Annotated in this window: 48 protein-coding genes (2 of these 48 cut by a window edge); 17 read left to right on the plus strand and 31 right to left on the minus strand. The window is 64.2% G+C overall.

What is annotated here, in order from left to right:
• On the minus strand, positions 1-19 hold the 5' end (the start) of the coding sequence (locus WBB14_RS05990; RefSeq protein ID WP_424239011.1) for a nucleoside deaminase. The gene continues 467 nt to the left of window position 1, outside the view; the window shows 19 of its 486 coding nt (coding positions 1-19); it begins with the start codon at positions 17-19; the stop codon falls past the left edge of the window.
• 236 nt (positions 20-255) lie between these two features.
• On the opposite strand from WBB14_RS05990, the gene WBB14_RS05995 reads away from it, so the two are divergent.
• A complete protein-coding gene (locus tag WBB14_RS05995; RefSeq protein ID WP_424239012.1) occupies positions 256-642 on the plus strand; it encodes a hypothetical protein in 387 nt (128 codons plus the stop codon).
• 29 nt (positions 643-671) lie between these two features.
• Here WBB14_RS05995 and WBB14_RS06000 read toward each other — a convergent pair whose 3' ends face one another.
• The 5 genes from WBB14_RS06000 to WBB14_RS06020 form a co-directional block, all read right to left on the minus strand.
• The gene (locus tag WBB14_RS06000) at positions 672-1238 is read right to left on the minus strand and encodes a hypothetical protein (RefSeq protein WP_424239013.1); all 567 of its coding nucleotides are present in this window, start codon (positions 1236-1238) and stop codon (positions 672-674) included.
• Positions 1239-1461: 223 nt separating this feature from the next.
• On the minus strand, positions 1462-2238 hold the full coding sequence (locus tag WBB14_RS06005) for a DUF899 domain-containing protein (RefSeq protein WP_424239014.1): 777 nt from the start codon (positions 2236-2238) through the stop codon (positions 1462-1464).
• Between the two features lie 147 nt (positions 2239-2385).
• A complete protein-coding gene (locus WBB14_RS06010) occupies positions 2386-3357 on the minus strand; it encodes a hypothetical protein (RefSeq protein WP_424239015.1) in 972 nt (323 codons plus the stop codon).
• Between the two features lie 58 nt (positions 3358-3415).
• Positions 3416-4198: a hypothetical protein gene (locus WBB14_RS06015; protein WP_424239016.1), complete on the minus strand. Its 783-nt coding sequence runs from the start codon at positions 4196-4198 to the stop codon at positions 3416-3418.
• Positions 4199-4295: 97 nt separating this feature from the next.
• Positions 4296-5888 carry a diguanylate cyclase gene (locus tag WBB14_RS06020; RefSeq protein ID WP_424239017.1) on the minus strand — a complete coding sequence of 531 codons (1593 nt, stop codon included), beginning with the start codon at positions 5886-5888 and terminating at the stop codon, positions 4296-4298.
• Between the two features lie 342 nt (positions 5889-6230).
• Between WBB14_RS06020 and WBB14_RS06025 the strand changes: the two genes are divergently transcribed.
• From WBB14_RS06025 to WBB14_RS06040, 4 genes are all read left to right on the plus strand, one after another.
• Positions 6231-8255, plus strand: coding sequence for an alkyl/aryl-sulfatase (locus WBB14_RS06025; protein WP_424239087.1), 2025 nt, complete (start codon positions 6231-6233; stop codon positions 8253-8255).
• A 95-nt stretch (positions 8256-8350) separates the two neighbouring features.
• Positions 8351-8830 carry a VOC family protein gene (locus WBB14_RS06030; protein ID WP_424239018.1) on the plus strand — a complete coding sequence of 160 codons (480 nt, stop codon included), beginning with the start codon at positions 8351-8353 and terminating at the stop codon, positions 8828-8830.
• 140 nt (positions 8831-8970) lie between these two features.
• Positions 8971-9645: a hypothetical protein gene (locus tag WBB14_RS06035; RefSeq protein WP_424239019.1), complete on the plus strand. Its 675-nt coding sequence runs from the start codon at positions 8971-8973 to the stop codon at positions 9643-9645.
• A gap of 1 nt (position 9646) precedes the next feature.
• Positions 9647-10453: a hypothetical protein gene (locus WBB14_RS06040; RefSeq protein ID WP_424239020.1), complete on the plus strand. Its 807-nt coding sequence runs from the start codon at positions 9647-9649 to the stop codon at positions 10451-10453.
• A gap of 21 nt (positions 10454-10474) precedes the next feature.
• On the opposite strand, the gene WBB14_RS06045 is transcribed toward WBB14_RS06040, so the two are convergent.
• Positions 10475-11410 (minus strand): DNA/RNA non-specific endonuclease, encoded by a 936-nt coding sequence (locus WBB14_RS06045; RefSeq protein WP_424239021.1) that lies wholly within the window; start codon positions 11408-11410, stop codon positions 10475-10477.
• Positions 11411-11651: 241 nt separating this feature from the next.
• Between WBB14_RS06045 and WBB14_RS06050 the strand changes: the two genes are divergently transcribed.
• Entirely contained in the window at positions 11652-12827 is a 1176-nt protein-coding gene (locus tag WBB14_RS06050; RefSeq protein WP_424239022.1) for a diguanylate cyclase, read from the plus strand.
• Positions 12828-12849: 22 nt separating this feature from the next.
• Here WBB14_RS06050 and WBB14_RS06055 read toward each other — a convergent pair whose 3' ends face one another.
• On the minus strand, positions 12850-13254 hold the full coding sequence (locus WBB14_RS06055; protein ID WP_424239023.1) for a hypothetical protein: 405 nt from the start codon (positions 13252-13254) through the stop codon (positions 12850-12852).
• Between the two features lie 239 nt (positions 13255-13493).
• Here WBB14_RS06055 and WBB14_RS06060 point away from each other — a divergent pair, with 239 nt between their 5' ends.
• Positions 13494-15407: a B12-binding domain-containing radical SAM protein gene (locus WBB14_RS06060; RefSeq protein ID WP_424239024.1), complete on the plus strand. Its 1914-nt coding sequence runs from the start codon at positions 13494-13496 to the stop codon at positions 15405-15407.
• Between the two features lie 51 nt (positions 15408-15458).
• On the opposite strand, the gene WBB14_RS06065 is transcribed toward WBB14_RS06060, so the two are convergent.
• A complete protein-coding gene (locus WBB14_RS06065; protein ID WP_424239025.1) occupies positions 15459-17189 on the minus strand; it encodes a M24 family metallopeptidase in 1731 nt (576 codons plus the stop codon).
• Between the two features lie 90 nt (positions 17190-17279).
• Here WBB14_RS06065 and WBB14_RS06070 point away from each other — a divergent pair, with 90 nt between their 5' ends.
• Complete coding sequence (locus WBB14_RS06070) at positions 17280-19304, plus strand: aminotransferase class I/II-fold pyridoxal phosphate-dependent enzyme (protein WP_424239026.1); 2025 nt, start codon at positions 17280-17282, stop codon at positions 19302-19304.
• Positions 19301-19717: a VOC family protein gene (locus tag WBB14_RS06075; RefSeq protein ID WP_424239027.1), complete on the plus strand. Its 417-nt coding sequence runs from the start codon at positions 19301-19303 to the stop codon at positions 19715-19717. The genes WBB14_RS06070 and WBB14_RS06075 overlap by 4 nt, the downstream gene beginning before the upstream one ends.
• A gap of 29 nt (positions 19718-19746) precedes the next feature.
• On the opposite strand, the gene WBB14_RS06080 is transcribed toward WBB14_RS06075, so the two are convergent.
• Together WBB14_RS06080 and WBB14_RS06085 are read right to left on the minus strand one after the other, a co-directional pair.
• Positions 19747-20178, minus strand: coding sequence for a VOC family protein (locus WBB14_RS06080; protein ID WP_424239028.1), 432 nt, complete (start codon positions 20176-20178; stop codon positions 19747-19749).
• 132 nt (positions 20179-20310) lie between these two features.
• On the minus strand, positions 20311-20649 hold the full coding sequence (locus tag WBB14_RS06085; protein ID WP_424239029.1) for a hypothetical protein: 339 nt from the start codon (positions 20647-20649) through the stop codon (positions 20311-20313).
• Positions 20650-20811: 162 nt separating this feature from the next.
• Here WBB14_RS06085 and WBB14_RS06090 point away from each other — a divergent pair, with 162 nt between their 5' ends.
• Positions 20812-21957 (plus strand): alpha-hydroxy acid oxidase, encoded by a 1146-nt coding sequence (locus tag WBB14_RS06090; protein WP_424239030.1) that lies wholly within the window; start codon positions 20812-20814, stop codon positions 21955-21957.
• Between the two features lie 52 nt (positions 21958-22009).
• Here WBB14_RS06090 and WBB14_RS06095 read toward each other — a convergent pair whose 3' ends face one another.
• From WBB14_RS06095 to WBB14_RS06105, 3 genes are all read right to left on the minus strand, one after another.
• Positions 22010-26533: an autotransporter-associated beta strand repeat-containing protein gene (locus WBB14_RS06095; protein WP_424239031.1), complete on the minus strand. Its 4524-nt coding sequence runs from the start codon at positions 26531-26533 to the stop codon at positions 22010-22012.
• Positions 26534-27056: 523 nt separating this feature from the next.
• A complete protein-coding gene (locus tag WBB14_RS06100; RefSeq protein WP_424239032.1) occupies positions 27057-27335 on the minus strand; it encodes a hypothetical protein in 279 nt (92 codons plus the stop codon).
• Positions 27336-27425: 90 nt separating this feature from the next.
• Entirely contained in the window at positions 27426-28526 is a 1101-nt protein-coding gene (locus tag WBB14_RS06105; protein ID WP_424239033.1) for an NAD(P)-dependent alcohol dehydrogenase, read from the minus strand.
• A 231-nt stretch (positions 28527-28757) separates the two neighbouring features.
• Between WBB14_RS06105 and WBB14_RS06110 the strand changes: the two genes are divergently transcribed.
• A complete protein-coding gene (locus WBB14_RS06110) occupies positions 28758-29141 on the plus strand; it encodes a hypothetical protein (protein ID WP_424239034.1) in 384 nt (127 codons plus the stop codon).
• A 41-nt stretch (positions 29142-29182) separates the two neighbouring features.
• On the opposite strand, the gene WBB14_RS06115 is transcribed toward WBB14_RS06110, so the two are convergent.
• Entirely contained in the window at positions 29183-29377 is a 195-nt protein-coding gene (locus WBB14_RS06115; protein ID WP_424239035.1) for a hypothetical protein, read from the minus strand.
• Positions 29378-29406: 29 nt separating this feature from the next.
• Here WBB14_RS06115 and WBB14_RS06120 point away from each other — a divergent pair, with 29 nt between their 5' ends.
• Entirely contained in the window at positions 29407-30051 is a 645-nt protein-coding gene (locus tag WBB14_RS06120; RefSeq protein ID WP_424239036.1) for a hypothetical protein, read from the plus strand.
• A gap of 69 nt (positions 30052-30120) precedes the next feature.
• The gene (locus WBB14_RS06125; RefSeq protein ID WP_424239037.1) at positions 30121-30501 is read left to right on the plus strand and encodes a hypothetical protein; all 381 of its coding nucleotides are present in this window, start codon (positions 30121-30123) and stop codon (positions 30499-30501) included.
• A 74-nt stretch (positions 30502-30575) separates the two neighbouring features.
• On the opposite strand, the gene WBB14_RS06130 is transcribed toward WBB14_RS06125, so the two are convergent.
• The 8 genes from WBB14_RS06130 to WBB14_RS06165 all read right to left on the minus strand — a co-directional run bounded on the left by WBB14_RS06130 (position 30576) and on the right by WBB14_RS06165 (position 38474).
• Positions 30576-31472: a DMT family transporter gene (locus WBB14_RS06130; RefSeq protein ID WP_424239038.1), complete on the minus strand. Its 897-nt coding sequence runs from the start codon at positions 31470-31472 to the stop codon at positions 30576-30578.
• A gap of 60 nt (positions 31473-31532) precedes the next feature.
• Positions 31533-32456 carry a bifunctional helix-turn-helix transcriptional regulator/GNAT family N-acetyltransferase gene (locus WBB14_RS06135; RefSeq protein WP_424239039.1) on the minus strand — a complete coding sequence of 308 codons (924 nt, stop codon included), beginning with the start codon at positions 32454-32456 and terminating at the stop codon, positions 31533-31535.
• Positions 32457-32650: 194 nt separating this feature from the next.
• The gene (locus tag WBB14_RS06140) at positions 32651-33874 is read right to left on the minus strand and encodes an LLM class flavin-dependent oxidoreductase (protein ID WP_424239040.1); all 1224 of its coding nucleotides are present in this window, start codon (positions 33872-33874) and stop codon (positions 32651-32653) included.
• The gene (locus WBB14_RS06145; protein WP_424239041.1) at positions 33871-34629 is read right to left on the minus strand and encodes an LLM class flavin-dependent oxidoreductase; all 759 of its coding nucleotides are present in this window, start codon (positions 34627-34629) and stop codon (positions 33871-33873) included. Before WBB14_RS06145 ends, WBB14_RS06140 begins: the two co-directional genes overlap by 4 nt.
• Positions 34622-35752, minus strand: coding sequence for an aliphatic sulfonate ABC transporter substrate-binding protein (locus WBB14_RS06150; protein WP_424239042.1), 1131 nt, complete (start codon positions 35750-35752; stop codon positions 34622-34624). Before WBB14_RS06150 ends, WBB14_RS06145 begins: the two co-directional genes overlap by 8 nt.
• Positions 35742-36524 (minus strand): ABC transporter ATP-binding protein, encoded by a 783-nt coding sequence (locus WBB14_RS06155; RefSeq protein WP_424239043.1) that lies wholly within the window; start codon positions 36522-36524, stop codon positions 35742-35744. The genes WBB14_RS06150 and WBB14_RS06155 overlap by 11 nt, the downstream gene beginning before the upstream one ends.
• Positions 36521-37360 carry an ABC transporter permease gene (locus tag WBB14_RS06160; RefSeq protein ID WP_424239044.1) on the minus strand — a complete coding sequence of 280 codons (840 nt, stop codon included), beginning with the start codon at positions 37358-37360 and terminating at the stop codon, positions 36521-36523. The genes WBB14_RS06155 and WBB14_RS06160 overlap by 4 nt, the downstream gene beginning before the upstream one ends.
• 163 nt (positions 37361-37523) lie before the next feature.
• Positions 37524-38474: a GlxA family transcriptional regulator gene (locus WBB14_RS06165; RefSeq protein WP_424239045.1), complete on the minus strand. Its 951-nt coding sequence runs from the start codon at positions 38472-38474 to the stop codon at positions 37524-37526.
• A 151-nt stretch (positions 38475-38625) separates the two neighbouring features.
• Here WBB14_RS06165 and WBB14_RS06170 point away from each other — a divergent pair, with 151 nt between their 5' ends.
• The gene (locus WBB14_RS06170) at positions 38626-39243 is read left to right on the plus strand and encodes a cysteine hydrolase family protein (RefSeq protein ID WP_424239046.1); all 618 of its coding nucleotides are present in this window, start codon (positions 38626-38628) and stop codon (positions 39241-39243) included.
• A gap of 41 nt (positions 39244-39284) precedes the next feature.
• Here the strand turns inward: WBB14_RS06170 and WBB14_RS06175 are convergent, their stop codons facing one another.
• Genes WBB14_RS06175 through WBB14_RS06190 form a run of 4 tightly spaced genes read right to left on the minus strand, consistent with a single transcriptional unit; the run spans position 39285 to position 44051 of the window.
• Positions 39285-40178: an NAD(P)-dependent oxidoreductase gene (locus tag WBB14_RS06175; RefSeq protein WP_424239047.1), complete on the minus strand. Its 894-nt coding sequence runs from the start codon at positions 40176-40178 to the stop codon at positions 39285-39287.
• Entirely contained in the window at positions 40175-41917 is a 1743-nt protein-coding gene (gene ilvD / locus WBB14_RS06180) for a dihydroxy-acid dehydratase (RefSeq protein ID WP_424239048.1), read from the minus strand. The genes WBB14_RS06175 and ilvD overlap by 4 nt, the downstream gene beginning before the upstream one ends.
• Positions 41918-41946: 29 nt before the next feature.
• Positions 41947-42726 carry an SDR family NAD(P)-dependent oxidoreductase gene (locus WBB14_RS06185; RefSeq protein WP_424239049.1) on the minus strand — a complete coding sequence of 260 codons (780 nt, stop codon included), beginning with the start codon at positions 42724-42726 and terminating at the stop codon, positions 41947-41949.
• Positions 42723-44051, minus strand: coding sequence for an MFS transporter (locus WBB14_RS06190; protein ID WP_424239050.1), 1329 nt, complete (start codon positions 44049-44051; stop codon positions 42723-42725). Before WBB14_RS06190 ends, WBB14_RS06185 begins: the two co-directional genes overlap by 4 nt.
• A 286-nt stretch (positions 44052-44337) precedes the next feature.
• On the opposite strand from WBB14_RS06190, the gene WBB14_RS06195 reads away from it, so the two are divergent.
• Positions 44338-45309: a LysR family transcriptional regulator gene (locus WBB14_RS06195; protein WP_424239051.1), complete on the plus strand. Its 972-nt coding sequence runs from the start codon at positions 44338-44340 to the stop codon at positions 45307-45309.
• Positions 45310-45321: 12 nt separating this feature from the next.
• Here the strand turns inward: WBB14_RS06195 and WBB14_RS06200 are convergent, their stop codons facing one another.
• Positions 45322-47589, minus strand: coding sequence for a DUF3604 domain-containing protein (locus WBB14_RS06200; protein WP_424239052.1), 2268 nt, complete (start codon positions 47587-47589; stop codon positions 45322-45324).
• A 92-nt stretch (positions 47590-47681) separates the two neighbouring features.
• On the opposite strand from WBB14_RS06200, the gene WBB14_RS06205 reads away from it, so the two are divergent.
• Together WBB14_RS06205 and WBB14_RS06210 are read left to right on the plus strand one after the other, a co-directional pair.
• Complete coding sequence (locus WBB14_RS06205) at positions 47682-48608, plus strand: LysR family transcriptional regulator (protein ID WP_424239053.1); 927 nt, start codon at positions 47682-47684, stop codon at positions 48606-48608.
• A gap of 113 nt (positions 48609-48721) precedes the next feature.
• The gene (locus WBB14_RS06210) at positions 48722-49702 is read left to right on the plus strand and encodes a Bug family tripartite tricarboxylate transporter substrate binding protein (protein ID WP_424239054.1); all 981 of its coding nucleotides are present in this window, start codon (positions 48722-48724) and stop codon (positions 49700-49702) included.
• A gap of 19 nt (positions 49703-49721) precedes the next feature.
• Here WBB14_RS06210 and WBB14_RS06215 read toward each other — a convergent pair whose 3' ends face one another.
• The 3 genes from WBB14_RS06215 to WBB14_RS06225 all read right to left on the minus strand — a co-directional run.
• Positions 49722-50045, minus strand: a complete 324-nt coding sequence (locus WBB14_RS06215) for a YciI family protein (RefSeq protein ID WP_424239055.1) — start codon at positions 50043-50045, stop codon at positions 49722-49724.
• Positions 50046-50356: 311 nt separating this feature from the next.
• Positions 50357-53194 (minus strand): RHS repeat-associated core domain-containing protein, encoded by a 2838-nt coding sequence (locus WBB14_RS06220; protein ID WP_424239056.1) that lies wholly within the window; start codon positions 53192-53194, stop codon positions 50357-50359.
• Between the two features lie 47 nt (positions 53195-53241).
• Positions 53242-57671 carry the 3' portion of a SpvB/TcaC N-terminal domain-containing protein gene (locus tag WBB14_RS06225; protein ID WP_424239057.1) on the minus strand. It continues 4 nt past the right edge of the window, so the window shows 4430 of its 4434 coding nt (coding positions 5-4434); its start codon lies off the right edge, out of view — the gene reads right to left on this strand; it ends in the stop codon at positions 53242-53244.

Here is a 57671-nt window from a genome sequence, read left to right on the forward strand (position 1 = left end):
TGTCCAGTTCGCTGATCATGGGGATTCTCCTTTTGGTGCAAGCGCTGCCGGGCCGTGGGCCGAGGCAGCGGGAACGTCCGGTCGACAGGCGGTAGTCCTGAAATGCTGGTCCGATTCTATCAATAGCGCGGATGGCCAACAGTCGGTGGCAACGGCTTTCACGGCGCCGGAGCGGCCGGCGAATTCGTCTTGCCGAATTCACGCTGGGGCGCCATAGTCGTCAGTTCCGAAGAACTCGCGAGGATCATCCGGATCATGGAAATAAAAAAACAGGCGGGAACCATCCTGCTGCGCAATACGATGGCTTTCGACCGCGCGCACGCGGACGAATTCAGGCAAGCCATCGAGGACGCCGTTCGCTTCGCCCAGGAAAACGCGCCGCAATTGATGGTCCAGGTCTTCTGGGACCTAGACCGCGGTCTCTGCTACAGCTTCCAGCTATACGCGGATTCCGAGGCGATTCTGCGCCACTGGGAGGTGTCGGATCCGCATATAGCCGCGGTCATGCAGCACTGCGTGGTCAAGCAGATGGAGGTGTACGGCAGCCCGAACGACGCCGTGCGCAGCGGTATTCTTGCCGCCGTCGGCAGCGACAAGGTCACGTTCACCCCGGAACTGGTCGGCTACTACCGCCTCGGCTGAACGGGGTGGGGGCTGCCTGACCGGACGGGTCAGTAATACACGTCCACGTAGTCGGTCAGCCCGCCGCAGGCTTCCATCTGCTGCAAGCGCCAGTACTTGCGCTTGCCGGTCGCCCGGAACTCGAATTCGCCGTTGCGCTCGCAGCGCCGGCCCTTGTCCGGCGCGTCCAGGATCAGGATGGTGCCGCGGAAGATGAAGCGGTCGCTGGCGATGGAGACGATATCGCCTTTGATCTTCAACGTGCCCTCGTGGTTGGCCTGTGTGCCTTCGATGCGGACCAGATCGTTCTCGTCCGTCGCGGTCAACTGGCCGCGCTGAGCCGACCAGAGCCACTGCAGCGTGATGCCGCTGTTGTTCATCAGGCGTTCGTACGCGGCCTGGTTCTGGATGTCGGTCTTCTGCACCGAGCCCGACGAGGCGGCCGTGGCAGGGGCCGCCGCAGGCGCGGAGGCCGGAGCGCCTTGATGCGCCTTTATCGGCGGCACCGCCATGGCCGGCGTGGCCGCGGCCAAGGCCAGGCCCGCCGCCAACAGCAGGCTGGACATCCGTTTCTTTCCCTTGGCGATGGTCGTGTCGCGTTCGAGGTTCTTGTGCATGGTTCTCGTCGAGTAGGGGTGGGTGGGCGCGGCCGCCCGGCATGGGCATCCTGACGGGGACACCGCCACGGATGCGCCTGGGCCGAGGGTCGGCGGCGCCTAAATTAGCACGGTCATCGGACCCCGATAATTGCTGTTGTTTGAGCTTGTGTATCCATTGGTTATTTGATTTACCAATAAATACGGCGAATGGCCGTGGCGGTCCGTGCCCCGCCACGCCCGCTCACTGCTTGTCGTTTGCGCTCTGCGCCCGGAATGCCGCTTCCCCCGCATCGGATATCTCGACCCATTTCTTGTCAGGCGGCGCGTCCGCGACATAGCTGTCGTGCCAGTTCCACCACTTGTAGGTTGGCGTCTGCGGATAGCCTTCGGGCGAATCCTCCCAGACCTCCTGGCGGCCCAGTGGGGTGATGTCCAGGTAGTTCCAGGTGCCGCCCATCTGCTCGTCGCCGCGGTTGTTGAGGAAGTAGGTGCGGAAAATGCGGTCCCCGTCGCGGTAGAACACGTTGGTGCCATGCCATTCATCCACGCCGAAATCGGCGTCGAAGCCGTCGGTCAGCGTGTACCAGGGCATTGTCCAGTCCATCTGGGCTTTCAGCCGCGCAATGTCCGCCTGCGGCGCCCGGGACACGAAGACCAGGGTGGTGTCGCGGGCGTTCAGGTGGGCCAGGTGGGCGACCTGGTCGGCCACCATCGAGCAACCCCGGCAGGCATGTTCCGGCCAGCCGTACACGCCGGGCTCGAAGAACGCGCGGTAGACGATCAATTGGCGGCGGCCGTCGAACAGGTCGGGTAGGGCGAGCGTGCCCTTGGGGCCGTCGAAGGCATAGGTCTTGGCCACCGCCGTCCACGGCATGCGCCGGCGTTCGGCGGCCAGGCCGTCGCGGGCGCGGGTATGGGCCTTTTCCTTCAGCAGCAGTTGTTGGCGGGCTGTCTCCCATTCTTCGGGCGACACGACCGGGGGCGTGTGCATGCGGGTGCTATGGCTGGGTGCGGTCATGGTGTCGGTACCTCCTTATCGCGGGCCGCTGCCCTGGCGCAAGGGTCTGCGCGCAGCGAGGCTGCAGGGCGGCCTGGAAACAGTCTGGCATCGCCGGACCCGGAGGGGGGAGTAACAAATGCGGCGCCATTCGGGCGGCGGCCGGGTTCAGAAGCTCACCGCCAGGCCCACCGAGAAGCCCGACACATTGGTGCCGAAGACATAACGGCCCACCAGCCGGGTGCGGGTGATGAACACGTTGTAGGCGCTGGAGTCCAGTTCCAGGCCCGCGCCCACCGACGTCAGCCGGTCAAATCCAAGGATGCCGCGCTGGTCGCCCAGGAACTCCGAGTGCGTCAGTTCCAGCACATAGCGCAGCGGCCGCTGCAGCATCACGAATCCCGTGGGCGCACGGTACCGTGCCCACAGATTGGCCGATTGCGCCGTGGCATGGCCCTGGACGGCCGCCGAGCTATTGAAGCTCTGCAAGCGCATGTCGGAATAGCGCAGTTCCACGTCGACTTCATAGCCGGGCCGGTAATGCTCGTAGTCCAGCATCAGCGAACCGCCCAGGCCGTAGGCGTTGAGGGAACCTCGGTCCAGGAAGCTGATGTCCTTGCCGGTCTGGCGCCCCACGTACCAACTGGCGGCGCGCAGATCGCTGGTGACGTTGCCCAGCGCGAAGTTGAAGATGGGGCGCAGCTTCAGCTCGTCGGTCAGCTTGAAATCCCAGCCTATGCCGCCGGTGGCCGAAATGCTGTTCCACTTGGTGGGGATGCTGCGCGACTCCGCGCCCTGCGTGGCGATAAAGGTCGGGTCGTAGCGGCTTGCGGCCAGCACGCCTTCCAGATAGATGGGAAAGGACTTGGAGATGGTGTCGCCGCCTCCGAGCTGGGTCATGGCGAACTCGCTGGACCCTGAGACCGATCCGCTGCCGCTGCCTATGTTCAGGGAACTGGTCGTGATGTCGGGCACGATGGAGAACGACATGATGGCCAGTACGCCGTTGGCGCGTTTTTGCAGGTCGTCCTTGCTGAGGCGCAATCCCTGCTGCGCCATGGCGGGGGCCGTCGTCCCGCAGGCCAGCAGGGCGAGCAGCCAGCCCGAACGCCGTATCGCCATTCTCACGGGCATGGGCATGTCATCTCCGGAATGAATGCGTGTCCAAATAGCAGCCGAGCTCGCGGCGCAAGCGAATCTACTGGGCTGCGACTGGCGGGTCAACCATGGACTGACGCTGAGCGGCCAGGAGCACGTCGCTCTGGTCGATCCGGATGACCCCTATTCGCGGAAACTCGAAATCCACGATGATGTACATCGCCGCCGTCATGACCACCGCATAGACGAGCTGGTGCAGCCAGCTGTCGCGCTGGGAGGTCGCCAGCTTCGATCCGATGAGGCAGGCGCACACCAGGGCCAGAAAGACCAGGAAGGCGTAGGTCGCGACCGGCGGGTGGATTTTTTGCGCGACCGTCTGCGCGGTGGATACGTCGAACATGTCATTGACGGCGCCTATGTACGAAGTGGCAAAGGGCGGCACGGTATTGCGAGCCGCGCTCATCGATGTGGTCCAGATTTCCTTCTGCAGCGCGCTCACCCTGGCCGCGATCGCGTCGCGCTGGTCCAGTTCGGCGACGTGGCTGTAGTATTCGATGCGCCCGTCCACATAGCGCCGGAACTGCTCGCGCAGCTTAGGCTGATCCTGGGCATTGAGCATGTCGATGCGCAGCCAGGCCGTGCCGATGGAATTGACCTCCAGGACCAGGAGGTTGCGGCGCTCTGCCATGCGCTGAGCCGCGCCCGAAAACGTGAAGGCCACCAGCAAGCCCAGCAGCGCGAACACGGACGCCTCGATGGCGGCGGTCCCGGCGCCGCTCTTATCGTCGGCGCCATCGCCCAGACGTTTGCCGATTCTCATCGCAACCAGCAGCAGCAGAAAGAACAGGACAGCCAGGCCGGCCAACAGAAGTGAATAGCTCATTTTTCACCATGCGTTCAATCAGGGTTAATCGGATACGCCAGTGTTGCTGAACCGATCCCGCCCAGACTCGCCCCGGAACCCGGCGGGCATGCTTGAGTCAGCTCAGCCTTTCTTTCCTGTCTTGCGCGATGCCGCGCCATAGCGTGACGCGGTTGCGCCCGGTTTGCTTGGATTCGTATAAGGCTTCGTCCGCGCGCCGAATCACTTCAGTGGAGGACTCGCCGTCCTGCGGCCACAATGCGATGCCGATGGATACCGTGACGCTGCCCACGCCATCCGGCATGGCGCGTGCCGCCACGGCGGCCCGCAGCCGCTCAGCGACCTCGTGGGCCTGCGATGCGGAATGCGTGGGCAGCAAGGCAATGAACTCTTCTCCGCCCACCCGGAAGGGGCTGTCCTGGCCGCGCAGGCCATTGCGGATCACCTCGGCCAGCGCCATCAGCACTTTGTCGCCCGTCAGGTGGCCGAAGGTATCGTTGATCCGCTTGAAGTGGTCCAGGTCCATGGCGATCACGGCAACGGGCGTCCGGTTGGCTGCGAGTCCAGCCAGGACCTCGTTCATGGCCCTGCGGTTCAGCAGCCCGGTCATGGGATCCGTCTGGGCCTGGACATTCAGTCGCCCCACCTCATGCCGATGTTGATCCAACTTGAGTTGCACGGCCTCGCGCAAGGTGTCGGCCTCTGCGTACCAGGCGTTGAGCTGTCCGAGGTCCTGGCCGGTGGAGTGGCCAGCGGTCATCGCGCGCGTCAGCCGTGACAGCGGCCGCGCGATGGCATACGCCAGGCCGCAGACCAGCGCCAGCGTCAGCACCACCGCGGGCGCCGCGGAGCGCAGCGACTCCATGAGCAGGAGGCGCAAGGGCGACAGCACCTGGTCCAGGGAGCGCTGGGCCACGACCGCCCAATTGTTCTTGGCCAAGGGCGCATAGCCGATCAGGACCGCGCCGCCCGCCGCATCGGGCAACAGCGCGGCACCGTCGCGGCGGGCCGGATCGATGCTTGCCAGATCGAGCGCCGCGCCATCCGCATGTTCTCGATAAAGCACCTCGCCCGCCTTGCTGACCAGGAACACCGACATGCCGGCGGCGTCGTCCCGGCCGCTGATCACCCGGTCCATGCCGCTGCCTTCGTCCAGTTTGACGGCAATGGCCAGATAACCCGATGGCGCGCCAGCGGCGTCTTCTATCGGCTCGACCAGGGTGAGGGTGGTTGCTTCCTGGTCGGATCGAGCCGCAACCCATTCGCCCTCGCGCAGCGCCTTGACGCCTTGATCGGCCAGGAATTGGACATTGGCCTGCGCATGCCCGGCGTCCGCCGCGCGCGCGATGATTTTGCCGGAGCTATCCGCGAGCATCGCTGCGGCCGCTGAGTCGACCTGGCTGGTCAGCCGCTGCAATTCACCCTGGACCGCCGCCGGGTCGTCCAGGCGCGAAGCGAGCTGGCGGGCGCTGGCGCGGACCTGCCGATGCACGGCATCGATGTAGACGCTGATGACTTCAGCCAGCTTTTCGGCATGCGCGAGGTTGGCGGCCAGCGAGTTCTTGATGATCTGCGCCTTTTGCACCTGATAGCTGGAATACAGCGCATTGGAAAAGCCGACCGCCACGCTCAGCACCGCCAAGGCGACGAGCACCGCGTGCAGCCCGATCTTGCGCTTGCGCGTAACCGCGCGACGTGACGGTGAGATCATCGAGACTCCAGGCAATATGCCATGCGAGCTGGTGTTCGGCCGACTGTACTTGGACAAAGATAAATGGGTGGCCCGCTGCTTGCAACGCCAGGCCCATTTAATCGCAATTCATGATTGATTTGCTGAAAAATCTGTGTAGGATTTATCCGTTGTTGTCGATCTAGCGCCGTGTGATGCCCCAGTCACGCCAGTAATTTCTTCTTACTTTCGCCGCGTCGGTCATCACGCCTTGCCGTCCTCTTCACGCGTGACCCCGTTCTTCGCATTCGCCTGACTCAGTTGCCCGTCAGAACAGCCACTTGGCGCTGTTCTGCTTATACCGCCGTCTGGAGAAAAGAGATGATGAAGCTGATTAGCCGCGCGATTGTCTTCCGCTCGCAACAGGACGCTGCGCTGTGGCGCCGCAGTCCGGCCCCCGCGGCCTTGACCGCGCTGGCCATCGCGCTCGCGAGTCCTGCATGGTCGGCCGAAGGGCCCAAACCCGCCGAAGCTTCCACCAAGGCCGCCAACGCGGCTTTGCTGAAAGAGTTGCCGTTCTCGGACAAGACGGCCTTCGAACTTGCGCACAAGGGCTTCATCGCGCCGCTGCCCGCCGGCATGATCAAAGGCGCCGAGGGCAACCTGGTATGGGATTCGGATAAGTACGGCTTCATCAAGGAAGGCTCGGATGCGCCGGATACCGTCAATCCCAGCCTGTGGCGGCAAGCCCAGCTGATCAATATCTCGGGCCTGTTCCAGGTCATGGACGGAATCTACCAGGTCCGCAACCTGGACCTGTCGAACATGACCATCGTCGAAGGCAAGGAGGGCCTGACGATCATGGATCCGCTGATCTCCACCGAAACGGCCAAGGCCGCGCTGGACCTCTACTATCAGCATCGTCCCAAGAAGCCGGTCGTGGCGGTGATCTATACCCACAGCCATGTGGACCACTACGGCGGCGTGCGAGGCGTGGTGGACGAGGCCGACGTGAAAGCGGGCAAGGTGAAGATCTACGCCCCGCTCGGCTTTCTTGAACATGCCGTGGCCGAAAACGTGATGGCCGGCACCGCCATGAGCCGGCGCGCCAGCTACATGTACGGCAATCTGCTGCCGCCCAGCGCGACGGGGCAGGTGGGGGCGGGCCTGGGCACCACGACGTCGGCAGGCACGGTCACGCTGATCCCGCCCACCGACATCATCGAAAAGACGGGCGAAAAGCGCACCATCGACGGCCTCACCTACGAATTCCTCTACGCGCCCGGCAGCGAGGCGCCCGCCGAGATGCTGTACTTCATCAGGGAAAAGAAGGCGCTCAACACGGCCGAGGACTCGACCCACACGCTGCACAACACCTACTCCCTGCGCGGCGCCAAGATCCGCGATCCGCTGGCATGGTCCAAGTATCTGAACGAGGCCCTGAACCTGTGGGGCGACGACGTCGAAGTGATGTACGCCATGCACCACTGGCCGGTCTGGAACAACAAGGACGTGCGCGAACAGCTGAGTCTGCAGCGCGACATGTACCGCTACATCAACGATGAAACCTTGCGCCTGGCCAACATGGGCCTCAACAAGGAAGAGATCGCCGAACAGGTCAAACTGCCGAAATCGATTGCCACCAAGTTCTCGAACCGGGGCTATTACGGGTCGGTCAACCACAACGTCCGCGCGACCTACGTGCTCTACCTGGGCTGGTTCAACGGCAATCCCGCCACCTTGCACACTCTGCCCATCGAGGAGGGCGCCAAGCGCTACGTCGACATGATGGGCGGCACCGACGCGCTGGTGAAGAAAGCGCGCGAGTACTACGCCAAGGGGGATTACCGCTGGGTCGCCGAAGTCGTCAATTATGCGGTGTTCGCGGATCCGAAGAACCAGGAGGCGCGCAATCTGCAGGCCGATGCGCTGGAGCAACTGGGCTATCAGGCGGAAAGCGGCCCGTGGCGCAACTTCTACCTGACTGGCGCCAAGGAACTGCGCGAAGGCGTGCAGAAGCTGCCGGTGCCGGACACCGCCAGCCCGGACACCGTGCGCGCCATGACGCTCGACATGCTGTTCGACTATTTCGCCGTGCGCCTGGACCGCGAAAAGACCGAGGGCAAGCACGTGGTGCTGAACGTGGACTTCACCGACACCAAGCAGCAGTACATGCTTGAAATGGCAAACAGCGTGCTCAACCATTCCGAAGGCAAGCAGGCCAAGGAACCCAGCGCCAGCGTGTCGTTGACCCGCGATACGCTCAACAACATCATGCTGAAGCAGACCACGCTGAAGGACGCGATGGCCAAGGGGGATGTCAAGGTCACGGGCGATCAGACCAAGCTCGCCGAAGTCTTCGGGGCGCTGGATGACTTCCCGTTCTGGTTCAACATCGTGACGCCGTAAGGCGGAATGCGAGAGGCCGATCCTGGCCTCTCGCCGCATGCGTCGAAGTCCCGCGCACCCGTTGCGCGCGCACGACTATCGGCAGGAGGATGAACATGGCTAGCAAAAACACCATTTGCCTGTGGTACGACCGGGACGCGCTGGAAGCCGCGCAGTTCTATGCCCGCACTTTTCCCGACAGCGCCGTGGGCAAGGTGCTGCGCGCGCCTGGAGACTATCCCTCCGGCAAGCAAGGCGACGTATTGACGGTGGAGTTCACCGTGGCGGGCATTCCCTGCGTGGGACTGAATGGTGGTCCCGCCTTCAAGCACAGCGAGGCCTTTTCCTTCCAGATTGCCACCGAGGACCAGGCCGAGACCGACCGCTTGTGGGACGCCATCATCGGCAATGGCGGTCAGGCCAGCGATTGCGGCTGGTGCCGGGACAAGTGGGGCCTGTCCTGGCAGATCACGCCGCGCATGCTGATAGAAGCGATCTCGGACCCCGATGCCGCCGTCGCCAAGCGCGCCTTCGACGCCATGATGACGATGAGCAAGATCGATATCGCGACCATCGAAGCGGCGCGGCGGGGCTAGGAAGGCGGACTCCTCCTTTTGGTTGATTCCGGCGGGAACGGCGCGATCTATCATGGAGGCGCCGCGCGCGGACCGGTCATCAGCAAGACCCGTTCCCAGGTTTGGCGGCGTTTGCCGTATCTTCCTCGGGGAGCTTTCCTATGGCCACGCTCGCGGTTCGCCTCATGGCGGCCATCGTGCTTGTTGTGGGCATCGGCGCCGCGGCGCAGGCAGGGCCCGGGCAGGCCATTGAGGCTACCGGCACGTCCCGCTCCTCGTCTTCCTCTTCCTCGCGCAGCAACACCGGTGCAGCCATCGACGCGGCGCAGCGGGCGTTGAGCGATTATCTGCGCGATTCCAGCCAGCAGGACGATGCACTGCTCGACCAGGGCGCGCAGGACCGTCTGCGGCAGCAGTACGAGGACGCGCAGCGCGCGGCCGCCCAGGCCCGGGCGAAGCAGCAGGAGGCCGACTACCTGCGCAACCGCGACCGGATCAAGGAGCGCTACAGCGCCGATCCCGCCCTGAATCCCTGGGGCAACAACCCCGCCAGCCGCGACAAGCCGCGCAATGCGCCCGCCGACGCGCCAGATCCATCGGTGTCAGCCAAGGCCGCGGCCAAGGACCCCGGGCTCGATTACGCCGGCCAGGCCTGCGAGTATTTCACCCGACCCTCGGACGCCGCGCATCTGAACTATTACAGTGAAGGTTCGACCGTCGTCTACGGCGGGCGGGTCTATCAATGCCGGGACGGGCGCTGGGCGTACCGCTATCCCGACACGGTGCTGAACGCTCGCGACCGCACCCGGCTGTCGGCCACGCAACAGGAGAAGTGACATGCCATTGTTCGCGTCGGTCATGACGGCCGTGCTGGCGTCTTCGACCCTGGGGGCGCCGCTGGGTTTGGGAACGGCAAGCAGCGAAGCCTTGTACAAAGCCTATTCCAGTGCCCTGGATGAGGGCTTTCAGGCCATGGGGCCCAGCATGAAGCGCGCGCTGGCGACGTATTGCCAAGATGGGCAGTCTGTCGATGGCTACTGTATTTGGGTGGTGCAAGGGGCCATCATAGGCAGCCATCTCAGCGGCAATTACGAGGATGTGCTGCGCTACAGCGATCGTTACGCCGTCGCGAGGTTGGCCGACCTGCGGTCCAGGCGCGAGCCTGCCGGCGCCTGCCTGCCTACCTACGTGAGCACGGTGAAACCGGGCACGACGAGCACCTTGATCTCGTGGAGTTCCCCTGTGCCGTCGCTGGTCTACCTTGCGCAAGCCCGCCTCAAGCGGCCCGCAACGGGCTCGTATTATCAGGCGTTCTATTGCGCGCGCCGGGCGAAGAATGAGCTGCTGGACGCCTATGACCCCGAGCATTCCAGCGTGCCGGCGAGCGAAGCGGAAGCGCGCGTGGCGCGTAAGTTCGAGGCGGAAATCCTGCGGCCCATGCGCGCGGAGAGCGAGCGGCTGCAAGCTGAACTCGCCCGCACGATCCAGTCCGACAGCACGGCGCTCAGCCGCAATTTTCTACAGAATGCAGTGCTGTACGGAAACGCCTATGCCGCGTGCAGCCGGGCCCGCTTCCCGGCCAATCTCTGCGGCTACCTGAGCGCGGACCGAATCGAGGTGGAGTTTTACGAATCCAAGATTTGAGCTTGCGGGTCGGCCCGGCCCTCAGCCCCCGGCCGGCAGCACCCGGAGCCCCGTGCGCTTGACGAACTCCTCGTAACTGATGGGCGGTCCTGCCTTGGTGCTGGCGGCGTTCGCCTGCCAATGCACCCACGAGCGTCCCGTCGTGGCGTCGTACACGACCTTGTAGATATAGGTGGGCACGGCGACGCCGGATCCGATGGTCTTGGGCTTGTCGGCATAGACCGGCCCCGTGAAGACGTACACGTCGCCCGCGGCGCGCATCACGTACTTGCGGGTGTCCTGCTCGATGCTGCTCCAGGCGCCGCCGTTATGCGTCTGGTCCTGCGGCACCATATTGGCCAGCGAGAAACTCTGCGCCATGGCCTCGGGGCTGGACATGTCGCCGGCCGGCGCCATGTGGCCGCGGGAATAGCCAGAGCCGCGGTAGTCGTCCAGTTCGGCCCGTTCGGCGCGCGGCAAGCGCGCCTCGGCGTAGAACTTGTCGGTCCGGCGCTGCCCCTGGGCCTGGGTCAGCATCTGCCGGTTCAGGCGTTCGGCCACGAACACCGGCGTCCTGGTCTGTCCGTCGTGCAGGATGGCGAAGGCGGAAAAACACACCTCCCGCAGCTTCTGGCCGCCGGGCACTTCGGGCGGGCGGGAATGCGGAAAGAACTGCCGGCATTCCGCAAACATTGTTTGAACCGGCGCCCCTGTCCGCGCTGCGGTCGGTACCGCCGCGGGTGCCGCGTGCTCGCGTTGCTGCGGCCAGCCCAGGCGCGTGATGACTTCCTGCACGGGCGCGGGAATCCGCCACTGCGGATTCAGCATGTAAGTGGCGGCGCCGAAACTCGCCAGCGACGAGAACAGCAGGGCCTTCAGGAATCGGGGGAAACGGCCGCTGGATCGGGAACCGGCGCGGGCCTTGGATCTGCTGGGGGGACTTCTCTTTTTGGAAGCGGGTGTCTTCGCGCGCGTCATTACTACCTGTGAGCTACTGCCCGATTGCGGTTGGCAACCGGCACCGTCCCGGATTGTAGATGAGTGGCGAATTTGCCACTGATGACGATTGTTTCTTGATGCGAGACAGTGGCGTCGCCCTTATGCCACATGCGAAGAAACCGCCGCGCGCAAGGGGTTACGCTATGTTTCAACGACATATTTCCCACGTAGAATTCCTGCTGGCCCCGCGATGCGGCGGCGCGCTACCCAAGCATTCAAGATGTACGTCGATCTCCTCACTCTTTACTTCATCATCATCGGAACGCTGCTCGCCAGTGCAGGCCTGACGTTCTGGGAGCATCGGACCCATCCCAGCCGCAGCGGATCATTGCGCATCCTGGCGGCGGGCTTCGCCACGCTTGCGCTGGGCTGTACCGTCGTGCTGTTTCGCGCTCGATTGCCCAGCCCGCTCGGCTCGGCGGTCGCCAACCTCATTGTCCTCAGCGGCTATCTGCTGATCATGAACGGCGCGGCTTCGCTGAGCGGCAGGCGCTACCGCGGCGCTTCCATCGGGCTGTTGATCGTCATGGCGCTTATCTGGCTGGCGGCCGGCGAGCAGCGAGAGGACATGGTCTGGAAGTACGTCAGCGCATTTCCCATCGCGCTGGTCAGCGCCATGACGGCCTGGGAGCTGTTTCGCTGCCATGCGCTCAGGCCGCTGATACCGCTGCGCATCGCGGCCGCGGTGGCCAGCATCCACGCGCTGGTCTACACCGCCCGCGCCTTCATCCTGCCGTGGTGGGTGGCCGAGCATGGGCCGGCGATACACCTGACCGCCAGCACCCTCACCATGTACGAAGGCGTGCTGTATTCGATCGTGCTGCCGATGACACTGCTCAAGCTGATCCGCGAAGAGACGCACGGCCAGCTGCTGCGGGAATCGCAGACCGACTACCTGACCCGCCTGGGCAACCGCCGGTGGTTCTTCGAGCAGGGCGCGCGCATCATCGAGGCCGGGGCGGGGCGCGGGCCGATTGCGGTCCTGGCGTTCGACCTGGACCAATTCAAGGCGATCAACGACCGGCACGGACACCAGGCAGGCGACCAGGTGCTGAAGTTCTTTGCGGAGTCCGCCCGCTGCGTGCTGGGCGCCGATGTGCTGCTTGCCCGCATCGGCGGTGAAGAATTCGCCGCGCTGCTGTCCGGCCAGGACGCGCGCCGCGCCACCGTGCTGGGCGCGGCCGTGGCGCAGCACTTTGCCGGTACGGTGTCGAGGCGGGACGACTGCCCCGGCATCCCGGCCACGGTCAGCGTGGGGCTGGCGCAGTTCGAGGACAAGGTTCCGTCCCTCGCCGATGCGCTGGCCGCGGCCGACCGGGCCTTGTATCAGGCCAAGGCGCTGGGCGGGAACCGGGTGGAGTTGGCCTTGGCAACCGCGGGTCCGGTGAGCTGCTGACGGCGTCCGGCCCCGGCGCGCGTCAGGCTTTGCGCCGCGAACGCGGCCTGGGCGCCACGCCCATGCGCGGATCCCGCGCCAGCGCCAGCCGCACCATCCGCGCCGCAATCGTCTCGAAGTCCTCGTCGGTCTGCGGCAGGTACAGCCATTTCCCCAACACCGGGTGCGGCCGCAGGGCCGGGAACTCCGTCAACAGCGCCTCCTGGCGTTCCTGCGAGGTGCACACCAGCAGGCCGCTCCATGGATCGTCGCGGTCGGCCGCCACCAGGTACAGCAGGCCGTCCAGGTAGGCCGCATCGCAGCCGAACATCTTGCGGCGCATATAGTCGGCATCGCGCTCCAGCGGCTCGAGGATCCAGAGCAGGGAATTGAGGCGGACGGTCCGTTGCTTCGGAGGCGGGGCGAATGGGTCTGATCGGTTGCGCATGGAATGACGCCAGGCGGGATGCGGTTGCGGCGGGAGCCTAAGAATAATGGTAATAATGGCGCCAGATCAAAGCTTCGTGATCCTGGACATCGCTGGAAATTCGATCCGGGAGTGCCGGGCGATCTATGATCCTGCGCCGCCGGCGCAAGCGGCGGTCATTGCCCGGTCGGCGGGCTCAGCCCGCCGCGCTGCCTATAATGGCTCCGATCCCCGCTTCGACGGCAGTTGTGCCGTGCTTCATGTCCTCCTTGCCTTTACGCGTGCTGTCGGTCATCCCGCCGATGACGCAGCTCAATACCCCTTATCCGTCCACCGCCTACCTGACCGGCTTTCTGCGGTCGCGCGGCGTGACCTCGTTCCAGGAAGACCTGGCGCTCGCCCTGGTGCTGCGCCTGCTGTCGGCCGACGGCCTGCGCGCCGTGGCGGAACGCATCGCCCAACTGCCCGCCCAGAAGCACACGCCCGCGGTTCAGGCCTTCGTGGCGCAGCAGGCGCGCTACCTGGCGACCATAGAACCCACGATTGCCTTCCTGCAGGGCCGCGATCCCACGCTGGCGCACCGCATCGTCGGTCGCAATTTCCTGCCCGAAGGGCCGCGTTTCAGTTCGCTGGAGGTGTACCTGGATGAAGATGGCGGCGATCCGCTGGGCTGGGCGTTCGGCGCGCTGGGCCTGCACGACCGGGCCAAGCACCTGGCCACCCTGTACCTGAACGACTTGGCGGATGTGTTGCGGGACGGCATCGACTCGCGCTTCGAATTCGTGCGCTACGCCGAATCGCTGGCGGGCAGCCAACCCACGTTCGACCCCTTGGCCCAGGCGCTGGCGGCCCCGCCGACGCTGGTGGACGACATGCTGCGCAGCCTGACTGCGGAGGCGCTGGCCCGCCACACGCCCACCATGGTGCTGCTGTCCGTGCCGTTCCCGGGCGCCGTTTACGCCGCCTTCCGCATCGCTCAAACCATCAAGGCGCACGATCCCTCCATCGTTACCGTGCTGGGCGGCGGCTTCGTTAACACCGAACTGCGCGAACTGAAGGATCCTCGGGTCTTCGACTACTTCGACTACGTCACGCTGGACGCGGGCGAACGGCCCTTGCTGTCGCTGCTGGAGCACGTGCAGGGCAAGCGTTCGCGCCAGCGCCTGGTGCGGACCTTCCTGCGCGACGCTGACACCGGCGCGGTGCGCTACGTGAACATGGTCGAGCCCGACATCGCCTTCGCCGAAGTGGGCACGCCCACCTGGGACGGCCTGCCGCTGGATCGCTACCTGTCGCTGCTGGACATGCTGAATCCCATGAACCGGCTATGGAGCGACGGGCGCTGGAACAAGCTGACCGTGGCGCATGGCTGCTATTGGAAGAAATGCAGCTTCTGCGACGTCAGCCTGGACTACATCGGCCGCTACGAAGGCGCGTCCGCCGAGGTGCTGGCGGACCGCATCGAGGCCATCGTGCGCGAAACCGGGCAGACCGGCTTCCATTTTGTGGATGAAGCCGCGCCGCCCAAGTCGCTCAAGGCGCTGGCGACCGAACTGATCGCCCGCAACACCGGTATTTCCTGGTGGGGCAATATCCGCTTCGAAAAGACTTTCAGCCCCGAACTCTGCGAACTGCTGGCCGACAGCGGCTGCATCGCCGTCTCGGGCGGCCTGGAGGTCGCGTCGGACCGCCTGCTGAATCTGATGAAGAAAGGCGTGTCGGTGGAACAGGTGGCGCGGGTCACGCGCGCCTTCACGGACGCCGGCATCCTGGTGCACGCCTACCTGATGTACGGCTTTCCCACGCAGACCGTGCAAGACACCGTGGACGCATTGGAGTACGTGCGGCAGCTGTTCGACAACGGCTGCATCCAGAGCGGCTTTTTCCACCGCTTCGCCTGTACGGTGCATTCGCCGGTGGGCAAGAACCCCGAGGAATATGGGGTGACGCTGCGGCCCTTGCCGCCGGTCACTTTCGCCAAGAACGACATTGGATTCCATGACCCCACGGGCGTGGACCACGACGCGCTCGGTAAGGCATTGAAAAAGGCCATCTACAACTACATGCACGGCATCGGGCTGGATGAGGACGTGCGCAGCTGGTTCCCGTTCCATGTGCCGAAGACTACGGTGGCTAAGCATCGGATCAGCCGGGCGTTGAGCCAGCGGGGGTAGGGCCAGCGCGGCGGGCGACCAGCCGCACCGGCGCGCGGGACCGCCGCCGCGCTAGCGCAGCAGCACATCCTCGTAGAACGCTCCGATCGGCCGCTGCGCATCGCGCACCTGGATTTCGAGCACCCAGATTCCATCGGCAGGCACGAAATCCGCCTGCGCCAGCAGATGCTTGCCATACAGCGCGTGCGGGAAGTCCGAGACCCGGTGTCCGGGAATCTCCCGCACCAGTTCGCAGCCATGCTCGCGCGCATATTCGGCCGCGCGGTCATACAGGGCGGCGCCCGTCAGACCTTCCAGCCACGCCAGGCGGGCGCGTCGGAAGACCTCGCGCGCGGCTTCGGCGCAGCGCTGGCGGTCCGCGTCCGCGCCCAGCACGAAGGTGTCGCCGTAGTCGCCCTCGTGGCCGTCCCATACGGGGCCGATGTCCAGCACGAAGATGTCGTGCTCCTGCAGCTTGCGGTCGTAGTCGGTGCGCTGGACGGGCGGCGATTGCGTGTCCGGGCCGAAGCGCACATAGGTCGGATGCCAGTTATTGGACGCGCCCATCCGGCGCAGGTGGTCGTCCGCCACGGCGATGGCCTCGCGCGTGGTCATGCCGGGCCGCATCAGCGCGGCGATCTCTGCCACCGCCTGCATCGAACGCCGGCGCGCGTCGAGGATGCCTGCCAGCGTATAGCGCGGGCTGATGCGCTCCCAGGGATGCGCTTCACGCTGCGGCGGGACGCCAGCCGTGCCGTTGGCCGCCGGGTGGAAGGCTTCGGCCCGATATCGGGCCGCCGGCAGGCCGGCCGCCAGCAGCCGTTCACGGGCCGCGCTCACCATTGCCGGGTTGCCGCAGGCGTAGACCAGGCTGCGGGACCAGTCATGGCCCGCCGCCACGGCTGCGTCCTGCACGTGCCGGCCCGCATGGCGATGCTGCGCGCCATCTGCTGCAGCATCCTCGAAGCCCTCGGCCGTGGACAGCACGGAATGCCACTGGAACCCGTCGCCTTTGCCCTGCAAGGCGTTCAGCATCTGGGCGGCGTAGCAATCGTCCGGCGTCCGGCCGCCCCAGTAGAGCGTCACCGTCTTCAACGCTCGGCTTTGCAGCGCGGCCATGAGGATGGGCGCTACGCCGGCATAGCCCGTGCCGGTGGCCAGCAACACCAGGTGATCCATGCCTTCCGGCTCATCTGCGGGCCAGGTGCAGTCGCCTTGGGCTGGGTCCAGGATCAGCGTGTCACCAGGCTGAAGCCCGGGCAGGACGCCGTCGGTGAAGGCCCCGCCAGGCATGCGGCGGATGTGGAACTCCAGCCGGGCCGGCCCCGCCGCGCCGGGCGCGTTCGCGATCGAGAAGTTGCGGCGGGCGCCGCCTTCCAGGACCATCCGGGCATGCTGGCCGGGCAGGTAACCGTAGTCCTCCCCGTCCTGCAGTTCGACGATCAGTTGGGTTACGCCCGGGGCCAGCGGCAGGCGCGACACCACGCTGGCGCGGCGCGGCGGCAGGGGCTGCTCGGGGGCGCTCCAGTGCGGAAAGCGCAGCGTCAGGTCGCTGGCCGCGCGGCACTGGCACATCAGCAGTTCGTCGCTGGCGGTCTGGTAGCTGCCGTCCGCGGGCGGTGCGATGCGTTCGTAGTTGCCGTCCACGACCACGGCGCGGCACGAGCCGCAGGCTCCGCGCTGACAGGAGAAGGGCACGGGGATGCCCTGGGCCAACGCCGCTTCCAGGATCGAGGTCATGCCGTCCGTGATGAAGGGGCCGGTTTCCAGGCTGATGGTGTGGCAGGGCGCAGGGGTGGTCATGGCTGGTTCCAGGAAAATTGCCCCATACGAGGCTCAGGCCGCCAATCTACCGATAGAATGGCTACATGATATAGAGCCATTTCTGTCAATATGAACAAGCCACTTTCCACCGGACCAGGCGCGAAGCGCCAGGAAGCCAGCCTGGACCTGCCGATGGATGCCGCGCGCCCCGGGGAATCCAAGCAGGCCTGGGTGTACCGCGAGATTCGCGAACGCATATTGAAGGGCGCGTTGCCCTCCGGCGCGCGCCTGCCGTCCACGCGCAGCCTGGCCGGACGCTGGCATATTGCGCGCTCCACGGTCGAGGCCGCCTACGATCAATTGCGCAGCGAAGGCTATACCGCGGGCGCGGTCGGCTCGGGCACTTATGTCGCAGCGGTGATTCCGGACAACTTCTTCCGGGCAGGGTTGCCAGGCGAGCGCGCCGCAATGCCCAAGACGCGAGGGCCGATCTCCGCCTCGCAAGCGGACGCTGCGCCGCCGGCGCCAACCGCCAGCGCGCCGCCGGGCGCGCCGCACATGGCCGCGCTCTTCGCGCCGCTTCAGCCCAATTCCCAGTTCTTCTCGCGCAGCGCCGACGCCGCGCTCTTTCCCATGGAACGCTGGCGCAAGGGCTTGATGGCCAGCGCCCGGCGCGTGACGCCAGCCCAGCTGGCCAATGACGAGCCGCAAGGCTGGCGCCCGCTGCGCGAGCAGATCGCCCGCTACCTGGGCGCGGCTCGCGGCATCAGCTGCGATCCGGACCAGGTCATCGTGCTGGGCGGCATCCGGGACGGCCTGGACCTCTGCGGCCATCTCCTGCTGCAGCCGCAGGATCGGGTGTTGATCGAGGATCCCGGCTACCTGAACGCCCAACCCATTTTCGGGCAATACACGCGCCAGATCGTGCCGCTGGCCATCGACGCAGAAGGTTTTCCGGTCGCGCAGGCCCGGCGCCAGCGCGGCGTGAAGCTGGTGCACGTCACGCCCGCCCACCAGGCGCCCACTGGCGTCACCATGCCGGTCTCGCGCCGCCTGGAACTGCTGGACTGGGCCGCGCAGGCAGGTTGCTGGATCGTCGAGGACGACTACGACAGCGAATTCAGCTACGACGGCGCGCCCCTGGCCGCCTTGAAAAGCCTGGACACGGCCGACCGCGTCATCCATTGCGGCAGTTTCAACAAGACCCTGTTCAACGCCTTGCGTATCGGCTATGCGGTGGTGCCCAAGGAGCTGGCGCCCGCTTTCGTGCAGGCGCGCCGCCGGGCAGGGCGCTCCCCCAGCATCATCGAACAGATGACGCTGGCGGCGTTCCTGCAGGACGGCGGCTTCGCGCGCCATGTGCGCAAGGCGCGCGGGGTGTATGCGCGCCGGCGTGACGCTGCATTGCGCGCCTTGCGGCAGGCGGTAGGCAGCGACGAATTGCGCGTCAGCGGCGAGCACGCCGGCTTTCATCTGCTGTGGCAGTTGCCGCCGGGCTGGGATATGGCGCAGGCCGTGGCGGCGGCGCGGACGGCGGGCGTGGGCATGCAGCCGGTAGCGGATTTTTGCCGCAAGGTGGAGCTGCCGCCGGGCGTGGTGGTGGGCTACAGCGCCGTGGACGAAGAGGCCCTGCTGAAGCTGGGTACGCTATTGCGGCAAGCGGCCCCGGGTCAGGGGCAGATGCAGGATCCGGCGCTGCTGCGCCGCCTGCTGCGGGTCAAGGACCGCATGGACGCAGCCTCGCACGAAGCCTGGCCGGTGGAGCGACTGGCCGAGGTCAGCGGCGTTTCCAAGGCGCACTTCGCGCATTCCTTCAAACGCGCCTTCGGCCTGCCGCCGCATCGCTACCTGCTGACGCGGCGCATCGAGCAAAGCGTGGCCATGCTGCGGGATACGGAGCAGAGCGTCACGGAAATCGCCTACGCCACGGGCTGGGAAAGCCTCGGCACCTACAGCCGCATCTTCCGTGACATCACCGGCCTCAGTCCCAGCGCCATGCGCGCGCAGGCGCGCGCCGGGACGCAGCCGCTGGACCGAGTGCCCGCCTGCGTCGTGAAGGCCGCGCAGCGCCCCGATCTCAATATCGCTGTTTTGGAGAAGCGGCGCCGCGAGGCCGACGGTAAATTTCCGCCATCAACCAAGGAGGTCATATGAACCTAGGTATCAATGTGGCGGGTGTGTACGTGGACGATCAGGACGCGGCGCTGGCGTTCTACGTCGACAAGCTCGGCTTCCGCGTCCATACGGACGTGCGCAACGGACCGTACCGGTGGCTGACGGTCCAGCATCCTGAGCAGCCCTCATTCCAGCTCGGTCTGTTCACGCCCGGGCCACCCATCCATGACGAGGCTACCGCGCAAATACTGCGCGCCATGGTCGCGAAGGGGGCCATGCCTCCCCTGGTCCTGCACGTGGCGGACTGCCGCGAAAGCTACGCCCGTTTGCAGGCTCAAGGCGTCGAATTCACGCAGGAGCCGATTGAACGCTACGGCAGCGTGGACGCCGGCTTTCGCGATCCCGCGGGCAATGGCTGGAAGATGATCCAGGCGCCGCGGGCCTCGGCATGACATCCGGCCCCGGGGCGACGAAGGCGTGATCAGTAAGTAATCCGCACCGAGGCCGCGCTGCGCTCGGCCCGCGTGCGGGAGACAGCTTCGATGTTGTTGCCGTCCGGATCCAGCACGAACGCGGCGTAGTAGCCGGGATGGTAGGCAAGCCGCTCGCCCGGCGGGCCGTTGTCCCGGCCGCCATGCGCCATCGCCGCCTGGTAGAACGCATTCACCATGGCCTGGTCTTCCGCCTGGAACGCCAGGTGGATGCGGCCGGTCAGCTCACCCTGCACTTCGGCGCTGCCGGGCGCGGAGATGAACAGTTCGTCAGCCCAGAAGTTCTTGTCGTCGGAGCCGCCGATCGGAATCTTCAATGCATTGAAGACGGCGGTATAGAACGCCTTGCTGGCGGGCAGGTCGCGCACGACCAGTCCGATGTGATCGATCAAGCGGCCCTTATGTCGTTCTTTCTGCGCCATGAATCGCTCCTGGCTATCGAGTTGAGGGTAGGAATCAGGGTGTCAATCAGGGGTGTCAGACTACGCTTGCCGGCTTCCCGTTTCAAGCCGCCGCCTGGCCCTCAGCTGCCTTGCCCGCGCGGCGTTGCCTGCTCAGTCCTTGCCTGCCATGGCCCGCATGGGTTGGCAGGTCAGTTCCTTCTCTTCTTCCCCGAACTCCGCCATGGCCTTGCGCGCCTTGGCGTAGGCGCGCAGATAGGCTGCATCGAAAACGATGGATGACACGCCGGACTCGCGCGTGGCGGACTGCTGTCGCTTCTTCAGGAGTTCCAGCAGCTCGGGGGTGAGCACGTCGCAATATTCCATGATGGCGTGGATCTGGGCCAGGGAAACGGCCCGCTCCAGGTTCTCTTGCGCCGAGGCGGTTGCGGCTCCCAGCGACAGGATGGCGGCTGCGGCCCAGATGGCGGGTTTGAGCAGGGGATGGGGCATTGCGGGGTAGTTCCGTTCATATTGCGAGAGACCGCATTTAACACGATCCGCGACGAGGCTCGCTTCGATGCTCAATGAATTGCGGCTGTCGGTCTACAATTCCTCCCGCTCCATCCGGGGGCTCAGGCTGTCTGTACGTGTAGTGTCGATAAGGGTCTACCCATGCGTCTGAACCAGTGCCAGAACTTCCACGACTTTCGCCGCATGGCCCGCCAGCGGCTGCCGGGCCCCATCTTCAACTACATCGACGGCGCCGCCGACGACGAAACCACCTATCGCCGCAACACAGCGGCCTTCGAAGCCTGCGACCTGCTGCCCGACGTGCTGCGCGGCGTGGCCGAGGTGGACATGTCGGTGACCGTCATGGGCCAGAAGCTGGCGCTGCCGGTCTATTGCTCGCCGACCGCCTTGCAGCGCCTGTTCCATCACGACGGCGAACGCGCGGTCGCCGCCGCCGCGGGCAAGTTCGGCACCATGTTCGGCGTGTCCTCGCTGGGCACCGTCAGCCTGGAAGAGGCCCGCAAGATCAGCGGCGGCCCCCAGGTCTACCAGTTCTACTTCCATAAGGACCGCGGCCTGAACCGCGAAATGATGGTCCGTGCCAAGGAGGCCGGCGTCCAGGTCATGATGCTGACCGTGGACAGCATCACCGGCGGCAACCGCGAGCGCGACAAACGCACGGGCTTCGCCATCCCGTTCAGGCTCAATCTCGCCGGCATCGCGCAGTTCGCCATCAAGCCGGCCTGGGCGCTCAACTATCTCACCCATGAACGCTTCCGGCTGCCGCAGCTGGATAGCCACGTCGACATGGGCGGGGGTGCCATGTCCATCAGCCGCTACTTCACCGATATGCTGGACCCGGCCATGACTTGGGACGACGTTGCCGCCATGGTGCAGGAATGGGGCGGGCAATTCTGCTTGAAGGGGGTGATGTCGGTGGAAGACGCCAGGCGCGCGGCCGACATCGGCTGCACTGGCATCGTGTTGTCCAATCACGGCGGCCGTCAACTCGACGGCTCGCGCAGCGCCTTCGACCAGCTTGCGGAAATCGTCGACGCGGTCGGTGACCGCATCGACGTGATGATGGACGGGGGCGTGCAGCGCGGCACCCATGTGCTCAAGGCCCTGGCCTTGGGCGCCAAGGCGGTGGGGCTGGGCCGCTACTACCTGTTCCCGCTGGCGGCCGCGGGCCGGCCCGGTGTAGAGCGGGCGCTGGAACTGATGCGGGTCGAGATCGAGCGCGCCATGAAGCTGATGGGCTGCCGGACCGTCGCGGAATTGCAGCGGCGGCACTTGCGGTTCCGCTGATCGATAGGGCTTGGCGGATCGGGCCGGACAGCCCGATCCGCGGGCTTGCGTGTCAGAAGGCGATCTTCACGCCGAGCTTGCCGTTGAAGTTCTGCCCGTCGCCGCGCAGGCTGATCTCCGAGCCCACGCTGCCGTACACCGAGACATTGCGCTTGACCCCGACATCCGCGCCCAGATTCAGCTGCACGGACATGCCCTTCATATCGGCCCGGAACGGCACATAGCCATTCTGCGAAGAGAACTCCGTGGTCGGGTTGGTCAGGAACTCATTGACCAGGCTGGCGCGCAGCCAGGTCGTCGCAACGCGCTTGCCTTCCGGCCCGGGATCCAGTTCCACCGTGCGCGCCAGGCGCACGCCGACGCGGCCCCTCAGGCTGTCGACGTCGTTGAACCGGATCTTGGCGGCGCCATCGTCGGCATCGTTGAGGTTGACCTTCTGGAAGACGAGTTGCGCCTGGGGTTCGATGACCCATTCGTCGTTCAAGCGGAATGGGTACCCGCTTTCCAGCGAGGTCGCGAAGCCGAAGCCGCGGGTGTCCAGGTTGTAGCCTTCGGGAGAACGGCCATTGTCGACGTCGTAGCGCGTGCCTTGGATCACCGCATCGACATACCAGCCTGCCTTGCCGATATGCGTCCAATAGCCGCCCAGCGTCACGCCGTTCATGGCCGCCTGGCCGGCCGAGCGGCCGTCGAGGTGATCGACGTCGGCCGTCGCGCGTCCGAAGGCGACGTAAGCGCCCGCGTGGTCCATGCTGCCGTTGGCATTGGCGCGGCGATATAGGTCCACGCCGGATTGCAGGCCGTAGATCTTGTAGTCGTAGTCCGGGCCTCTGGAGCCCAGGATGCCCGAGTTGCTGCCGTTGCGTTCGCCCGTGACGCCGATGACTCGGCCCCATGCCAGGGAATTGCTGCCGGCCGGGGTGGAGGGCAGGGCGTAGCGCGCCTCGCCGATGCGCTCATGCAGCGAGTCCAGGAAGGTCGCGCCGTAGCGCAAGGCGAGCTCCGGCGTCGCCACGGCCGTGGAGACTTCGGGCCGGTAGTTGGGCGGCGCCGGCGGAACGGGCGTGGGCGGGTTGGGCGGCACCGGCGGCACGGGCGGGTTTGGCGGAACAGGCGGCTCGGGCTGCTTGCAAGCGGGATTGCTGGGCGCGGCGGCACAGTCCACCGTCGAACGCAGGTACCAGTTCTGCAGCCCGCTGCCGTCCACGCTGGAGCGTTGCAGCGTATAGGCGTAGGGGCCCGCCGCGACGTAGCCGCCAGCGTTGCCCAACGTGAACGCGCTGGCAGCGGTAGTGCCGCCATTGACGGCATCGACCAGCAGGATGCCGTTGCCGGTAGTCAAGGCGCCCGCGCCGCCGGCATTGGCGACGATCAGCGACGATGAGCCGGAGGCGGCGCCGCCATTGACCACCAGCCGGTCCGACGGCGAACCGTCGCCGCCGAGCAAGGTGTTCATGGCGATCCTGCCGCCCTGGCCGACGTAGTTCGGCGTCGTCAGCGTGGTGCCGGGCGCGGAGCCAGTTCCCATGTTGATGAGTCCGGCGTTGGTCACGCCAGCCGTGGACTGGCTGTAGCCGTTGAGGTCGAGCGTGCCTGCCGCCGCCACGTTCACGGCCGAGTTTGGACTGAGGGTGGAGACCCCGCCCGCACGCAGCACGCCGCTATTGATGTTGGTGGGGCCGTCATAGAGGTTCTGGGCAGTCAGAATCGTGGCGCCGCTGCCGTTCTGGTTGACCGTGCCGTTGCCGGAGATCAGGCCCGCGAACGTCACGGTGTCGGAGCGGTTGAAGGTCAGTGCGCCGTTGTTGGCCACGTTGCCAAGGATGCCGCCCGAGGCGCCGCCATTGCCTAGCTGCAGCGTGCCTGCGGAGATCGTGGTGCCGCCGGTGTAGGTGTTGTCTGCGGTCAGGATCGTGGTGCCGGCGCCTGTCTGGTTGACCACGCCGCTGCCGGAAATCAGGCCGGGAAACGTCTGGATATCGGAGCGGTTGAAGGTCAGCGCGCCATTGTTCGCCACGTCGCCCAGGATGGCGCCCGAGGTCCCGCCATTGCCTAGCTGCAGCGTGCCTGCGGAGATCGTGGTGCCGCCGGTGTAGGTGTTGTCTGCGGTCAGGATCGTGGTGCCGGCGCCGATCTGGTTGACCGTGCCGCTACCGGAGATCAGGCCTGGGAATGTCTGGACGTCGGAACGATTGAACGCAAGCGTCCCGTTGTTGGCCACATTGCCCACAATGGCGCCCGAGGCGCCGCCGTCGCCCAATTGCAGGGTGCCTGCGGCGATTGCGGTCCCGCCTGTGTAGTTGTTGTTGCCGGTCAGCACGGTGGTTCCTGTGCCGATCTGGTTGACCGCGCCGCTGCCGGAGATCCGGCCCGCAAGCGTCATGGTGTCGGAGCGGTTGAAAGCCAGCAATCCCTCGTTCGCCACATCGCCCAGGATGGACCCCGAGGTGCCGCCATTGCCCAGTTGCAAGGTGCCGGCCGAGATCGTGGTGCCGCCGGCGTAGGTATTGTCTGCCGTCAGTATCGTGGCGCCCGCGCCTATCTGGTTGACCACGCCGCTGCCGGAGATCTGGCCTGCGAACGTCTGGACATCGGAACGGTTGAAGGTCAGCGCGCCATTGTTCGCTACGTCGCCCAGGATGGCGCCCGTGGTGCCGCCGTTGCCCAGCTGCAGCGTTCCCGCCGAAATCGTGGTGCCGCCCGTGTAGCTGTTGTCAGCGGTCAGTATCGTGGCGCCCGCGCCTATCTGGTTGACCGCGCCGCTGCCGGAGATCAGGCCCGCGAACGTCACCGTGTCAGTGCGGTTGAAGGCCAACGCGCCGTTGTTCGCCACGTTGCCCAGGATGGCGCCCGTAGTGCCGCCGTCGCCCAGCTGCAGCGTGCCTGCGGAAATCGTGGTGCCGCCGGTGTAGGTGTTGTCTGCGGTCAGTATCGTGGTGCCGGCGCCAATTTGATTGACTACGCCGCTGCCGGAGATCAAGCCGGGAAATGCCATGGTATCGGAGCGGTTGAAGGCCAGGGCCCCGTTGTTGGTCACATTGCCAAGAATGGCCCCCGAGGCGCCGCCACTGCCCAGTTGCAGCGTGCCGGCCGAAATCGTGGTGCCGCCTGCGTAAGTGCTGTTGCCCGTCAGCACCGTGGTGCCGGCGCCGATCTGGCTGACCGAGCCGCTGCCGGAAATCTGGCCATCGAGCATCAGGGTGTTGGAGCGATCGAAAACCAGGGCGCCGCTGTTCGCCACATTCCCGACGATGGCGCCCGTGGTGCCGCCATTGCCCAATTGCAGGGTGCCAGCCAAGATCGTGGTCCCGCCGGTGTACGTATTGTTGGCCGTCAGTATCGTGGCGCCGGTGCCATTCTGATTGACCACGCCGCTGCCCGAGACCAGGCCCGCGAACGTGACGCTATCGCTGCGGTTGAAGGTCAAGGCTCCGTTATTGCTCACGTTGCCCACGATGGCGCCGCTAGTGCCGCCATTGCCCAATTGCAGCGTGCCGCCGGCTATCGTGGTGCCGCCCGTGTAGTTGTTGTTGGCGGTCAGTATCGTGGTGCCGCTGTAGGTGCTGAGCTTGCCCGCGCCCGTGACGCCCGGAACAAACACATAGCCGCTGGTATTGGTGTGGTTGAACACCAACCCGCCGGTGGCGCCCAGCGTCAGATTGGGGCTGGGACCCGTCAACGTCAGCGTGCCGGGGGCCGCCGCGGCGGATAATGCGCCGGCGCCGATATTGATGACGCCCTGCGAGCCCGCCGCCACGCCTGCTCGCGCACTGGCTGCGCTGACCGTGGCGTTGTTCGAAATGGTCAAGGCGCCGGAGCCGGAATTGCCCACGGTGAGGACGCCGCTGTTGGTCCACGAGGAGCCGGCGCCGTCGACCGTGACCGCGCCGGTCGAGTTCGCGCCGGCGCCTATGGTGCCGAGCGTGCTGGCCACCGCGCCGCCATTGCTGACGTTGACCCGGCCGTTGCCGGAAAAGCCCACGGTGAGGTCGGCGCTGCTGTTCCACTGCGTTCCCGCGCCGCTGATCGTCACCAGACCCACGCTGCCCGAGTCATAGCCGACGAAGGCCTGCCCATTGGTCACGACCGCGCTGTCGCTGATTTGCAACGTGCCGTTGCCGGTTTGGCCGACGCGCATGAACCCGGTGCTGTTCAGCTGGGATCCCAGGCCGCTTACCGTCACCGTGCCGGTGCCGCCGGCCGCCACGCCCACATAGGTGTTGGTGGTGCTTCTTACAACACCGCCATTCGAAATGCCCAACGTGCCCGTGCCCGAGAATCCCACGGACAGGCCCGAACTGTTGGTCCATTGCGCCCCAGTGCCGCTCACGGTCACATGGCCGGTGCTGCCGACCTGCCGGCCGACGAAGCCGGACCCGTTGGACACCACGCCGGTGGCGCCGATCTGCAGCGTGCCGGTGCTGGTGTTGCCCACCGTCAGGGAGCTGCCGCCCAAATTCCAGGGCGAACTTTGCGACCCGGGAACGGTGATCGTCGATCCGCCATCGATAGTCTGGGAATAAGCGGGGAAAACGCCCAACGCGATCAAGAATGCGCTGGAAAGCTTGAATGACAAGCGGACGTCAATTGGTGACAAGGGCTGCATCTTCTCTACTCACTTAATCAAAAGAAATTCAGTGAAGTGATCGTCTGCGCGTAATGCCTGCCAATTGAAGTTGCCGGTGGGTATGACCTCGGGCAAGGGCAGGCATTTAGCATAAGCCTGTTTATTGCTGTGGTTACAACAATAAATAGGGGCGCATGCTGGAGGCGCAGCGATGTCTGGACTCCCGTTTATTCAAACGGGGGCCTGGGGTATGCGTGGGGCGCCGAACGATCAGGGAACCGAAGCGATTCCGATCAGAGGCTGAATGTGGACGGCGTTCAGGCCAGGGCGCGCGCGCAAGGCGGGGCGGTGGCAGGTCGGGCCGGGGAGGAAGGGGGACGTACAGGCAACGCGCATGGCAGATCGAACCGACAAAAAGAGAATGCCTAGCCTCAGTAGTTCTGTTCCATGGCAGAGCTGCTTGGACCTCCGGATTCAGCACATGGTCTGGAAATGCACGAACGAGGGTTTCGCAAAGGAGGTCGTGTTCAGATTAGTGCCGGAAAATCCGGATGCGATTGATGTAGATCAACGGCCATGCGCTGTGCGCACTTAGCCAGCTGTTCATGCGCAGAGCATCGTCGTGTTGCCGCAACCGATAGCAATAGTGTTGCGGACGTGGCGCTGGCAAGCGGCTCGACACAGAGTCCTGGGCCAACACCAGCCGCGCCAGGCGGTCGCTGGCGGTGTCGCGCAGCAGCCAGACGCCAGTGGCAGTGCGCAGCAGCGGGTCCAGCGTGTCGGCCAGTTTGCGCAGTTCGGCCTCGCTCAACCTTGGTCCGCCGGAGCATGGCCAGGTCTGATGATCCTGGCCATGCCCTATTTCCCCACGCGATCAGCGCCGTCGCCCGGGGACCGGCGCTCAATGAGGCTTGATAGCGACTTTCAGCACGCCATCGCGCTGGTTGGCGAACAGCTCGTATGCCGCGACGATGTCATCCAGCTTGTACTGGTGGGTGACGAGCAGACCCAGGTCCACACGGCCCGACGCAATCACATTCATCAGGCGGCGCATGCGTTCCTTGCCGCCCGGGCACAGGGCGGTGTTGATCTGATGGTCGCCCAGGCCCGCGGCAAACGCATCCATGGGGATACGCAGGTCGGAGGAATACACCCCCAGGCTGGAAAGCGTGCCGCCCGGTTTGAGTATGCGCAGGGCCGACTCGAACGTGCCCTGGGTGCCTAGCGCCTCAATCGACGAATCCACGCCGCGTCCACCCGTGAGCTTCAGCACCTCGGTCACGACGTCGCAGTTCTTGAAGTTCAGCGTCACGTCCGCGCCCATCTTGCGGGCGATGTCCAGGCGGTGGTCGTTGCCATCGATGGCAATGATGGTCGTGGCGCCGCGCAGCTTGGCTCCGGCTGTCGCGCACAGCCCGATAGGCCCCTGCGCGAACACGGCCACGGTGTCGCCGATCTTGATATTGGCGTTTTCGGCGCCCTTGAATCCGGTGGACATGATGTCCGGGCACATCAGCACCTGTTCGTCCGTCAGCCCGTCCGGAATGGGCGCCAGGTTGGCCTGCGCGTCCGGGACCAGCACGTACTCGGCCTGCGTGCCGTCGATCAGATTGCCGAAGCGCCAGCCCGCCGTGGCCTTGTAGCCGTGGCAGCCGCAACGCCCGCTGGGAATCAGATAGGCGCCGTCCTGGCTCGGGAAGCCATCCTGGCTGGGATACGAAGTGAAGCTCGGGCAGATCGCGCCGGCGATCACGCGTTGGCCTTCCTGATACCCGATTACGGCGCTGCCCAGCTTTTCGATCACTCCCACCGGTTCGTGGCCCACGGTGAGGCCCTGGGCGACGGGATACTCCCCTTTCAGGATATGCACGTCGGTGCCGCAGATAGTGGTGGTGGTGATGCGGATCAGCGCGTCGTTGGGGCCTACGTCCGGGATCGGCTTATCGGTCAATTCGATGCGGCCAGGCGCGACGAAGATTGCGGCTTTCATGAGGGCGGGCATCAGAGTCTCCTTTGGGGCTACGGGGGGAAGTGCGACAAACGCTACTTCAGGCTAAACCGGAGTATTTCGCAGGCCAAGCGCTTCGGCGCGGCTGGTTGCGCTGAATCAATACGGTGCATGGCAGCCTTCCTGTCTGGCGCCGCGCCGGACATCGAACGGCGGGCGCGGCGGCAATCGGGTCCGCCGGTATTATTGCGAAGTCTTTACGGATAGCCCGCACAAGGTTCTTCAATGAAACATAGCATCCCGCTTTTGCTTTTGTCCTCCGTGCTCTTGACGGCATGCGGTCCCAACAAGATCATTGCCGACCTGCCTTCACCTAGTGGGAAGTATCACGTCGAAGTGCGCCAGTGCCCGCAACGCGGGTCATTGACCTGGGGCGAGCAGACGCAGGTTTCCGTGCTTGAGGCCGGCGTCTCGGAAAAATGCAATGCCTTCATATCGGCGCTGACGCAGTTCCAGTCCAATTCGCTGGACGATCAGTTGCGGCTCGAATGGGTTTCCGACACGGAACTCAGGGCGAGGCATCCGACATTCGCAGCGGGTGGCATGCCCATGAGCGCGAGCCAGATGCCGAACAATCCTGTGAAAATCACTTTCTCCGCCAGCAAGTGATCCCGGGACTTCCGCTCAAGTATTTCCAACCCTCGTCCCTTCTATGACCGGCGTGCTGCGGGCGTGAGAATTTGTTGCGCCGATCCCATGATTGTTACCGTGTGAATCATGGCGTCCCAGGGGAGAAGAATAAAACCCCGGAAGGCAGCGCCAACAGCGACCCCTTTTTTGATTCGGCGCGGCACCGTTTGTGATTGAATACGCTCCGTTTGCGTGCGCTTGCTCTGCATGCCCATGATCCATTCTCCACGGAGCCTTATCCAGTATGCGTTTCAGAGTCATGACCACGGGGCTGCTGATGGCCTGCGCCGGCGCTGCGCAAGCCGCTACGGTGCAGGAAGTCTTCAACGGAAGAATGCTGGGCAAGAACCAACGCTATTTCGAATCCGTGGCGGGCGTGCCGCAAGAATCCTACGGCGACGATCATGTATTCGAAGTCCAGAGCTGCCGGATCACCGCGACGGTCAAATCGGGCAAGGTATCGGCGCTGAGCATGGAGCCGTCCGACAGTTGCCAGGCTGACCTCAGCAGCTTCATCGGCGAATACGCGCCCAAGCCCGGGCAGAAACTCACCCCCGGCGTTTTCGGCTCGGATGTTATCTATACGGCCGATTGTCTGACGGAGTGCGGCAATGCCGCCGATCCTTGGGCTTATGCGAGTTGGCTGGCGCCGCGCTCCGAGGGCGGCATGGAAGTCATGCTGGGTTTCGTGCAGGCCGGAGGCGATGCGCTGGACGCGGCCGATGAATGGGCCGCGCACATGGAAAAGGCGGAAGGCAAGGATTACCTGCTCAACAACAAATTCAATTGCGACGCCCGCTACAACAAGGTGGCTGAGGCCGCTTTCAGGAACGTGGCCGCGACCAGCGTCAAGGTCGGCTTCGATTTTCCTAAGGAATCTTGTCGTTAGGCTTCTCTGCAAACCACTGTCTTTGCAATCGACGGCCTGGGCAGGCCGATCTCAAGGGGAAAACAATAAATGAAGAAGCTAGTGCTGACGGTTCTTGTGACTCAACTGCTTGCCGGGTGCGCGGGTTCCCCGATAGGCAATATGATCAACAATGAACGCCAGGAAACCCGGGCCGACATGATGCAATCGTGGGTCGGCGAGAGCGAAGAAAAGCTGGTTTCCAAATGGGGGCCGCCCACCAACAGCTATACCTTGTCCAGTGGCGCCAAGATTATTTCGTACGAATACGTCCGTGGGATCATCAACAACACCATCTACCGATGCACGGAGAAATTCAGGATTGACGATGGCAGTGTCACCAAGTGGGGCCTGAGCTCAGGCTGCGACACGCGGATCAACGGCGGGGACCTGATATCGAAGGACATCCCCATTCCGCAGCCGACCTTGTGATGAACGGCGCGGCCTGTGGCCGCGCTCGCTACGCCGCAATCCGGAACCTGAGAAGGTGGCGACCCGGCGGCTAACTAGGCTGCGGTCGCGCGTGAAGCCGCAGGCCGTTCATGCGTGCCAAACCAGACCCCCGAAAGCACCAGCACAAATGCCCCCGTCAGCCGCCAGGTCAGCGGATACGAGGCGCTCAGCAACTCGATCAATACCGCCGTGATCGGCGCCAGCGCCTGAAACGACATCACCCGGCTCGCTTCCAAACGGGTCAGCGCCCACAGCAGGCAGAAATAGCCTACCGCGCTGGAAAGCCCGATGAACACCACATTCGCCCATTGAAAACCCGACAGGCTGGGCAAGAGCGGTGCGTCTCGCGTCAGGCACACGCCCGCCAGGAACAAAACAGAGACGAACATCGCCACCACGCTGATGTACATGGCTGGATAACGCTGCAGGTAGGGCCGATACAAAAGACTGCAAGCCGCGCCGATGAACGTCGCGCCCAGCAAGGCGGCCCAAGCCCAACCATCGGCAGCGCCGCCAACCGCGGCGGCGGAGGGCTGCAGCAACAGCGCAATCCCCGAGACCGCCACGCCCGCGCCGATCAACCGAGTCCAACTGAACCGCTCGCGCCCCGTGGCAATCGCGAGGCACAGGGTCACCAGCGGCAACGTGGAAAACACCAGCGCGCAAGTGGCGGCGGGCAGGCGGGCCAGCGCATAGTTCAACAGCAGTATGAGCATCGCGAATTGCAGAATGCCCAGGCCCGCCACGGCACAGAGGTCCTTGGCCGTAAACCGTACCGACCATCGCCGCAGCGTGGGCACGGCAAGCAGAACCACCCCGATGGCATAGCGCAGGAAAGCCAGTGTCTCCGGTGACACGTCCGCCGACACCGCGCGCGTGGAAACCATGGCGGCCCCCACCAACGCGCCCGTGACGGCGGCAGCAAATACTGCCTGAATGCGTTCACTCATCGAGGCCGCGCCTGTCCGCAAGTACGGATTTCATCTGGCCGCAGGGAGACATCGCGTTCCCTACAGATCCCGCGCCCAATACTGCCCCACCAGATCCTTGCCGAAGCTGTGGTGCTTTTCTTCCTCGACCAGCTCGAAGCCGGCCTTCTCATAAATCCGGCGCGCATCGGTCAGCACGCTATTGGTCCACAACACCATGCGCTTATAGCCCGCCTGCCGCGCAAACCGCAGGCATTCGTCCACTAGCCGATGGCCCATGCCCAGCCCGCGCGCGGAGCCATCCACGTACAACAGCCGCAGCTTCGCGGTGGTTTCGTCCTGGCGCACCACGAAGACCGAGCCCACCATCTTTCCGTCCTTCTCCGCGATCCAGCAGCGCTCGCTATCGCGGTCGAACTCCCGGATGAACTTCGCCACGATCTCGGCCACCAGCGCCTCGTACTCCGAGTTCCAACCGAACTCCTGCGCATAGACCATGGCCTGGTTCGCCACCACCAGCCCCATGTCGCCCGGCCGCGGATCGCGCAGCACATAGGGCAGGGGGGCTTTATCGCCGAGCAGGTTCTGGATCTCGTTCATGGCATGGACCAGCTGCGCTTGCGCCGGCTCCGATAGCGGTTTGAGGATGGCGATGATCTCGTTGCGCGACGCTTCATTGAGCGGGGCAAACGCCGCCCGGCCGGCGTCCGTCAGTTCCAGCAGGCCGACGCGGGCATCCGCGGCCGAGCGCGTCTTGGCGATCAAACCCTTCTTCTCGAAGCCCGAGATCACCCGGCTGACATACCCTGCGTCCAGGTTCAATTCGCGGCACAGGTCCGAGGTGCTGAGCGCGGGGCGGTGAGCCAGTTCGTAAAGAATGCGGACTTCGGTCAGCGAAAACTCGCTGGCCAGCAGGTGTTCGTGCAGGACGCCGATCTGGCGGGTGTAGAAGCGGTTGAAATAGCGGACCGCTTCGGCGCGGTCGTAGATCGAGTGCTCTGTCATGGCGATCCAATTACTTGCTCAGGGCATATTATTATTTGCCTTAGGCAAGTATGTGCCGTTTTTTTGTTATGGATGTTGGCGATTTGATCGTTTTTCGCTATGGGCTAGTTTTCCCACTGTATTGCCGACCAAGACGCGCTTTGGACATCAATCATCCGAGGAGGGCGTCTCTATGAACTCTTGCGTGTTGCCGGCTAGATTCGATCGGCCAGTCCTGCTATCGGCAGACCCAGGCGCTCACGCAAGCCGGCCTGAGGTTCGGTATTCCGCAGCAAGCCGCGTCGGCGAAGCAAGGGAACGACTTCGTCCGCGAATAGCTGGAACTCGCTAGGGAAAGCGTGAGGCATCAGCATGAAGCCATCGGCGGCGTCCTGCTGAAACCACTCGGCAATCAGGTCTGCGATACTCTCGGGCGTGCCGCTTAAGGTTGCATGGCCGCGGCTGCCCGCCAGTAGCTGAAGCAGGTCGCGGACCGTACTCGGGCGGTGGCGTTCGATCACCGAAGCAATCACCCCGAAACGGCTTTTTATTCCTTCGAATTTGTCGATGTCGCCCAGTATCGGCGGCAGGGGACCATCCAGGTCACGGGTTCCTAGCTCGATACCAAAGCCGGCCAGCCATGCCAGCGACGCTTCCGGCACAATCAACTCATCAAGGTCGCGCTTCTTGCGGCGCGCCTCCTCAACCGTGCTGCCTATGGCGGGACTGATGCCGGGAATCAGTTTCAGGGCGCCGGGTTTGCGCCCATGCGCCGCGGCGCGCGCCAGCAAGTCTTGACGAAACGTTCGCGCGTCGTGGAGTGTGTTCTGCGCGGTAAATACCAGTTCGGCGTAGCGCGAGGCGAAGTCGCGGCCATCCGCTGACGATCCCGCCTGCACCAGAACCGGATGCGACTGGACTGGCGCTGGCACTTCCCGTCCCCTGCGCCACAAATGCAGCACATCTTGGACAGCCTTGGCGCCGATCTGGTAGCGCTGTTGATGCGGTACGGGCTTGTCCTGTCCAAAATTTGCCGCTGCCGCGGGGTCGCCATTGGTCACGATGTTCCAGAGCGCGCGTCCGCCGCTGACGTGATCCAACGAGGAGAAGTTGCGTGCAATTTCTTCGGGCGTGCTCAGCGTGGCCGACCCGGTTGCGATCAAGCCCAGTCGCTCGGTAACCTGCGCCACCCCGGACAGCAGCGTCAGCGGGTCCAGTTCCCACCGTGGACTATGGCGCACGCCCGGATTGAACACGAAGAAATCTGCGACGAACATGGCATGAAAGCCCGCAGCCTCCGCGACGCGTCCGATATCCTGGTGATAGCCCATGTCGCGCAGACGTTCCGGTTGAGCTTGGGGTAGTCTCCAGGCTGCCTCATGGTGGCCCGTTACCAAAGCGTTCACGAGCAGAATCAATGATCGACCTTGATTACTCATGGATTTTGGCAAGCCGCGAGACGGTTGAAATGCTGCGGAGGAACGTCCATCAAGCCTAGGCAGCGCCGCAAGGTCCGACGCGGCTGCCTGGCAGTATCGATGACGCACGCTCCCAATTCATCCCGGAGCTTGATCCATTCGATCTGGTCAGCCGTCATCTCAAGCCATCCTGTGAAGGAGGCGTCCGCGGTTCTGTCATCGCCCACCCTCGGCAGGCGGCCTTGCGGCGGTCGTGGAATGTCGAGCGGACCCGCCACGCGGTAGAAGGGGCCTGCGTATGCCGCTGGCCCAATCCCATCGGTATCGATATAGACGCCGCTACGCTTATCGTACCGATGGACATCGTCATCCCAGCTGTCCCAGAGCGCATGCACCGCCGCGGCGTAATCTTGAATCCGGGCGGACTCGGTATTCTCCGTCAGCGACCAGCCAATCCTGCCGTTGCTGACGTGATCCAGCGCTGCCAGCCGACGGGCAGCGGTATAGGGATGGGTTTCTGCGGCATTCACTTCGGCGAGCAGACCAATGCGGCTCGTCAGCGGCGCCAGCGCGGCCACCGTGGTCAAAGGATCGAGCGCACCACGCCCGCCCGCGATCAGCACAGCGTCCGCGCCCAGCCCTTCAGCCTCGCGCACAATGTTAAGAACGGCAGGGAAGTCGGGCCGCGCCGCAGGCCGAAGCAACAGCCGCGCCGGCATGGCGCGGGGCTGACCATCCGTGCCTTGAGGCGGTCTGCCTTCTTTTGATTCACGCATCTGGAGCGCCCGCGAGGTTCGGGTTGACAGGATTGTCCACAGGCGCCAGGTACCCTGTCAGGCCGAGCGGCGGCGTCATGCCGGTTGTTGCGGCCTCTCCCGGATCGACAAACTTGTCCAGATCCAATGGCTTGCGAATCAAGCGATTGCCGAACAGGAACTCGACCGAGCGTCTCAGCTCGGCCAGGGCTTGGGCGTCCAGGCTCGGGGCCCAGATGGAGCGGCTGAACGCTGTCAACGTCTGCGCCGGGGTCAATCCAAAAATGGGCGCCAGTATGGCAGCCACTTCCTGCGGGTGGTTTTTCAGAGTATCGGCGCCGCGGGCGATAGCGCGCAGATAGGCCCGGACATACTCAGGATTCTGCTTGATCACCGATGCGGAGGCGACGATGGGAATCAGATTGCTCTTGAGACCCTTGCCATCGCGCAGAATGCGTGCCTGGCCTTCGGCTTCCAGCAGCGTGAAAACCGGGTCCCACACCAGCGCTGCATCAATATCGTTTTTGATCAGCGCCGTTCCCATGTCCTGAAGAGACAGGTTGAGGAACTGCACGTCTGAAAGCTTCAGGCCGGATTCGGCCAGGATCAGCGCCAGCAACTCGTGCACGTTCCCCCCGCGCAAGGTCGCCACTTTCTTGCCCTTGAGTTCTGCCACGCTCTGGAACGGTGCGTCCGAGCGCACCATCAGCGCCAGCGTTTCCTCCCCCTTGTATGACAGGCCGACAATGCGGTCGTCGATTCCGGAAGCGTGGCCGATCAACGCGGCAGTATCGCCTAATGCGGCGATGTCCAGGTTGCCCGACGCAATTGCCTCATTGATCGGCGGGCCGCCGGCAAACTGCGTCCAGATGACTTTGACGTCGCCGTGGCCGGCCCTTTTCAGCTCCTCTTCTACCCAACCGTGTTGTCTGGCCAGCAGGCTCGCCGAATACGGCACAAAGGGCATGATGCCCAGACGCAGCGTATCGGCAGCATGGGCCGGCATGGAGAATAGGGTGGCAGCGCCGAAAGCCGCCGCCATCATGAGTTTCCGGAATCGTCTTCGCATGGGAAGTTCAGAGGATGAGTGCAAGGGCCGCGCCGCCACGCTCTGGCGCATCGCCGGGCGGGTTTCAGGCCGCATGTTGTAGAAACTGCTCGTAAAGCGACTGGCGCACGGCCGCGAAGCTGGCGCCTGTCCTTGCTCGCGGATAAGGCAACTCGACATCGATCACTATCCGTACCGTGCCCGGCCTGTTCGACAAGACGGCAATTCGGTCCCCCAGATAGACCGCTTCCTCGATGTCATGGGTGATCAGCACGGTCGTTATCCGTTCCTTGTCGCGAATACTGAGCAACGCGTCCTGCAGTTGCAGTCGGGTAATGGAGTCCAGCGCGCTGAACGGTTCGTCCAGCAGCAGCACGCGTGGTTCATGCGCCAACGCTCGCGCAATGGCTACGCGTTGGGCCATGCCGCCCGAAAGCTGCGAAGGATAGGTGTCGCGAAAGGCCAGCAGGTCGACCAGCTCCAGCTTCTGATCCACGATCTCCCGGCGCCTCTGGGCTGTTTCGCGGTGCAGGGCCAGCGCTACGTTATCCGCAATCGTCATCCAGGGCAGCAGGCGATGATCCTGGAACACAACACCACGCTGGAGCGACGGTCCCGAAAGCGTTTGGGTGCCAAGAGTGATGCTGCCGCCATGGTCGTCATCCAGGCCTGCCAGGATCCTGAGCAAGGTGCTCTTGCCGCAACCGCTAGTCCCCACCACGCAGGTGATGCTGCCCTCGGGAAAGACGAGATCTATGTTCTCCAGCGCAGCCACGCGTTGCCCATGGGCGCCCGGGTATTGCTTGCTCACATTCCGAGCTTGCATGCCCTTGTTTGCCCGTTGCATTGGGTGCGATATGGCATTCATGGGCGTGTCGCCCCCTTGAACCGAGGACGCCAGAGGATCAGCGGTTGTTCCACCGCGCGTAGGATGTCGTCGGTAATCTTTCCAAGCACACCCATGGTAAGCATGCCCGCCAGCACCAAATCTGCCTGGGACATCGCCCGGCCATCCATGATGAGAAAGCCCACGCCGCTGGAAGCCGCGATCAGCTCAGCGGCCACCACGCACATCCAGGCCATGGCCAGGCCTACGCGCAAGCCACTCATGATCTGCGGCGCTGCGCCTGGGAGCATGATCTTGCGGATGAACAAATGGCGAGGAAGTTCCAGCGTTCGGGCCAGTTCAACATAGCGTTGGTCCGTCTGGCGAATTGCGTCCACGGTAGTCGTCAGGATGGGAAAAAAGCTGCCGAGCACAATGATGAAAACCTTGGCGCCTTCATCAATACCAAACCAAAGGACCGACAGCGGAATCCAGGCGATGGGTGGGACAGGCTTGAGTATCTGAATCAGGAAATCCACGAATCTCCCCAGGCGATTGAAGATTCCCATGGAGATTCCCAATATCAGCGCCAGCGCGGCTGCCGCGGCAAAGCCCTGAATCACTCGCACGCCGCTGGCGCTGATGTGGCGCCAGAGGTCGCCGCTGCCAATCAGATACGCTACCGTCTCGCCGACATGGATTGGGGAAGGCAATAGGGTGGGCGAGACCAGCCCCGTCATTGAAGCCAATTGCCAAACCGTGACAATGATGAGCGGCAGGCTGATGCGTCCAGTAAAAGCGCGTATGCCACTGCGCAGCGAACGCGCCGTCCGCGCTAGGAAGACCTTTGCGGTCTTGTCGGATACTCTTTCACTCATGATCTTTCCGTGAGGCAGGCCACGAAAAAAATATAGCGTGCACGCGGGAAGACACTAAATCTTGTTTTCGACTTAGCTTAGTTTGCATGGCCGTCTCGTCTTGCCGTAAACGGCTGGGCGGCTTACGAAGGGCACAAGACCGGCACCCTATGGCCGACCTCGATCAGCGCTGGCGGAACTGCTTCCGATAGGCCGCAGGCGACACCGAGAATGCCGCCGTGAAATGCTGCCGCAGCGACACCGTCGAACCGAACCCCGTGGCCTCGGCCACCCGGTCGACCGACAGCCCGCCCGTTTCCAGCAGCCGCTGCGCCGCGGCCAGCCTGTGGTTCAGCACCCATTGCGTCACCGTCGTGCCCGTCTTCAGCTTGAAGCGCCGCGTGAAATTGCGGCGGCTCAGCCCGGCTTCGCCGGCCAGACGGTCCAGCCCCAGCGGCTCCTGCAAATGCTCGATGGCCCATTCCATCGCGACGCTTATGGGGTCGCCGCCGTCCTCCCGCGTGAGCGGCCGTTCGATGTACTGCGCCTGCCCGCCATCGCGGTGCGGTGCCATCACCATGCGGCGGGCCACCCGGTTCGCCAGCTCCGCGCCGTGGTCGCAGCGCAGCAGGTGCAGGCAGCAATCGATGGCAGCGGCAGTGCCGGCCGAGGTCAGGATGTCGCCGTCGTCCACATACAAGGCCTTGCGGTCGAGCCGGATCTGCGGGTACTTGCGGGCGAAGTCGTCGCTCCAGACCCAGTGCGTCGAAGCCGGGCGGCCGTCGAGCAGACCGGCCTCGGCCAGCACGAAGGCGCCCAGACACAAGCCGATGACCCGCGCGCCGCGCGCATGCGCATCACGCAAGGCTTGCAGCATGCTCTCGGGCGGGCGCTCGTCCGGATCGCGCCAGGCTGGCACGATCACCGTGTCGGCCTCCGCCAGCGCCGAATAGTCGTGCGGCACATGGATATCGAAACCCGACATGGTCGCGACCGGCCCGACTGCTTCGCCGCAGACCAGCAGGCGATAGCGCGGCGCGCCCAGCCGGGCCAGGTCGTCGCCGAACACCATGCAGGGCACGGACAGGTGGAAGGAACTGATGCCCGCGAAGGCGACGACGGCGATGGTATGCATGGCGCTTGAGGCGAAAATGCGGATTTGGCCCGATCCTATCATTTATTTGTATTCGGGCCACTTTCCGATTCCAGGCCGATGGCGGATCCTGGATGCTGTTCGCCCGCATGCGTGAACAGCAAACGAAACGCCTACAGATCAAGGACCTACGATGAACCACCCGACCATCCGCGCCATCGCCGGCGCCACCGCCCCGCAGTCCATCGATCCGGCCAGCACCGCCTTGCTGGTGATCGACTTCCAGAACGAATACTTCAGCGGCCGGCTGCCCATTCCCGAAGGCCCTGCGGCGCTGCGCAACGCCGCCGAGCTCGTCGCCCACGCCGATCGGCATGGCATCCCGGTCTTCCACATCCAGCACGCCACGCCGGCCGGCAGTCCCGTCTTCGCCGACGGTAGCGCCGGCATTGAATTCCATCCCGATCTGAGCCCCGCGCCGGGCCATACGGTGCTGCGCAAGTCCACCGTCAGCGTGTTTCCCTGCACCGATATCGACCAGCGCCTCAAGGCGGCTGGCGTACGCACGCTGCTGATCACCGGCCTGATGACTCACGCCTGCGTGGCCGGCGCGGCGCGCGACGCGGTGCCGCTGGGCTATCAGGTGATCGTGGCGGCTGATGCCTGCGCCACGCGCGACCTGGATTCTGGCGCGGGGGAACAGTCGGCGTTGCCGCATGCGATGCTGCATCGTGCGGCGCTGGCGAGCATCGATGACACCTTCGGGGACATCATGACGACGAAGCAGGTGTTGGAGTTGCCGTTGGGTTAACGGCGGAGGGGGGCGCCTGGCGCTCCCCATTGCGCAGTCCGTTACGCGCCGGCCTGACTCTCCGCCTCGCCGATCCGGAACACTTGAGACAGATCCCAGTCTCCCATGCCGCGCTGCATAGCATCCTGTAGCAGCCGGCGCACTTCCGGCAGCACGCGTTGGACTGTGGCGCTCGCGTCGGCCAGTTCGGCAATCGCGTCTAGATCCTTGAGCAAGACGCGCACCGTGCCGGTGGCATGCTCGGGCGGGGTCGCCATGCGCGGCCACAACGTTTGCAGCAGCACGGAATCGGCCCAACCGCCTTGCAGGGCCGACGGCAGCGCCGCGGTATCGATGCCGCTGCGCTTGGCCAGCACGAAGGCTTCGGCCAGGCCGGCGAGCGTGGTCGCGACGATGGCTTGATTGGCGAGTTTGGTGGTCTGGCCCGCGCCGACGTCACCCATGCGCGTGACGCGTGAGGCGTACGCGCGCAGCAAGGGCGTCACGCCTTCGATCGCGTCCACCGGTCCGCCCGCCATGATGGCCAGCTTGCCGTTCGCCGCGCCGTCCGTGCCGCCCGAGACCGGCGCATCGATCCACACGCCGCCGGTTGCTGCCGTCCAGCGCTCGGCCAGGGCGCGCGTGAGCGCGGGCGACAAGGTCGAATGGTCGATGAGACAAGAGGGCGGCGTGGCGGAGCGCGCCAGCCCGTGTTCGCCGAACACGACGTCCTCCACCGCGTTGCCGTCGCCCAGGCAAAGCAGGGCGATGTCCACGCTCTCGCCCAGCGCCTGAGGCGTAGCCTTTGCCACGGCTCCCGCAGCGACAAGCGAGCCGAGCTTGGCACTGGAGCGGTTCCAGACGGCGACCTCGTAACCCGCAGCCAGCAGCCGCCGGGTCATGGGTTCACCCATACGGCCGATGCCGCAAAAGCCGATGCGCGGCGTCTTCGTCATTCCTGGCCTCCCTGGGCTGGCGTTTCCCCGAGCGAAGCTTCATAAGGCCACGTCACGGCCCCGGAGTGGGTCACCGCGCCCAGCTTGGCCGGGCGTACCAGCGCTTCATACTTCTCAAGCACGCCGCCCAGCCTGCCGCGCACGAACGGCTGGCTGGCCTTCGCCCGTTCCGCAAGTTCCTCGTCCGAGAGTTCGACGTCCAGGCTCCCCTTGACCGCATCGATGTGTATGCGGTCGCCGTCGCGCAGCAGGCGTATCGGGCCGCCCGCCGCGGCTTCGGGGCCGACATAGCCGATGCACATGCCGCGCGTGGCGCCCGAGAACCGGCCATCGGTCAGCAGTGCGACCTTTTCACCCATGCCTTGCCCATAGATCGCCGCGGTGACGCTCAGCATTTCACGCATGCCGGGGCCGCCCTTGGGCCCTTCGTTGCGTATCACGAGGACGTCGCCTTCCCGATAGGCGCCGGCGGCAACCACCGCCATGCAGTCCTCTTCCGTCTCGAATACCCGCGCCGTGCCCGAGAACACCAGCTGCTTGAGGCCGGCGGTTTTCAGCGCGGCGCCGTCGGGGGCCAGATTGCCGCGCAGCACCACCAGCCCCGCGTTGGGCGAGAGCGGTTCGTCATGTGGCTTGACCACGCGGCCGTCGGGGCCGGGGAAGGCGCGCAGCGCCGTTTCCAGCGTTTCGCCGCTTTGCGTGAGCGTGTCGCCGTGTATATGCCCGCCCGCGAGCAGGGCATTGAGCACAGCAGGCACGCCGCCGACATGATGCAGGTCCACGGCAAGATAGCGTCCGCCCGGCTGCATGTCGCCGATGAGCGGCGTGCGCGCCAGGACTTCCGACACGTCGTCGAGCGTGAATGTGATGCCTGCCTCGTGGGCGATGGCCGGGATGTGCAGCATGGCATTGGTCGACCCGCCGGTGGCGGCGACGGCCGCACAGGCGTTCTCCAGGCTCTTGCGCGTCACCAGGTCGCGCGGCAGCGGCCCGCCGTTGCGCAGCGCGCGCATGACGTTCTCGCCGGCGCGGCGGGCAATCGCGATGCGTTCGCTGTAGACGGCCGGCACCATCGCCGAGCCCAGCGGGGCCAGCCCCAGCACTTCGGCGACCATCGCCATGGTGTTGGCCGTGAACTGTCCTGGGCAGGAACCGGCGGTCGGCGTGCAGCGCTTTTCTATGCCGCGCAGCGTCTCGGCCGACATGTCACCGCGCTGCGCCGCGCCCACGGCCTCGATGGCCGTCAGGATCGTGGCCTGCGAGCCGTCCGGGGCCACGCCGGGCAACATCGCCCCGCCGAACAGGAACACGCCGGGGACGTTCACGCGCACCATGCCCATCAGGATGCCGGGCAGGGTCTTGTCGCAACCGGCCACGCCGACCAGCGCGTCGTAGCAGTGGGCGCGCACGAACAACTCGACGCTGTCGGCGATGGTCTCGCGCGACACCAGCGAGAAGCGCATGCCCGAGTGATTCATCGACGTGCCGTCGGAGACCGAGATCGCCGAGCCGCGTATCGGCACGCCGCCGCCGGCCGCGATCCCGAGACGCACGTTGTCCGAGATCTGGTTCAGCGACATGGAACAGGGCGTGTTCTCGCCGTACGTGTCGACGATGGCGACGAACGGCTTGTCGATGGCTTCGTCGTCCAGGCCCGTGGCTCGCAGGAAAGCGCGGTGCGGGGCGCGCGTCACGCCCTCGGTGACCGTGCGGGAGCGATGTTTGTGCAGATCTTTCATGGATGGAGTTCCTTGTATCGGGGGGAGGCTCAGGTGTTGAGCAGCAAGCCGTTTTCCATGGCCAGCACTTGACCGGTCATCGCCGGCGCGCGGGCGGCGATGAACCAGGCCAGCTCCGCGACTTCCGACGGCTGCGACACCCGCTTGAGCGGCGCGTTCTCGCGCATGCCGTCGACCACGCGCGCGTAGGCCTCGTCGCCGAGCACGCGCCGCAGCAGGCCGTCGTCGACCATGCCCGGGGCAATGGCATTCACGCGGACCTGCGGGGCGAGATTGCGCGCGAGCGACAGCGTCAGCGAATTGACCGCGCCCTTGGAGGCCGCATAGGCGATGGATGAACCCGTGCCGTTGAGGGCGGCCAGCGAAGAGATATTGATGACGCAGCCTGACGCCGCGCCTGCCGGACGCTCGCGCAATAGGGGAGCCGCGGCTCGCGTCATCTGGAACATGCCGATGAGGTTCACGCGGTAGACACGTTCGAATTCGCTGGCGTCGATCGCTTCGAGGTCTGCGTGCGGAATTACGCGCGTCGTGCCCGCGCTGTTCACGACCGCGTCCAGCCGCCCCCACTTCGCCGCGACCGCATCGACCATGCCGCGGCAGGCGGCGTCGTCCGCCACGTCGGCATCCTCGACCAGGGTCTGGGCGCCGGCGTCGCCGCACTGCGCGGCCACCGCCTCGGCCGCCGCGCGGGTGCCGTGGTCGAAATTGTTGATGGCCACGGCCCAGCCTTCACGCGCGAAACGCAGGGCCGTGGCGGCTCCGATGCCGCTGGCCGCACCGGTTACCAGACAGACGGGCACGCTCATGCCTGACCCCGCGTCGTGCGCAGCGACATGGCGATGAAGGCGCCGCCGACCAGCGCGCAGGCCAGCAGGATCATGCCGGGAAGCAGTTGCCCCGTGGTGTCCTTGAGAAAACCGATGACATACGGGCTGACGAAGCCGGCCAGGTTGCCGACCGAATTGATCAGCGCAATGGCCGCCGCGGCGCCCGCGCCGCTCATCATCGCCGTGGGGATGCCCCAGAAGACCGGCGCGATCGAATTGATGCCGATGGCGGCGACGATAAGGGCGGCCATCGACCACCACAGGTGCTGGGCAAGCAGCACCGATACCAGCATGCCGGCGGCACCCAGCACACAGCACACGGCAACGTGGATACGGCGTTCGTTCGTGCGGTCCGCATGGCGCGCGATGAGTATCATCGCCACCGCGCTGACCAGCGACGGCACCGCCGACAGCAGGCCGATACTGCCCAGGTTGGCCACGCCCGCGGCCCGTATCATCGTCGGCAGCCAGAACACCAGGCCATAGTTGCCCATGGCGATGCAGAAGTAGAGCAGGCCGAGCAGCCACACTTTGCGGTCGCCGAACACCTGCCGCACGCTATGGCGGGCCCGGGTGCTGTCGTCGGCGGCAAGATCCTGCGCCAGCAGGCGCTTCTCGTCCGCGTTCAGCCACTTCACCGTCTCGATCCGGTCCTGCAGCATGAAGAAGGCGGCAATCCCGACCAGCAGCGACCCGATACCTTCGACCAGGAACAGCCACTGCCAGCCGGCCAGGTCATGCAGGCCGCCGAACCGCTCCATGATCCAGCCGGACAGCGGGCCGCCGATGGCGCCCGACACCGGAATGGCCACCATAAACAGGGCGATGATCTGCGAGCGACGGCTCGACGGGAACCAGGTGGACAGATACAGCACGATGCCCGGGAAGAAGCCGGCCTCGGCGACCCCCAGCAGGAAACGCAGCAGATAGAACGACAGCGGTCCCTGCGCGAACATCGTCAGGGACGAAATGATCGACCACGTGACCATGATGCGCGCGATCCAGATGCGCGCGCCTACGCGATGCAGGATCAGATTGCTGGGAACTTCGAAGATGAAGTAGCCCAGAAAGAAAATGCCGGCCCCCAAGCCGTAGACCGTTTCCGACATCGACAGGTCAGCCAGCATTTGCAGCTTGGCGAAGCTCACGTTCACGCGGTCGATGTACGCGACGATGAAGGACAGGAACAGGAACGGCATGATGCGCCAGGCCAGCTTGCGGTACAGCGCGTCAAGCTGCGCAGGATTCTGCGCCGCCTGCGAGCCGGCATAGGCCGGCGCGCCGCCGGAAAGGGACGTGCTCATGAGTGTTGTCTCCGTGGGTGTGTGCCATGGGGCACATCGAGTTATTTGGCAGCCTGCGAGTTCGGTTATGCGTGTGGCTTCGGCGTGGGATCAATCGTGGTGCCCGGTTGCTCATCGATGCTTCACGAAAAGGCCCGAACTACAGTGCTGTCCGTTCGAAGGGTACGGGTTGCCCTTACCCGGCGGCAAATCACACTTTGCGCATCCGGCATTACCATTTGGTTATGATTGACGGCTTGCGCCATGACGCCATGGCGGCCGATACCCCTGTCTTTCCATTCCCGCCATGTCCGCCAGCACACCGTCCGACAATTCGATAGAACGCTTTTTCCGCAGCGGCCTGAAGCTTGGGCATCTGCGCATCCTGGTGACGCTGGGCGAGTTGCGTCAGGTGACGCGGGTGGCGGCGGCGTTCCACGTCACGCAGCCTGCGATCTCGAAGCAGATCGCGGAGATCGAGGAGGCGCTGGGCACGCCGGTCGTGCGCCGCGTGGGCAACGCCATCGAATTGACGCGCATAGGCCGCGTGCTGGTCGAACGCGGGCGCGAGATCCTGCGCCAGATCGAACTGGCGCGGCGCGACGTCAAGGCGCTGGCCTCTGGCACGGCGGGCCACGTGAGATTCGGCGCCGTGGTGACGATTCCCCAACCCTTGATCGCGCATGCCGTCGAGCTGTTCACGCGGCGCGCGCCGAATGCCTCGTTCTCGTTCGTCGAAGCCACGCTCGATCGCCTGCTCAAGATGATGGACGAAGGCAATCTCGACTTGGCGTTGGGCCGCAACCGCGTGACCGGGAATCTTCCGGTGATGCGCCACGAGTCCTTGCATCACGAGCCGTTCGTGTTCGTGGTGGGTGCGCGCCACCCGTTGGGCGGCCCCGACACCCCCGTGGCCTGGGACGACCTGCAGGACGTGCGCTGGATCACGCCGATGCAGGGTTCGCCCGCTTTTGCGACCATGGTCGAGATCCTGGCCGAACATGGCGTGACCCTGTTGCGCCCGACCATCGAGTCCAGCTCCTTGGCGCTGAACCTGTCCTTGCTGCGCGACGGCGGATACGTCTCGATCCTGCCGCTGTCGCTCGCACGCCGCTACGTGCAGCGCGGAACGATGCGGATGCTGCCGCTGCCGCCGCTGGGGCCACTGGGCGAGGCCATCCTGTACTGGCGCGAAGACACGACGACATCCACCACCCAGCTATTCGCCGAGTGTTTGCGGGAGTCGTCGGCGGAATTGATCGATCCCGCCGGGGCCTAGCGGCCCACCGCGCTATTTCGGCCCCGACCCGGCCCGTTCCACATAGATCGGGCTGGAGTAAATGAAGAAGCCGTCCTCGGTGGTGATGCGCAGGTACACCGCATTGTCGGAGTCTGTGTGCAGCGGCACGCGCACCCGGGCCCGCATCCGTTGCACGGGATTCTCGTCTGGCAGGCGATAGACCTGAAGCCGGCGCCGGATGCCGCCGTTCTCGACGACGACCGGCTCCAATCCGATCTGGTCGACCGGGATCTCGGTACGCACCACCGGCGTGTCGATTTTCAGCACGCCCGCGCGCGGATCGCTCAGCCGCACATCGATGCCGCTGTAGCCGCCGGTGGTCAGCGAGCGCCAGTTCAGCATGTCGGGGCGGGGTTGCGCCAGGGTCTTGTCCAGGTTCCAGAAATTGATCGGTAGCGGATCGACAAAGGTGTTTCCTTCGAGAGTCGCGCTACCGTCCCAGACCGTCTGGCGGCCGCGGCCGCGGTACTCGGATCCTTCCCATACGATGCGGATCCGGCTGCCTAGCGCGGCCTCGTCGTAGGGGTACAGCGTCTGCACCACGTCCATGCGGTTGCGGACTTCCACGCGCTCGATGGCACCGTGGGTCAGTACCTCGAAGGATAGTTCCAGCGAGTCGCCGTCGTACGACAGGATGGCGCCCATATCGGCCTGCGTGACGGGCTCGCGCGTGACGGGGGCGCCCAGTTTGGGATCATCGGAATAGCGCTGCGCCGGACTATCGAAATGCGCTTTCACGTCCAGGTAGGCGCGGCATCCCGTGGTGGCGTAATGGCGGCGCTGGCGCAGGCACTCGGCGATCGACTGGCGAGTCAGCTGGTCGGCAATCAGACAGCTCAGGCCGCCATACGCGCCAAACATCGATGCGCCAGGATGGCTGGCGCCATGCCGGCCCTTGTGCCCGTCGCTGTTGGCCAGGATGCCCACGCGGTAGCCTAGCCGGAAGGCATCCTCCAGCAGCCATTCGAAGGTACCCCAGTCGGAGTGGATCTCGATGGAGCGCTCCAGCCGCGCGTCATGGGACCGCGTAATGTCGGCGTAGCGGCCGCCTATGTGCGCGAACACCACCACGTCCTCGTCCTTCAGCGCGTCAAACAGCGCGTCGGCATCGTTGGCGTCCAGCGCCAGGTCCGACAAATCGTCGATCAGCGCGTGCGAGGAACGATGGATGGGGCGACCTTCCTTCAGGTACAGCACGTTGCGGTCGCCGCCCAGGCCGGTGTTGCCCGACCATTCATAGCCGGGAAAGATGATGAACGATCCATCCTGGTTGTATTGCGCGGTGAGCTGGTTCAGCTGTTCCCAGAACGGCGTGGTGATCTGGAAGTCATTGCCCTGGTGGCTCATGACGTCCAGAAAGGCGCGGTCGCGCGCGAACAGGATCAGGTCTTCGGCGGAATTGGTGCCTATGGTTTCCTCGGACTGCCCGTGCAGGTCGGCCCAGTAGTGTCCGCGTGTTGCGCCGCCAGCCGCGACGACGCGGCAGGGCGTGCTCTGCGCCACCGGCAGGCCATCGCGCAGCACCTCGATGCGCAGCTCGCCGGGCGCTTCGGCCACCAATCCTTCAAGCCGCGCGGCAAATTCGCCGTCGCGCATGGAGAACGTGGCGGGCAGGCCGCGCAGCGGCAGGCTGCTGCGCAGGGTGAACTCGCCGGCTACCTGATCGCTGGGGTTGCCCCATTTGTCCTCGCCCTTGAAACCCAGGCTGAAGGGCTCGCCCGCCACCGCCTGGCTGGGCAAAATGGCCTTGTAGGCGACCGGCGGCCCGGCCACCACGGCGATGGTGGGCGAGTGTTGGAGTTCGGTGTAGTTGTAGGTGGCGAAGGCGTCCACCAGCACCTTGAATTCGAACGTAGGCTCGCTGAACGTCTGCACCCGCATGCCGGGCGAGCCCTGCCGCGTATCGCCGAAGCGCACCACGATGCGATCTCCTTCTTCCAGGTAGCCGCGCACCACCCGGATGAATAGCGTCTTGTCCCAGGGCCGGATGTTGCGCTTGCCGTCGTACTCGACCTGCAACACTGCGCCGTTGGAAGCCTCGACCGTGGTGTAGTTCCAGCCGTCCGGCTGATCGAACTGCGGCTTACCCATGTCGCTGGCGAAGCGGTGCACGATCTTGATCGAGCCGGTGTCGTCGATGCCGAAATAGCCCGCCGTGTAAGTCAGCGTGAACGACGCGAAGCTGCCCGCTTCGAAGCGGCCGGTAGGTTCGACGATGGCCGATCCCATGCGGTCGGCGGCGTAGGAAGAGTGGGGCATTGCGGTTCCAGACGGGTTAGGGAAATCCCATCTTAGGGACCGCACATCCATATAGCTATAGTATGCAAACTATTCCATCATGACGTCGCTACATGACCGAGCCGATCGAATCCGTCTCCCTGCGCCAACTGCGCGCGCTGGTCGCCATCGGTGAAACGGCTAGCTTTACGGCCGCCGGCGAACGCCTGGGCCTGTCGCAACCTTCGGTCAGCCACTTGATCCGCCGCTTGGAAGCCGAAGTCGGCCAGCCGCTGGTGGTGCGCGGCCGCGAGGTCTCCTTGACGCGCGACGGCCAAGCCATGGTCGACGCGGCGCGGCGCGCCATCCTGGCCATCGACAGTTCGATCCAGGAATGCCGCGAACACTCCGACCTGAAGCGCGGCAAGGTCATGGTCGCCGTGGGCCACGTCAGCGCGGCCACCCTGTTGCCGCACATCCTGATGGAGTTCCGCCTGCGCCATCCCCAGCTGGATCTGATCGTGGTCGATTGCATGGTGCAGCAGATCCGCACGCGCCTGCTCTCGCACGAGGCCGATGTCGGCCTGGGCGCGGTCATGCAGGACGACGACTCCCGCATCATGGTGGAACAGCTTTCGGACAGCGGCGTCGCACTCTTCGCGCGCATGGATCATCCCCTGGCCAGGCTCGATCAGGTCGACGCCAAGGTGCTGGCCGAATTGCCCTGCATCCAGCTGAATCCCGAAGCGCCCGCCTGGCTCAACATCAGCCGCCGCTTGATCGCCGCGAACATCTATCCGCGCGTCGAACAGCGCGTCGTCTTGCTGTCCACGGCCATCGGCCTGATACAGGCAGGCATGGGCGTGGCCATGCTGCCGCAGATCGCGCGCGGGCAAATGCCCGCCGGCATCAAGGGCATCGCCTTGCGCAACCCGGCGCTGGAATGGCCGATCTCCATCGCGCGCCTGGCCAACTACCCACTGTCTCCAGCGGCCCAGGCCTTCGTCGCCGTGGTCCGCTCGGTCTCCCAACGGCTGCGCCGCGACGCCGCCATGCCGTGATGGCATGACGCTATAGCACCCCGCCTATTTTTCGGGGTTGCCTGCTCCGATACGCTGCTTGGCATCATGCAAGCCCGCATGGTTTCCATTGCTCGCGCCAGCGCGGAGGCATCATGAAAACACTACAAGGGGTTCTACTGGGGGCTGTACTGGCCTGTGCGTCGCTTGTCGCGACGCCAGCCGAGGCGGCGCCGTTTCCGGATCGTCCCATCACGCTGGTCGTGCCGCTGGCGGCGGGCAGCACGGCGGACATCCTGGCGCGCTCGATCCAGCTCGGCCTCAGCCAACAACTGGGCCAGACGGTCGTCGTCGAAAACAAGCCCGGCGGCGGCGGCCAGATCGCTATGAGCTACGTGGCCAAGGCCTCGCCCGACGGCTATACGCTAGTGCTGGGTTCCAACAATACCTGGGCCATCAACCTGGGACTGTTCTCGAAGCTGTCGTACGATCCGACCAAGGACTTCGTGCCGGTCGCCTATCTGGCCGGCGGCTCCAATGTGCTGGTCGTGCCGTCCGACAGCCCATACCGCTCCGTGCCCGAACTGGTCTCGGCCTTGAAAGCCCAACCCGGCAAGCTGATGTACTCATCCGGCGGCAACGGCACCACGCACCACCTCTCGGCCGAATTGCTCCTGTCGATCACCGGCACCCAGGCCGCGCACATTCCCTACCGCGGCGCCCCGCAAGGCGTGGCCGCCGTCATGGCGCATGAGGTCGCCTTCGCCTTCTACAACACGCCCAGCGTGTCCGGCCTGGTCAAGGAAGGCAAGCTGCGCGCCCTGGCGGTCACCGGCGAGGCCCGATCCCCCTTGCTGCCAGACGTGCCGACCATGATGGAAGAGGGAGTGCCGGGCTACATGATCACCGTCGACCTCGGCCTGATGGCTCCCGCCGGCACGCCGCCAGACGTCGTGGAGAAACTCAACGCCGCGGCGCGCAAAGTCATGGACAGCGCCGAACAGCGCCAGCGGCTGCAGGCCTTGGGGTATGAAATCTTCCACGACGGGCCGCCCAGCGGTTTGGCGGCATTTATCCAGGCCGATATCGCCAAATGGGTGCCGCTGGTGCAGCGATCGGGGGCTAAGGTGGATTAAATGAGAGGTGTCGCTACGGCTATTCCAGCGGCCACACCTCAACGACCCCGTGGGCGACGGCGCATGGTGTTTGCGACACCATCGCTATGGCTTCGGCCATGTCGGCGGCTTCGATGATGGCGAAGCCAGCCACCGGCAAGGGTGATTGCATGAATGGGCCGGGCGTTGTTTCAATCCGAGCTGCTTCGTGGTTACGCACTTGCACTGGCTGGCCTGCAATGCCCATCAATACGCCGTCTTTCTGCAATGCTGCGTCGTGTGCATGCGCTGCGCTTCGGATGGGCGCGGGCGTACGATCGTAGCCTTCTTGATCGCCATATCCGATGGTCACGAACTTTGGCATGGGGTGCCTCCTTTGGGTGAATCACCTCAACTATTGATTCGTGGCTTTGGTGGTAGCTGCCTCTACGCGAAACGGACGGTATTGTGGTTGCGGCGGTGCGTGGTACGCCATCTGAAGAGGACCGAAAGGCTCTCCTTGTTGGATTGCAGGCGCTGCCAGAGCTTGCTTGCATTGAGTTGGGCGATTTTGATAGGAAAATTGTAGTCAGGCACCTTATCTTCCCATCACGGTATCCAGCAGCGCTTTCCGTCTTTTTAATAATGTTCTAGAAGGTACTTCGGTACCCTCCCTAGCGTCCCAGCTAATGGATTTCAGCGGCGGGTTTTTCTTTTAAATAAGTTGCTTAAAGATTTACCAAGACTTGCACGCTGAGGCCTTCTTGTCTGTCTCTGCCTCTCACCAGCATTTAACGTGTTTTTTGGGGTGTAGGCGCTCCACAATATCTCGTCTGTTTCCCATGGGGCTTCTACCTGTTCTTTGTTCTTGTAGAAAAGAATATTCTCTCCTAATCTTTCCCTGTTTCTGTAAGCATAACGCAGCTCACTGGATGTAATGGAATCCCCTCCGTCACCTTCTTTGCTGACAACCGAAGCCATATCCAGACCATCGAGGACAAAATGAATCTTATTGCCGGCTCCACTTGCTGCCATCTCCAAGCCCAATTTACTACCTCTTTTCCAAAGTAGTTTGGGTACGAATGTCGGTACCGATAAATACCACTCATGATACCGGCTGCTTTGCGGGAGTTTTCGAACCTCTTTGTATATTGATGCTAAATTGAATTTTTCGTTTTCTTCACCCACTGAAAAATACTTGTCCCACAATGGGTAATCTCTTTTTTTCTGTGCCAATTCTTTTATATCGGGTGGTATCGTGATTCTTTTTTCATATTTTCGAGGGGAGGCAATAAATTTTTTCAACAAATCATAGGGAACCTTTTCGATTGTTATCATGGATGCCGTATTATTATAAAGATCAATGACCACTGGTGGTGCTGTTGGGGATTCCATTGAAAAAGTACCCCCAGTCACGTCATAAACATATTCCCCGCGAAACCCACCCAGCCCATAAACCAGATCGCCTCTATCTTTATTGAAATTGGCGGTAATTGGTATTAATCCATCGTTGTCTATCAGGGTTGCCGGATTATTCGCAACCATTTTGAACAGGTTCAACTCGTCCACTGTTCCCGCTGGATCCGCACTCAGCCACCGGCCTACCCATGGCTGGTAATAGCGATACCCGTAGTAGTACAGCCCTGTCGCATCTCGCTCTTTGCCCGAGTAGCGCATCGTCTTATGCGCCGCTTCCACCTGGCTACGAGCCGCCCACACCGCCGTGCCGCCGTATGGGTAATACTCCTCCTGGCTGATCACATTGCCGCTGCCATCCACCTCCAAGCCGCTGCTGCCTATCAGGTTGTCATAGCTATAGCGAACCTGGTTGTTGCCGATGCCCGCCGGCAGCCCGCTTGCGTAGTGCAGTACCCGCACCTGCGCCCGGCCGGCTTCGCCTACCGTGACAACCTGCAGGCTTTCCGTTGCCCTACCACCGGTGGAAGTCGTCCTCAATTCCAGCCCCGGCAGGTACAGCACGCGTTGCGTCTGGGTGCTGCCGCTGGTCTGCTGACTGCTTACCTTGAGAAGGCGCTGGCTGTCGGCGTCATAACGGTAAGACTCCGTGTCTGGGGCCTGTCCCTCGCGTACCACCGGCGTTACCTGTTGCAGCTCTCCCCGCGGCGTCCAAGCCAGGGGCTGTCCCGGTTGCAGCTGGTACTGATGGCCGCCGGCATCGAACAGCGCATCGACCGCTGCAGGGGCCTCTGCAAGAGTGTTCAGTACGGCTCGGTTGCTGCAGTCGCTGACGGTGATGGCGGTGGTGTAGTTGTTGCCGGTCGCCGGCGCGCTGTGGCGTATCTGCGTCAGGTTGCCGCCGGTGTCGTAGCGATAAGTGCGGGTGTAGTTGGTGTAGGTCGAGTTGTCGGCAGGCAGGGGGACGGTGGCGGGCGGCAAGTGGCTGCCTTGCTGACCGCTGCTGGCCATCTCGCGCCCGGTGGCGCTGACCAGTTGGTACAGACTGTCGTAGACATAGGTGTTCTCCGGCCCCACTTTCTGGTTACGCCAGAATCGGGTGGCCTCGGCATCGTCGCTGATATGCAGCACATTGCCCACCGGGTCATAGTCATAACGCAGGTCCTGCAACACCTTCGCCCCAGCGGCATGACCGGATGGGCGCTCCGTTTTGATTGCGGTCAAGCGTTGGGTTTCCGGTTCGTAGGCATAGCTGGTCATCACACCGTTGCCGTGTTCTTCGCGCAGCTTCTGCCCGGCCGCCGAATACGTCAGGGCTTTTACGATCACCTGCTCTTGGTCGTCTCTCAGCGTCAGCCAACTGCCCTTGAGTTGGCCGGCCACATCGTAGGTCAGACGCTGCCCATTGCCCCGGGCATCGGTACTGGTCAGCAGTCGCCCTTGGGCATCGGCGGTATGGCGCGTGGTGAAGTATTCGCCGGCCAGCAGGTCGGTCCAGGCCGACTCGTCCTCGCCCTGCCAGTCGGCAGTCGCAGTATCAAGCAGCAACTGGCGGGTAAGAGATGACGGCCCTCCGTTCAGCGCCAGGCTGTCGAGTTGACTCAGTCCGGCAGGGTCGTAGTGGCGCACGCACTGACCGGCCAGGTTCAAGGCCTGTTCGATTGGGGTGTTACCGGCCCAGATCCGGCGTTCGGTAATGCGTAGCGCTTCCCCGGCCGGCTGCTCCATGACCGACAGCAGACGGCCGGGCAGGGTATTCGCCTCGTAGCGCCAGCTACGGGTGACCCCGGTGGCACTGACCGCCAGCAGCGGACGACCGGCGATGTCGCTCAGGGTTACGGCGGTGCCTGCATCCACGCTGTTGGTGCGCAGAGGGGTGCCGACCAGGTCCGACAGGCAGGTGAAGTTTGTTTTACCGGCCTCCTGCAGCCGCGGGTCGATACTGCTGACCAGGAAACCGTGGGCATCATAGTGCTGGCGGGTAATACGCTCCTCGGTTGCCGTGGGAGTATCGGGATGGCGGTGGTACAGCAGCGTACGGACCATCAGGCCGCGGTTATCAACCACTCGTACCGTTGGGGTACCAGCGTGCAGGGAGGAAGAGAGGGATGTGGTCATGAGTCGCTCTCCGAAAAGGCCCCGGGGCCAACCCGGGGTCAGCTAGGTCAGACTTCTGCGGTGTCGTTCTCGTCTTCACTGACGCTGAACCAAGGGTAGGCTTGGGTACGGCGCGTGTATCCTTTTGCGGTCACAACCAGACTGATGCGTCCTAATGGGTCATACCAAACGGTATCCGCATACAGGTCGTCACGGGCGCTATCGTCATTCACATAGCGCCAGTCATCGAGGAAATAAGGTTGGTAACTCCTGACCGGCAATCCCTTGTTGTTGTATTCGGTACGTCCCGTGACCGCCCAGCGAGAATCCGATATGACCTCAGTCGGTATGCCCTCCGAACTCTCCACCAATGCTCCGCTCTCATCGCGTTGATGGGCCAGGCCCGGCTCGTGACGAGCCGAGGCCTGCAAGGCGCGACCAAATCCATCCGCAAATACGATCTGTTGCTGTTGCTGCTGTGCCGTATCGTTGTCGTAGCGGTCGGTGACGATCACGCAGTAGTGTGGCGGCAGGCGGGAGGTTGTTGCGTAAAAGGGCACTATCGGAACCCGAGGAGACTGGCGCACAACCGCTCGACGATACGCCAGCGCACATACCGCACCCTGGTCGGTGACGATATGGTTCTGGAGCAGTTGGAACCAGTCGTCAGTCGTGAACGCATCGTCCGTGGACAATGACACCACGGGCATCCAGCTGTTGGGAGCATAGGTGACGCTTTGCGCCACGGGCAGTCCCGGCGATAAAGCCAACGCCTCATCGACAGTGTCCGGCGCCGTAAACGGTTTCTCTTCCGGGGTGCTGTAACCGCAACGAATACCATCCTCCGTTCCCCAAAAACGCAATGACGTTAAACGCCCCAGTGTGTCCAGCGTTGCGCTGCTCTCATTGCCATTGGCATCGACAATGTGAACCGCGCTCATGAAGCGGTAATCATAGGTCGCCTGCGTGCTCAGGCCGGCCGCGTCGTCAATCTGGTTCACCACACAGTAATGGGTATCCCAGTGGAAAACGGTTTTCCCAGTCAGCGCCGTGTCACGGCTGGCCAGCGGACGCCGGAACTGGGAAGCACTGCCATAGTCGGTGTAGCCCTGACGGGCGCACCATACCGGTTCGGCATCGGCGTTATCGAACAAACGAGGGGCCTGGATGTATCCTCCTTGCACCAGATACCCCTTTAGCGTGACATCATCCACCACGCCATCAAAGGCCGTCAGCGCGGTGTCGTCCAGCATGGCCAATTCGGTATAGGCCACCAACACCGGTGAGGTCGGAACCGTAAGCTCCGGTTCCGACCCATCCGTGTAAGCGGTACGTTGTTGACCCTGAAATACTCGCGGTTGGCTGTCGGCCAGCAAGCCCGACTCGTCCAGTAATGTTTCCAGCGTCAACCCTTCGGCGGGCGCGTTTTCTGCGTTGTAGTCAAAAGCGTCGCCACGATGGCAATCGGGAATACCCAATATCCAAGTTTCATTTCCGGTCAGGTGATGCCAGCGGTTTTGCTGCAATAGCAGTCGCAGCAATTGCTGCTGGGCATCGTAACTGCTGGCAAACAAGGTGGCCGGTAACGCTGGCGGGTACGGGTTCGAGCTGGGCTTCGGGCGCCGCGGATAGGCGATGCTGACACTACGCAACGGGGTGCCGTACACGTCCTGCTCCAGCAAAACTGTCTGGACACAGTGTGGGTCATTGCTCATGCGCTCATAGGTGTAGGTACGATTTTCTACTTCCGAGACCTGCACCACCGGCGTTTCCGCCATTGACGGACACAAGCGCACCTGATGACGAAACTCGTTGACCGTGTATGGAATGGTTTCGGTCGGGCCGCCATCAAGACCGTAAAGCTCGCGGCGCACCGGTGCGCCTTTTAACCCCCTGAACAACCAATACTGCTCATCCGGCGTCGCGGGCGCCATTGGAACGTCGGCATTGTTTTCCCATGCCGTAAACCGCGGGCTGTAGACGGGGAACGCCTGCGCATCGCCAGGCCAGAATGCAGTCGATTGGGCACTGTCAACCACGGTATTGCCGGTTGCAAACCAGCTTTTAGTGAGAGCTGGGGGGGCCCGTTCCACGCCATTTCCCACGGCGCGCTCATTCGTGTCGCAGGTTTCCACATAGCCAAATCCCCGGAACTCCCGCTCTCTGCCGTCCCAGACCCCCTGGGCATAAGCCACCGTGCCGATCAGTCGGTTGCCGGTAATTTCGTCCAGGCTCTCGGTTTGCCACAGGGTGTGGATCGGGAACGGCAAATGGCAGACGGGTTGCACTCCCTGAGCCTGCAACGCGAGTTTTTCGTCCAGCCAGAATTGGGCAGAGCTGCGATAACGCAGCGTCGTATCGGCCCCCATATTGTTGTTCATGGCATTCAGCAACCAGGGCTTTTCCTGGGCAAAATCGTACTGCCAGTGGTGAGGGGCCATGTGCGGCACCGTCAGGATCAGGCTGGGCAGCCCCAGCCCCGCAATATCCGCGGCCTGCAGCAGGCAGGTGTCATCAAACTGCACGCCGTCGGGCAACGGCAGCGAATAAGGGGTACCGAACCGATTTCCCCCTTCATTGGGATAAATGGCCAGGTGCGTGGAATGCGCATACAGCACATCCACACAGCCTGACCCGTCAATATCCACCAGATACACCTGGTCGGGGTTGAACTGTTCAGCGGGTTGACTGAATCCAGGCAATACCAGAGGCTGGCCAAACCTGCCATGTCCCAGGTTGGGCCAGCAGGTCACACCCTGCGCCGTAATGGCAAGCAGGTGCTGTTGCCCCGTTCCGAGGGCATCACTGAACGCGACCAGCATCTGAGGATTGGGCGTTGGCAATGTCACGCCATCCGCTTGCTCAACCTCTTGAGCGGCAGTAAACCCCTTCCGGTCATTGGGGTACAGGCGAACGCTTTTCGGTCCAATAAGCGCCAAATCCGGCAATCCGGCCCCGCTCAGATCAGCCAGTCGCGCCCGCGGATGAAAATATTCCACGGGGAACGTGGCAAACGGAATGAACCCTGTCCACTTCCCGTCGGGTTGCTGGCTGTAATACCCCTCCGCGCCGGGCTGGGCGACAACCCAGTCCAGTTGACCGTCACCGGTAAGGTCCATCAGGGTGGCCGATTGTTGCAATGACGGCGTGGCCGGCAACGGGGTCGCGGCGGCATAGGTGACCGCATCCGGGGAGCCGCCGGCCAGGCGTTGCGGAGCGCGGTACCACCAGGCCCCCTGTTCCTGATACAAAATGCCGGGGAGTCCCTCTCCCAACAGGTCTATCAATTGATAAGGCTGCTGCGCATTAAAGCCGTCCAGTACCGGCAGCGCCGTCCACTGGGTTGGCAGCGGCGACGGCAACCGGCTGTAATCGAACTCCAGTGGCGGCAGGCTAAGGACGGTTCCATCAGGCTCATGCCCCAGTTGGCGGACGGCAACCAGCGTGGACATCGTGGCCTGCCGGTCATAATCCAGCACCAGGCGGGAGACCAGCGTGGGCGCTTCTGATTCGACAAGCCTCCCGGCCAGAGCGCTTACCCGGTGGAACATCAGTACCTGATGACATAACCGGCGGATCCTTAGCTCGAAGCCAAATTCATAGCGGGAAAAGCTGTCCGGTCGATAAGCCCAGTCGGCGGATGCGGCATAAGCCGGCACGCTGTCCGATGCCGAGGAACGCTCACCGTAGTCGAATATCGTATGAAACAGCCAGCTTTCCGGCGGGATGGGACGCGAGCCCAAAACAAAGGGGGTAGTTTCCGATGTGATGTTGCCAAAGGAGACCTGGGTCAGGTAGCGCTGGGCGTCCACGGCGGCCGGGTGTTGTTCCAGCTCGGTGGTCTCACAGTTGGCCACATTTTCTGCCTGGTACTGGTAGTACACATGTTCACCGGTCGGGGTGACGCTCTCTTCGGGCAGCCATACCGCAATATGTGTGGGTTCGGCCGGGTCGCTGATGCGGGCCTGGGCGGTTTTCCCTAGCAAGTGCACTTGTCCGTCAGGTGAATAAACCACCCAGAACGGCAGCGCGCTGTCAGTGGCTGCCGGTTGCCAATATTCCAGCTTGCTGTTGTCTTCCGTGATCCGGGACTGATAGCGGGTCACGGTATGGGTGGATGACAGGGTGACGCCCATCAGGGTCGTACGTTGCCGAATGTCCGGCTGCCCCGCGGCGTGCCGCGCAATCACCAGCACCTCGCCGGCCGGTGACAGGAAGGTATCCCGATCATCGTAATGCGGCGCCCCGTGTTGCGTCCGGCGACCGATGGCTATGCCACCGACCAGCCAACCCAGACCGAAGGCGCCGTTGCCGGCGCTGCTACTGTAAGAAAGCGACAGGCTGGGGGCTGCTCCCCGCCCGACAGAGACGGGGAGTGGAATAGACAACGAGGCCATGCCGTCAGGGCCGGCGGCGCCCAGGCTTTCCCCCATCCCTTGATGACTGCCCCCGCCTTTGGGCAAGGACAGCGGCGCGATATTCACGTTCTGCTGCGTTT

The organism is Achromobacter sp. (assembly GCF_049647645.1).
Lineage (GTDB): Bacteria > Pseudomonadota > Gammaproteobacteria > Burkholderiales > Burkholderiaceae_B > Achromobacter.

Coding starts and splice junctions, on each gene's coding strand:
- WBB14_RS06190 (WP_424239050.1), bottom strand. CDS start 44,051: ATGAGCACGTCCCTTTCCGGCGGCGCGCCGGCCTATGCCGGCTCGCAG.
- WBB14_RS06045 (WP_424239021.1), bottom strand. CDS start 11,410: ATGACGCGCGCGAAGACACCCGCTTCCAAAAAGAGAAGTCCCCCCAGC.
- WBB14_RS06030 (WP_424239018.1), top strand. CDS start 8,351: ATGGCTAGCAAAAACACCATTTGCCTGTGGTACGACCGGGACGCGCTG.
- WBB14_RS06055 (WP_424239023.1), bottom strand. CDS start 13,254: ATGCGCAACCGATCAGACCCATTCGCCCCGCCTCCGAAGCAACGGACC.
- WBB14_RS06040 (WP_424239020.1), top strand. CDS start 9,647: ATGCCATTGTTCGCGTCGGTCATGACGGCCGTGCTGGCGTCTTCGACC.
- WBB14_RS06160 (WP_424239044.1), bottom strand. CDS start 37,360: ATGAGTGAAAGAGTATCCGACAAGACCGCAAAGGTCTTCCTAGCGCGG.
- WBB14_RS06080 (WP_424239028.1), bottom strand. CDS start 20,178: ATGGCGCAGAAAGAACGACATAAGGGCCGCTTGATCGATCACATCGGA.
- WBB14_RS06165 (WP_424239045.1), bottom strand. CDS start 38,474: ATGCATACCATCGCCGTCGTCGCCTTCGCGGGCATCAGTTCCTTCCAC.
- WBB14_RS06210 (WP_424239054.1), top strand. CDS start 48,722: ATGAAAACACTACAAGGGGTTCTACTGGGGGCTGTACTGGCCTGTGCG.
- WBB14_RS06065 (WP_424239025.1), bottom strand. CDS start 17,189: ATGACCACCCCTGCGCCCTGCCACACCATCAGCCTGGAAACCGGCCCC.
- WBB14_RS06215 (WP_424239055.1), bottom strand. CDS start 50,045: ATGCCAAAGTTCGTGACCATCGGATATGGCGATCAAGAAGGCTACGAT.
- WBB14_RS06200 (WP_424239052.1), bottom strand. CDS start 47,589: ATGCCCCACTCTTCCTACGCCGCCGACCGCATGGGATCGGCCATCGTC.
- WBB14_RS06175 (WP_424239047.1), bottom strand. CDS start 40,178: ATGACGAAGACGCCGCGCATCGGCTTTTGCGGCATCGGCCGTATGGGT.
- WBB14_RS06130 (WP_424239038.1), bottom strand. CDS start 31,472: ATGAGTGAACGCATTCAGGCAGTATTTGCTGCCGCCGTCACGGGCGCG.
- WBB14_RS06185 (WP_424239049.1), bottom strand. CDS start 42,726: ATGAGCGTGCCCGTCTGTCTGGTAACCGGTGCGGCCAGCGGCATCGGA.
- WBB14_RS06120 (WP_424239036.1), top strand. CDS start 29,407: ATGCGTTTCAGAGTCATGACCACGGGGCTGCTGATGGCCTGCGCCGGC.
- WBB14_RS06150 (WP_424239042.1), bottom strand. CDS start 35,752: ATGCGGCCTGAAACCCGCCCGGCGATGCGCCAGAGCGTGGCGGCGCGG.
- WBB14_RS06125 (WP_424239037.1), top strand. CDS start 30,121: ATGAAGAAGCTAGTGCTGACGGTTCTTGTGACTCAACTGCTTGCCGGG.
- WBB14_RS06085 (WP_424239029.1), bottom strand. CDS start 20,649: ATGCCCCATCCCCTGCTCAAACCCGCCATCTGGGCCGCAGCCGCCATC.
- WBB14_RS06195 (WP_424239051.1), top strand. CDS start 44,338: ATGTCCGCCAGCACACCGTCCGACAATTCGATAGAACGCTTTTTCCGC.
- WBB14_RS06145 (WP_424239041.1), bottom strand. CDS start 34,629: ATGCGTGAATCAAAAGAAGGCAGACCGCCTCAAGGCACGGATGGTCAG.
- WBB14_RS06075 (WP_424239027.1), top strand. CDS start 19,301: ATGAACCTAGGTATCAATGTGGCGGGTGTGTACGTGGACGATCAGGAC.
- WBB14_RS06035 (WP_424239019.1), top strand. CDS start 8,971: ATGGCCACGCTCGCGGTTCGCCTCATGGCGGCCATCGTGCTTGTTGTG.
- ilvD (WP_424239048.1), bottom strand. CDS start 41,917: ATGAAAGATCTGCACAAACATCGCTCCCGCACGGTCACCGAGGGCGTG.
- WBB14_RS06140 (WP_424239040.1), bottom strand. CDS start 33,874: ATGAGTAATCAAGGTCGATCATTGATTCTGCTCGTGAACGCTTTGGTA.
- WBB14_RS06205 (WP_424239053.1), top strand. CDS start 47,682: ATGACCGAGCCGATCGAATCCGTCTCCCTGCGCCAACTGCGCGCGCTG.
- WBB14_RS06010 (WP_424239015.1), bottom strand. CDS start 3,357: ATGCCCATGCCCGTGAGAATGGCGATACGGCGTTCGGGCTGGCTGCTC.
- WBB14_RS06000 (WP_424239013.1), bottom strand. CDS start 1,238: ATGCACAAGAACCTCGAACGCGACACGACCATCGCCAAGGGAAAGAAA.
- WBB14_RS05995 (WP_424239012.1), top strand. CDS start 256: ATGGAAATAAAAAAACAGGCGGGAACCATCCTGCTGCGCAATACGATG.
- WBB14_RS06135 (WP_424239039.1), bottom strand. CDS start 32,456: ATGACAGAGCACTCGATCTACGACCGCGCCGAAGCGGTCCGCTATTTC.
- WBB14_RS06025 (WP_424239087.1), top strand. CDS start 6,231: ATGAAGCTGATTAGCCGCGCGATTGTCTTCCGCTCGCAACAGGACGCT.
- WBB14_RS06110 (WP_424239034.1), top strand. CDS start 28,758: ATGAAACATAGCATCCCGCTTTTGCTTTTGTCCTCCGTGCTCTTGACG.
- WBB14_RS06015 (WP_424239016.1), bottom strand. CDS start 4,198: ATGAGCTATTCACTTCTGTTGGCCGGCCTGGCTGTCCTGTTCTTTCTG.
- WBB14_RS06005 (WP_424239014.1), bottom strand. CDS start 2,238: ATGACCGCACCCAGCCATAGCACCCGCATGCACACGCCCCCGGTCGTG.
- WBB14_RS06060 (WP_424239024.1), top strand. CDS start 13,494: ATGTCCTCCTTGCCTTTACGCGTGCTGTCGGTCATCCCGCCGATGACG.
- WBB14_RS06050 (WP_424239022.1), top strand. CDS start 11,652: ATGTACGTCGATCTCCTCACTCTTTACTTCATCATCATCGGAACGCTG.
- WBB14_RS06220 (WP_424239056.1), bottom strand. CDS start 53,194: ATGACCACATCCCTCTCTTCCTCCCTGCACGCTGGTACCCCAACGGTA.
- WBB14_RS06020 (WP_424239017.1), bottom strand. CDS start 5,888: ATGATCTCACCGTCACGTCGCGCGGTTACGCGCAAGCGCAAGATCGGG.
- WBB14_RS06155 (WP_424239043.1), bottom strand. CDS start 36,524: ATGAATGCCATATCGCACCCAATGCAACGGGCAAACAAGGGCATGCAA.
- WBB14_RS06090 (WP_424239030.1), top strand. CDS start 20,812: ATGCGTCTGAACCAGTGCCAGAACTTCCACGACTTTCGCCGCATGGCC.
- WBB14_RS06115 (WP_424239035.1), bottom strand. CDS start 29,377: ATGGGCATGCAGAGCAAGCGCACGCAAACGGAGCGTATTCAATCACAA.
- WBB14_RS06105 (WP_424239033.1), bottom strand. CDS start 28,526: ATGCCCGCCCTCATGAAAGCCGCAATCTTCGTCGCGCCTGGCCGCATC.
- WBB14_RS06170 (WP_424239046.1), top strand. CDS start 38,626: ATGAACCACCCGACCATCCGCGCCATCGCCGGCGCCACCGCCCCGCAG.
- WBB14_RS06070 (WP_424239026.1), top strand. CDS start 17,280: ATGAACAAGCCACTTTCCACCGGACCAGGCGCGAAGCGCCAGGAAGCC.